The sequence below is a fragment of the Martinezella dioscoreae genome (assembly GCF_009176305.1).
GTDB lineage: Bacteria > Pseudomonadota > Alphaproteobacteria > Rhizobiales > Rhizobiaceae > Rhizobium > Rhizobium dioscoreae.
Genome location: NZ_BLAJ01000015.1, coordinates 1 through 57,671 on the forward strand (window position 1 = coordinate 1; position 57,671 = coordinate 57,671).

Here is a 57,671-nt window from a genome sequence, read left to right on the forward strand (position 1 = left end):
CGAGCGGCGGCAGAACGCTTCCATCTCACGCTCAAACCGATCAAAGGCGTCATAGACCCAAGGTTCGTAAAGCTCAGACGCGCCACTACTACCACGCAAGGCACGCGATCGGAGCATCCTGAAACGCCGAAAGTCCGTAAATCGCATCACCTACCACCAAAACGGAGCCCGCTCCATAACATCATCAATTCGGTGGCTGTCCATCCATTAGAAACCCGAAAACTAAAGGTCCCAGCATGTGTTGCAAATTTGACAGCCTTCATCAGCACGCGTTGGCACTTGGCCATCATGGCGTTGCAATTGATCGGCCATTTCGCCGGCTGCGCATTGGATGCATCGCACAAGGCGTCCTGCGTGCACTGTGATCCTCGAAGCCTGCATATGGTGATGGAAGAAGAACTGGGCCCCGAGAACAACTTGAGGTCAGACGAACAGAGCTTTGGTTTCCGATTGATTTCCGACGCATATTGGAAGGCGGGAAGGCCGCAGCAATTCGCGCGTTGCTGAAAGCTAAGCGGCCGCGGTCAATTCGCCATCTTCGAGAGCAGGTCAACCATCTTTCGAGGCTCGTAGGGTTTCGCGAAAAAGACACTACCTTCAGGCATCTCTCTCGCCGCCAGGGGCTGTTTGCCCGAGACCAACACTGTGGAAATCGATGGCCAGCGACGGCTCACTGTCCAAGCGAGCTCGAGGCCGTTCATGCTTCCAGGCATATCGATGTCGGTCATAAGGATCCGAGTATCGGGCGTGCGCTCGAGCAGAGTAATGGCCTCCTCCGCGTTGGTGGCTTCCAACGCTTCGAGGCCAGCTTCCTCAACCAGATCCACCGCCAGCATCCTGAGCAGCGGCTCGTCCTCGACAATCAGAACAAGTTGACGCATTGGGCCCCGCGTTTTCTCGATCGCGTCTAACCTCGGAATGGCGGTCAGGTTCCCCCCTTGCGGGGATCATCGTGAACTCCGGTTCGTCGCGCTGGACCTTCGAACGATTGAATGTCCTCGCCTTTGGTATCGAATAACATCGATGGGCGACGTTTGGTAACGAGTTTATGAGCGACAGCCGGTGTGCCACCGCGATGTCCACCATATTCACGAAATCTAGCGGAGACACCCCCGACTGGATCACATTGTATCCTCCATCGTCTCGCAACGAACATGTGAGGTCGACGGGCGGCGATGGGAACAGGCCAATGGTAAGCTCGATCCGTGTTCGCACCAGTAGACCGTCGAGCCTTCATCTATCCGGTCTTTCAGATGCGCCACGAACGAGACAGCCAGCCGTCAGCCCTCGGCGGGAGGTCACCGGTCATCGACTGAGGCCATCTTCCGTCGGACTTCTTCAAAAATTGGAGATCCTTGTCTATGGTCTGAGCGATCACCGGAACTCAACGCCATTCAAAGATGTGAACGGTGCCCTATGTTAGTGGGGAGATACTTCAAAAACCGGCGCTTCTCACTTGCGAAGCAGCTGGTGTTTTGACGTGTCCGCCGGCGAAGAGATGCTATAAAAAAGCAGAGCTGCATGATTTCTTGCGTTTGCCTCTGTTTTGGCGGTGATGAGAGTGGTTCAGGAGTGTTGCATGGCAAGTTCCGCGGAAGACCCCCCATTGGATGACGGACCCGTCCGCGCCACCCCACGCGTGGCGGGCGAGCGTGCAGCTTCCATCAAATCCCTTTCCGCCAGCCAAGCTGATACACCAAGTGACAGCGGACGGACCCGATCCGCGCGACTGGCTGGCCGCTATTATCGATGGCTCGGATGATGCGATCATCAGCAAGAATCTAAGAGGCATTATCCAGAGCTGGAACCCAGCCGCGACCCGGCTCTTCGGCTATGAGGCGGAGGAAGTGATCGGCAAATCCATCACCATCCTCATCCCCGAGGATCGGCTCGATGAGGAGCCAGCGATCCTCGCCGAGATCCAGCGTGGCATGCGCGTCGAGCACTTCGAGACAGTGCGACGGCGCAAGGATGGATCGTTCATCGACATCTCGCTCACGATTTCACCCATCCGCAACGCGCAAGGCATGATCGTGGGCGCATCGAAGATCGCGAGGGATATTACGGAAAGGCGCCGGACGCAGGCGGAGCAAGAGCTTTTGATGGGAGAGATGCGTCACCGCGTGAAGAATCTCTTTGCGCTCGCGACGGCGATCGTCTCCATCAGCGGACGCTCCACCACGACCCAGGAGGACTTGCTGGCGACGATCCAGGCCAGGCTCTCCTCGCTCGCGCGTGCGCACCAGCTCTTCGGCCGCGACCTCTTCAGCCTTGCGCTGAGAGGTCCGATCGCGCAAGATCTTCACGTATCCGCTCTGCACCCCATCGGTGGCCCTGATAGGGGTCATCGCGCCAGACGCCCAAATGCGGCTCCCATCCTTGCATATACGCCATCCTTCTTGGCCGCCGCCACGGCCGTATGCCAGCGCGTCGCGCATCTCATTTGCCAATATGTCTCGCTGGCGGTCCTGGTCAGTAAACAAACGCTCCAGCGTCTGGCCCAGCATTTCAGCTTCCGTCCAGCCCAGGATGCGGTGCGCGCCTTCGTTCCAGCTCGTCACCTTGCCTTGGAGGTCGGTCGTAATGATCGCCGTATCGACCGCGCTATGGACGATTTGTCGCCATTCAGGCGCAGAAATCGATTCAGGACCGCTGGGCGCTCCGGAATTGTTCATCGAGCTCCTCCCACCCGATGGCAACGGGTTTCAGTCTCCCCACAAAATCGTTCGCGCGTTAACGTCGAGAGCCCACTTTAGTTCCTTCCGTCCAGTTCCTTGGTGGTAGATCGGCGGCGCCATATCGTTCGCGCACCAGCGCTCCTTCTCCATCCAATATTATCAAAATTGCGATAGCCGGAGAGGCAAACAATGAAGCGGGTGTGCGATTTCCAGTCGCCGTGCTCCAGACCTGCGTCCGGGTTTGGCCCTTCGGTTATGGCGTTGAGGGACGGAACATACCCAATAAAGACTGTATAGGCGAGTTCCAGGTCGTTCGGGTGTAGTTCTCCAACAAAGGGAAGAGACGCCTCGTCTCTATGTGCTGCGCAACATACAAGAAGCCGAGCCGCGCAATCCAGCTTCCGTGCTTAGCACGAACAGCCTTTCTTCGTGAGCTACCGGACGTCAAGCTTGCGTAAATTCACCGATGATGGCCTGCAGTGCCTGCCAAGCGGTAGCGGCCGACCACGGCGTCACGTTCGTTACCCCCAGCAGCAGCCCAGGCCGGGAGCGGCTCGCATCCGCATACCAGCTCGACAGGGGTGATGGCCCCAGCCCAAGGTCGCGGGCGCGGCGAGCGATGGCGGCATCATCCGCACCATCCGGAAGACCAAGAATAAGCGCCAATCCGCCCCTCTTCCGGTCCATCAGCGCGGTGCCCGCGATGCCGCTCAAAACTTCGCTCCGTTCCGAATAGAGTCGCCGCATCTTGCGCAAATGCCGAAGGAAATGGCCCTCGGAGAGGAAGGAGGCAACGGCAATCTGGGCCATCGTCGCGGGAGCAGGAGAAAGAAACATCGCCCGGCGGAAAAGCTCGTCCAGCAGGCGGGGAGGCGCCACGAAGAAAGCCAGTCGCAGCGCCGGGCTGATCGTCTTGCTGAACGTCCCCACATGGATGACACGCTCTTCGGCGTCCAGCGAGGCGAGTGCCGGTGCAGCGCGTCCCTTCAGCTGCAATTCACCCAAATAGTCGTCTTCGATGATGAAAGCGTCTGCCGATGCCGCCCAGTCCAGAAGAGCCCGCCGACGGGTGAGCGACATTGTCATTCCCAGTGGGGCTTGCTGTCCCGGCGTTACGACCGCGAGCGATGCGTCGGGGGCGATCGCCATGCCGAACGCCACGTCGAGCCCGTCGCAGTCAACCGGGACGGGCACAACCTCTATGCCTTTCAGCGCAAGTCCGGCCTTTGCCAAAGGGTAACCCGGATCTTCAACCCACGCCTTGCATGGCCGTGCTGCGAGCGTATCGGCAATCAGGCCGAGCGCGGCGGTGAAACCTGTGGTGATGAAGACCTGCTCCTCATGACAGACGACAGAACGGGCCACGGCAAGATAAGCTGCGATCTCGCGACGCAGGGCCAGCTCGCCGCGTGGGTCCGGGTAACTGAGCGGCAGGAGCGCTGCCTTTCGGCCGGCCCGTACCAACAGTCGAGACCAGGTCGTCGCAGGGAACGCATCCTGTGAAGGCACGCCGAGCTGAAACAGGCGCGGCGGCATACCGGGTGTGATCATTCCGAGCGCGTGGAAGGGATCGCGGAGCGACATGCGACGCTCGCCCGCGGTGCGCGGGGGCAGGTGCGCGCTGACCCGCGTTCCCGCGGGACCGTGACTGATCAGAAGTTGGCGGTCGATAAGCCTTTCATATGCGGCCTTGACCGTCCCGCGCGCAACGCCGAGCTGGCTTGCCAGATCGCGCCACGATGGCAGCCGCGCGCCTCCCGACAACCGCCCATCCAGAATGGCGGCCTCGATCGACTGCGTCAGCTGGTCAGTGAGCGTTTTTCCAGATTGCCGATCAACCGTTATGGAGAGGGACCGAACATCCGTGGATGGTACAGTTTTTTTGCCCAATCTTGGTCCTTTTTACTGGATGATAGCGGCCATAGTGTAGCTATACAACGGAGAGGCAAGGAGAATATCGTGCCCAAGACGATTTTTCTGGCGGGTGCCACAGGTGCTATCGGCAGGCGGCTCGTGCCGCAATTGTTGGATGCAGGATATGACGTTTTCGGGACGACACGCTCGTCCGACAAAGCGCGCGACCTTGATGCGGCCGGCGTCCATGCAGTGGTGGTCGACGTCTTCGATCGCGATGCGCTAAAGCGGGCGGTGATAGAGGCAAATCCGGATGTGATCATCCACCAGTTGACCGATCTCCCCCCGGCCGTAGACCCGTCACGAGCATCCGAATTCGCCGCCCGCAATGCGCGCATCCGCCGCGAGGGGACCGCCAATCTTATGCGGGCCGCGATGGCTGCGGGCGCCAAGCGCATTATCGCGCAAAGCATCGCCTGGGCCTATGCTGCTGGGAACGAACCCCATGACGAGTCGGCGCCGCTGGATCTCGCAGCGCCCGAGCCTCGCAGCGTTAGCGTCTCGGGTGTTGCGGCGCTGGAGGCCGCTGTCCTGGGAGAGCCTGAAAGGGTAACCGGTATCGTTCTGCGCTATGGGCGCCTCTACGGCCCCGCGACCGGCGCGGACTTCCCCGATGCCACGCTCGCCGTCCATGTGGACGCGGCGGCCCGCGCGGCAATGCTTGCAGTCAAGGCGGGAACGCAGGGCATCTACAATATTGCCGAAGCGAGCCCAATGGTTACCTCTGCGAAGGCTATCCGCGAACTCGGATGGACGCCGGAGTTCCGGATCTGAAGCCCCCTGAGCTATCATTGAAATCCCTGTCGCCGATGAGATACTCCATGCTGAAACCAAACGTTTATTCAATCTTCGGCTCGGTCGCGGAGAACAGCGCGATCTCGTCATCTATTTCGATGACCTTGGGAACCGTCGCCGTGCTTGCTTTATTCCTGGGCATTACCGCTTTCCGGAGCGGCGAGGCCGATCCAGGCCCTGCTCAGCATCATATGTCCGAAACCTCCGATCCGGCGGCCGCCGGACGACCCCAGACCACAGTGAGGCCAATTTCCTGCGAGCCATTGCCGAACGTGCCGGGTAAGTCACTGACCGTCGCGGTCGTCGATTATCCACCCAACGCCTATCCGCCACGTCATCGGCATCCTGGCTCGGTCTCGGCCTTCGTGCTGAAGGGGACCTTGCGCTCTCAGCTTGAAGGTGGCCCGGCCGGGACCTATCGCGCGGGCGAAACCTGGTTCGAGCCACCCGGAACTGCGCATCTTTTTGCAGAGAACGTCAGCAAGACCGAGCCCGCTGAGTTGCTGGCGACCTTTGTCGCCGATAGTGACTGCGGGCCGCTGGTAATACCCGATTGACGATCTCCTTTGACGTCGTTTGGATTACATTTGTCCGAGCCTCGCTTCATCAATGAATCAAGGTAATATGCCACCTGGACCCTCACGTGACATCAACGCCGCGTATGCTAGGTTAGAAGAAGCACCGCGTTGGGCTACCATATAGCATTGCCGGCAATCGGCAGCGTCAGCTCTCTTTGGTTGTCGAAGGCGCTCGCACGTGATTGATCTCCGCATGAGCCACGACCGGCGACCTTTGCCAGATCTCAGAAGGAAGCGTGAAGATGGGGATGGTCCTAATTCCAGGATTCATGCTCGACGCCGACCTCTGGCGTGACGTTGAACCCGAGCTGGCGGCATATGGCCCAATCATCCATGCCGACCTATCGCAGGACTCGTCAACCGCTGAAATGGCGAGTCGTGCTATTGCTGTGGCGATGGCGGAAATGGTGCTGGTCGGCTTCTCGATGGGAGGCCACATGGCCCTTGAAATTGTGCGCCAGGCGTCCGAGCGTGTTATCGCGCTGATTCTGATTGCCACCTCTGAGCAAGGCGACCGCAACTGAAACCGAAAAAATTCGAGCTCTTGTCGAGAACGGATCGCCTCGTACGTCTATTTCAAGTGAGGGCGTGGAAAACCATCATGCGCGCCCGCCGATTTCCGACGACAAGCATGGGATGGCCGAATGGAGGTCGTCTCGCGAGACGGTCGGAATAGATCCAAGGAGCAGGCACATGGACATGAGCGAATTGAGACCCGCAAAGGAACTGGCCGCAAAACGTGTGAGCAAGTTCACGAACGAAACTCCGGAATACGCCGAGGCAAGGACGGCCCTGCTGGCGGAGGAAATCGAAGTCCGGCGACATCTCACGAGGCTTGCGGAGCAGCGCCGGCGCCTGCCTTCAGGTCCCGTCGTTGAGAAGAACTATCGCTTCAAGGATGAGAACGGCGACGAGGTCGGTCTCGCGGACATGTTCGGTCACCACGATACACTAGTGACGTACTTCTGGATGTTCGGCCCACAGCGCGAACGGCCCTGCCCGATGTGCACGAACTTTCTTGGCGGAGCGAACGGCAACGGCGCCGACATCAAGCAACGGGTTGCCTTCAAAATCATCGGTCGCAGCCCGGTGGCACGACAACGCGCCTTTGCCATCGAACGCGGCTGGCGCGACTTGGACTTCGTCCAGACCGTCGGCGACGACTACGCCCGTGACCTAGGCCTGCTGAATGACAACGGATCTGAAAATCCAGGATTCACCGTCTACCAGAAGGATGGGAAAGATATCCGCGTCTTCTACAATGGCGAGATGCCGACCGAAGCGGCGGATCCTGGCCAGGATCCAAGGGGCGCAGTCGATATCGCACCACTCTGGAACATTCTGGACATGACGCCAGCCGGCCGCGGCACAGACTGGTACCCGAAGCTCAATTACTGAGCACGATCATTGTAGTCGTTGGTCTCATGCTACGAGTCAGAAGTCAGATGGAACGACAGCGGCACCACCTCCTTCTTTGAACCGCGGTAAGATGGATGTCGATCCAGCATGCGGGGCGCCGTGAGGCCGGATGTGGAGATCCGACCCGATCTCGTGTACCCGAGCTGTGGACCGACCGCCTGGATTAGCGCGGCGTTGATGCGCAGGCAGGTGATCATCGTTACCTTACGACGCTTGAGGGCATCTGCCAGAGGAGCTACGGGACCACGCGCCAGGTGTCGTGCTCGAGCATCGCTCTGGAGCGTTCGCCGTTGCCCGCGCCGGACGACTTAGAGCGCGCGCGAGAAATCTGGACATGGTGCGTGGCCCCTATCGCACAGCGTTGGTACGCCAGTCATCGCGGTGGAGTCTGAAGCCATGCGTTGAGTCGACAGACAATGATCGCGAAAAACATTGTCTCGCTCTTGATAGGGATCGATCCTACAACCCGGCGATTTAGACAACTCACGAGCCTGCTATGCCTTTGAGAATATTATATTTAGATCAGGCTGACCTATGCAGCTCACCTTTCGGCTTTTTGGAGAGAAGCACTGCCGAGCCTGCCGCCGTTACCGCTGTTTGACGTCCTCAAATCTGATGCCGAAGCGCGCGAGGTATTTCGTCAGGCGATCTGCGTCATTGCTGCTTTTCTTTTCCAATCGCGAGATGGCGAAGAGAGCTCTTCCGGCAGCGCTCGCCGTCGTATGCTCGCGGCAGCTGTGAAGAACGGCCGCAAGCTGCACCGCGTCGAAGCGGTCGAGGCGCGCGGCGACCTCCGCGCCCAGCACGCCCTCAAGGATCAGATCCGTTCCGTCGTCCTCGCTCGCACGGCGCCAAAACGCATTCAGCCGCTGGATTTCGTCGTCAACGACATCGCCCGTGATGCGCCCATGTGGGGCGAGCGTCGCCATGCGTGTCACCGAGGCGGACAGATCGCGAAAATTCGCACTCCAGACGGCTTGTGGGCCGGTCGCAAACGTCAAATAGCGTTCGCGGGCCTCCCTGTTGAAGGTGATATTCTCGCCTTCCCGCTCCAGATAGCGCCTGAGTTCGAAGTCGAGATTGGGCTCAATATCCTCCTTGCGCTCGCGCAATGCCGGCAGCTGGAAAGTCCAGAGATTGAGCCGGGCGTAGAGGTCCTCGCGGAAGCGTCCCTTGCGAACATCTTCGCCGAGATCGCGATTGGTGCCAGCAAGCAGCTGGAAGTCTGCCGCAACCTCCCGATCGGCGCCGACCGGCAAAAATCTCTTTTCCTCGATCGCACGTAGGCACATGGCCTGCTCATCGAGGCCGAGTTCGCCAATCTCATCAAGGAACAAGACACCCTTATCGGCAGATTTCAGAAGACCCGCGCGCTCGCTGGCAGCACCGGTAAAGGCGCCCTTCACATGACCGAACAGCGCCGACATGGCCTGGTCGCCACGCAATGTTGCGCAGTTGACCTCGATGAACGGGCCGGTGATTTTCCGTTGGGCCTTCTTCAGCTCGTAAATGCGGCGGGCAAGCTGCGACTTGCCGGCTCCGGTCGGTCCGGTCAGGAGAACCGGTGCGGTGGAGCGGATCACCACTCTCTCGATCTCATCGATCATCCTGTTAAAGGCGGCATTGCGGGTCGATATGCCGGACTTGAGGAAGGAGGCTGCATCCTCTCGCTCCGACGCGAAACGCTTGGCGATCTCGTCGTAACGGGAAAGATCCAGATCGATGATCCGGTGGGTACCGACGACATCCTGTTCCCCCTCCCGATCGCGTGGCGGCGAGAGCTGCAGCAGCCGGCCTGGAATGATGCGCGCCTCGGTCAGCAGGAACCAGCAGATCTGTGCCACATGCGTGCCGGTGGTTATGTTGACGAGATAGTCTTCCGTATCGGGATCAAAGCTGTAGCCGCGAGCAAAGTCCCTGAGGTTTGTGTAAACCTCGGAGAAATCCCACGGATCGCGGAAGTTTATGACATTGCTGCGCACTTCCGTTGCCGGCGAAACTGTTCCTATGTCGGCGATGATGCGATGGCTGAGCGGCTGTGCATGATTGTCGTGGATCAGTTCCAGCCGATCGATAAAGAGCCCTGGCTGTTGACAGAGCGCGACGGTCGGGCGCCAGCGGCTCCAGCGATTGTTCCATTTCCCCGCATCCAGGGTCGTTCCCAATATACTGATGGCGACGCGCCGCTTCATAGCTTATCCAAAAATATAAGACTCTATAGAAATAGATAATATCTTTCAGACCTCAGATTTCGCAACCGCAGACTTCTCCAGCAGCATCAAAAAATTTTATTACATTAAAACAAATGGATAAAAGAAATATTCTCGCCGCCCGCGCTCATTTCCCCAAACTGGCACGCCGCTTGAAAGGTATCTGGCACGAACGAAACAAGAGGTGCCGTCATGGTCAACAAGGCAATCTTCAAATCCTACCTGGGGAAGCTGCTCCCGGGCACGGACACGAACAATCACGCAGCTGCCCCCGCCTATCGGCTGACGCCCCGCGAAGCGCTGGCGCAATATGCCGTCACAGGTACGTTCAACAGCACCTTCTATGCGGAAGGTGCTGAGCAGCTGGAGATGGTGAAGGCGCTTGCTCTTGAAGTCGAGCCGGAATTCCTCGCCAAGGTGGCTGTCTATGCGGCCGAAAAAGGTCACATGAAGGATATGCCGGTGACGTTGCTTGCAATGCTCTCCAGCCTTCAGAGCGATGCCTTTGCTCGTGCATTCCCGCGGGTGGTCAAGAGCAGCAAGATGCTGCGCGGCTTTGTGCAGGTCATGCGCTCCGGCGCTACGGGCCGCAAGTCGCTCGGCACGCGGCCGAAGAAGGCGGTGCAGGCATGGCTCGACCGGGCCAGCACGGAACAGGTTCTGCGTGCGATGGTCGGCAACGACCCTTCGCTCGCCGATGTCATCCGCATGGTGCATCCGAAGCCGGCGACGGAGGAACGCAAGGCGCTCTACGCCTGGGCAATCGGCAAGCCGCATGACCATGCGGCGCTGCCGGAACTCGTCAGGGCATTGGAGGCTTTCCGGCGGGACCAGACCGGCGCAGTTCCGGACGTGCCGTTCCAGATGCTGACTTCGCTGACGCTGACACGGAAGCATTGGGTCGAGATCGCCCGCAAGGGCGGCTGGCAGATGCTGCGGCAGAACCTCAATACCTTTGCGCGCAACGGCGTGTTCGAGGTCAAGGGTTTTGCAGAAGCGCTGGCGGCGCGGCTTGCCGATCCGGATGAAGTCCGCAGGGCAAAGGTCTTCCCCTATCAGCTCATGATGGCGTGGAAGATGGTCGATGGCCAGGTTCCGGAGGTCGTGCGGGATGCGCTGCAGGATGCGATGGATATCGCCATCTCCAACGTTCCGCCGCTGACGGGCGATGTGGTGCTCTGCCCCGACGTGTCCGGCTCCATGGGTTCGCCCGTGACCGGCTACCGGAAGGGCGCGACCTCCTCGGTCCGCTGCATCGATGTCGCAGGTCTGATGACCGCGGCGTTCCTGCAGCGCAACCCGAAAGCAAGGGTGCTGCCGTTCGAAAACGACGTGGTGCATGTCAGCCTCAACAAGCGGGATTCGGTCATGACCAATGCCGAAAAGCTCGCGAAGATCGGCGGCGGCGGAACCAACTGCTCCGCGCCTCTGCGCAAACTGGCAAACGAGAAGGCCAAGGTCGATCTCGTCGTGTTCATCTCGGACAACGAATCCTGGGTGCATGCACGTGGGAACGGTCAGCCGACCGCCGTGATGACGGAATGGGCAAGGATCAAGCGACACAACCCGGCTGCAAAGCTGGTTTGCCTCGACATCCAGCCCCATGCCACGACACAGGCGCCGACCCGCGTCGACGTACTCAACATCGGCGGCTTCTCCGATGCCGTCTATGGCGTGATCGCGGCTTTCGCGGCCAACGGTCAGGGTGCGGACGGCTGGGTGAACGCCATCGAGGCGATCGAGCTCTGACGAGCTCGTCAAAAGCAATAGCTTCGCGTCGCGAATGGCGCGAAGGCCGTGACGAATGCCGGATGAAACTACAGATCGTTACTCTCCAGGTCGCGGGTTCGAATCCCGTCGGGTCCTCCACATTCTATGGACTCGTAGCTCAGCGGTAGAGCAGGACGTTTCACCACACCTCGTCGTCACGGACGAATGGAAATGACATGGCGAATGCAAAAGGGAACTACATGGCCGCGGCAGGTTCGAACCCTGCAAGGGGATCGCGCATCCTCACTGGAAGCGGGAAGTTTCCTTGTCCACTAGTCGCCATGACCGAATGCAGCGGCGAATGCCGGGCGGAACTACAGCCACCAAAGTTGGATGGTCTGGCAGGTTCGACTCCTCCTGGGCATACGCTCTCTGGCACGAGCGGGGCCATCCGGTTTCGTCCACCCTCGTCGCCGCTGCATCGATCGCATACAGATCCTCGCTCTGCGGGGGCAAAGAAACACAATTGAACAGAAGGACTGCAGACGCAGAAAAGACAATGACAACGGTAATGAGCGGACAGGATTTGATCGATGCCGGCATGAGCCAGGGGAAATGGTTCCGCCCAGCCCTCGACGCCGCCAATTCGGTTTTGAGCAACGGCGGCTCGATGGCGGATGCAATGGAAGCGGCAAAGGCTTTCCAGCCTGGGCCAACACTCGCCTTGCGGGCCGACAGCGATATCGAGATCTATTCCAACATCCGCGCCGAGAACGCTTTCGAGCAGGACAATGTCGAAAAGGTCCACGCGACGATGCGCGCATTGGTGCGCACGCCTGTCGTCCGGTCCGCGGCAATCATGCCCGACGCGTGCCCCGCAGGTCCGATCGGTACGATACCGGTCGGCGGCGTGGTTGCTTCCGAAGCGATCCATCCAGGCATGCATTCGGCTGATATCTGCTGCTCGATGGCGATATCGATCTTTCCAGGCGTCGATCCGAAGTCGTTGCTGGACGCCGTGCATGCCGTGACGCATTTCGGTCCGGGCGGACGTCCGCGCGGCGCGCAGTTCAGGCCTTCCGAGGCGACCCTATCGGCTTTCGAGCAGAACCCATATTTGCGCGATGGAGCGCTGAGCGCCGGCATCGAGCACTTCGCGACCCAGGGCGACGGCAACCATTTCGCCTATGTCGGAGCCATGAAGTCGACCGGCGAAACGGCGCTCGTCACCCATCATGGATCGCGAGCTCCCGGTGCACGGCTCTACGACAAGGGCATGAAGGTCGCCAACCGGTTTCGCGAACAGCTCTCGCCCGAGACCCATCGCGAGAATGCCTGGATCCCGGCGGAAACCGAGGAAGGCGACCTCTACTGGTCGGCCTTGCAGACCATCCGTCAGTGGACGAAGGAAAACCATTATGTCCTTCACGACATGGCGGCGGGAAAACTCTCGGCCAAGGTCGCCGATCGCTTCTGGAACGAGCATAACTTCGTTTTCCGAAAGTCGGACGGGCTGTTCTACCACGGCAAGGGTGCAACGCCGGCGTTTGACAATTGGGCACACGATGCGACCGATCTGACCATCATTCCGCTCAACATGGCGGAACCGGTACTCATCGTTCGCGGAACGAATGCCGCTCATGGTCTCGGCTTCTCGCCGCATGGCGCGGGCCGCAACTTCTCGCGCAGCGCGCATATGCGGCAGCTGTCGGCGGAGTACGGAGCAGATTCGCGTGGGCTCAGCTCGAACAACATCGCGGCAATCCTGGAAAAGGAGACAAGCGGCCTCGACGTGCGCTTCTTCTCGGGCTTCGCGGACGTGTCGGAGCTGCCGAGCGCCTACAAGAGCGCCGCCAACGTGCGGGCACAAATCGAACATTACGGCCTTGCCGAAGTGGTCGACGAAGTGATCCCGTTCGGGAGCATCATGGCGGGTGATTGGCAGAAGAATGCGCCTTGGCGGAAGAAACGCCAATAAACATCGGGAAAGGCGGCGAGTTCGCCTTTCCCGCATACAGCACGATTACAATATCGCAGCGGGGCGGAGCTCGATCGAACGCAGGACGTCCAATGACGGCGAAGGGCAATGTTCCGCAATTCGTCTGGCAACTATGAGAAAGTTCACATGACAACCGAATACGTGATCGACGGTTCTCAGATAACATCGCTGGAGTCGTTTTACGACGAGATCAGCCGAGTGCTGATCCCTGACGCTTACTGGGGAAGAAATCTTGATGCCTTTGACGACATTCTACGAGGTGGCTTTGGAACGCCTGATGAAGGTTTCACGATCAGATGGTCTCGCTCGGATGGATCGAAGGAAAGACTGGGTTATCCCGAGACCGTGAGGCAACTCGAGCGCCGTCTGCAACGATGCCATCCCAGTAATCGAGACCATATTCGCCAGGAACTTGGTGACGCCCGTGCCGGCATAGGCCCGACAGTGTTTGATTGGCTTCTCTGGATCATTCAAATCCATGGCCCTGGTGGTGAGGAGGAGGCCGACAATGTTCGGCTGGTGTTGGAATAGTTGGATTGCGTGGGAAAGTGTCGCTCGGCATTTAATCACGGATTGGCATGACGCTGGAACCTTTGCGACTGACCCAGTCGCCTTCGGGCGGATAGTGTGAACCGGCGCGATGATTTGGGGAAAATCGGCGTCATAAGCTATTGATGTTTCAAAAATGGGCGGGTCATTCGGCAACGCCGATTCACACATTATCGGCTGCCGCATAAACAGCTTGCGAAACAGTTCCTCGGATCGGCACAGACCCTCGTCCGTCAGCACCAACGACTTCGACTTGTTCACCGGATCTCCGATCAGGCCTTTCTGATGCAAGCGATCCGTGGTCGCCCAGTCAAAACCCTTCCAGGCGCAACGCTCGTTGTGAAGTGTCAGCCACAGCAGTGCCAGGACGGTATCGTCGATTTTGTCCTCATCGATCTCCATGAACCGACGTTACCACGCGAGCCCCATTGAGTCCTGCGGCCCACCTCGGATGCATACATGGGTGCTCAGCCGGCGAATGGATCAGCCGCAAATACAAATCGGGTCAAAACGATGCGAAACAGAACAACTAAGTGGCCGAGTGTCATAATTAAACTTATCTGATTTTTAGCCGGCTAATTGCATGCGTTCCGCTTTCGAAGTCGATGATCAAACGATTTCAATGACTTGCCTTGGTGATCTTGTGGCCTGCATGGATGCTCTTAGCAGCCGCCCCTCACCGATCGGCGCCGTCTTTATCATCTCAGATATCCCCGCCGCCCGATCAAGGATGGATTCACGACCGACGATCTCTACGATTTTCTGACAACCGAGCCGAACAATCTCGTCAAACCCATTCATGACAAGGCCATGCCGGTGCTGCTGCTGACGAGGGAAGAGACCGACGTCTGGATGAGGGCGCCGTGGGATGAGGCGAAGGATCTAGCCAGGCCGTTAGCCGATGAGGCGCTGACTGTCACATCGCGCGAACCCTATGGATCGACGATCGTAACCAAGGAAGGCGAACTGGTCGACCGGCCGGAATTGCCGTAGCGGGCAGCCATCAATGCAGCGATGCCTGTTCCGACACGAGCAACTCATACACCACTGCATCGGCGATCTCACCGAGCCTGCGCCAGCCGTAAAGCTCACGTTCGCTCACCCGCTCCTGGATCGCGGCCAGCATCCAGCCAGCCGCATCACCCGCCTTCCCACAACCGTTAAAGTGCCTGAGGCACGTCTCGATAGCAGGCCGAGCCGGGTTGGCCTGCCACGGAACTTTCACCCAGCGGCGGCGACTAGAGCCCGGCGCTTAAACGAGCAGTTGGCGAACTGCATCATCCATAGCTTCTAGAACAAAATCTATACGCATTTCGCGTAGAGCATGAGATTCCCCATCGAATTCATTAAAGCATCATCACAATAGCTAACTTTCCCCGCCCAAACGGGGTATCAGTTTGGCTGTCAAAATAGACTTCTGGAACACCAAGGTGCAAACACATTAATCGCTCTATTGACTAAAATCTCTTATTATCTCAGATTGCATCGATACGGATGCCTATTCTATTCGCAGTATACTATTACCTTGGGGGAATATAATGCGACTTAAGAGACGGGAATTCCTTTATAGAACCTGCGCGATCACCATTTTCTCAACGAATTTTACGCTAATCCCTGGTCGATCCAACGCGCAATATTCCTCGCAAAAAACCCTAGATCTTTCAATTAAATTGGACGATCTCGAAAGCAGAGCAGATTCTCTTGCCCTGCCGCCCGCCAAATCGCCGCTACCAGAGAATATTAGCCCGCGTTCTGAACTCGCCACCGACAATGCATATCTGAACGGAATGCCCAGGCTTCTACAGCTTATTGAAAGAGCCGAAGGGGATGCCCGAGCCGCTAGCTTGGCGGACAATGCTTCGGTGTATCTCAGTGATCTAACGCGTGATGAACATAGCTTTACTGCGCGCAATCCTAATCCGCAGCAGCCGCGAAAAATCCCGGCAACTTCCTCGCCGCCTCAAAGCCTTCCGAAAAGTGTGCCCAGCGCATCCAAACCTAATGCCGCTGAATACCGGAGCCTCTATGATAGCTGTGAAGTCAAGGCTGAACGCGCGAGCAGCGTTGACTGGCATATAAGACAGCTTGGCATCGGAAGAACGCAGTATGAGCAGCTGTCGAGCATCACTGGCGTCCCATGGTTCTTTATCGGCATTGTCCATGCACTGGAGGCGAGTTTCAACTTCAAAGCCCATCTCTACAATGGGGACGTTCCGCTTTCCCAAGTTACGCGACATGTCCCCAAAAACAGGCCGAGGAATTGGGCGCCCCCGTATACGTGGCAAGCTAGCGCCAAGCACGCACTCGAGGATGAAGGCTTTGCCACGCAACACGGCTGGACGCTTGAAGATATGTTGTATCGGTTCGAGCTGTATAATGGTCTCGGTTATCGTAGAAAGGGAATCCGAATTCCCTCCCCGTATCTGTGGAGCTTCTCGAACCATTACCAAAAGGGAAAGTTTGTCGCCGACGGAACGTGGGATGCAAACGCGGTGTCACAGCAGTGCGGAGCGGCTGTAATGCTGAAATATCTCGAGAAGGGGAACCTTATAGCCAAGCTGTAACTCATATGTGCCAGGTGCAGTATGTGGAAAGTTTCTAGGTTTTTACTTGTTGGCATAACTTTGACGCCGCTCGGCATTACAAGTGCTTGGGCAGGCGATGGCGATCTCGTGATGCGAGAGCCTAAGCATTGGGCGCTCGTCATCACTAACGATGATTATCAGAATTTGGATAAGCTGCCGAGTGCTATAGCCGACAGCAAGGGGATGTTTGACGCCCTAAACCAGGCCCACTTCGACGTTACGACTGCCTCGAACCTCCGCAACTACTCGGATTTTGACAAGGTACTCCGGGACTTCGCGCGTAAGGTAGACGAAGACGACCTCGTAGTGGTGTACTTTAGTGGTCATGGCTTCATATATGCCGGTAGCAGCTATATCGTGGGTACCACAATGCCGCAACCAATGAGCAAAGGCGATATATTAAAATCTGCGTTGGCCAGCGAAACAATTCCTGACTACTTTAACATAGCTAAGCCCGGGGGTGTCGTTTTACTGATCGACGCTTGTCGATCTCTTGGCGCGATCAAGACAGATCCGCAATCTGTTGAGGTGAATAAAGGTTCGCAGACACAGCTTTCCCAGAAAAGTCATTTCTTCATGGGACTTGCCACAAAGGATGGCGCCACTGCTGCGGGCTACGAGCAAAAAGAGGTCATGAGCTTATATACCAGCGCAATCGTATCCTATATTGCCAAGCAAGACGCAGAATTTAAAGATGTATATCAGGATATTGGCGTAAAAGTTCTTCTCAACTCCACCCAGCAGGGAGCTCCGCAAGAACCGGGTGTCTACGGATATTGGTATGAAAAGATTTATATGAACCCTACGCAGAAAACCTATGATGGCGACAAGGAAGCCTGGCTGTCGGCGCTTAACGAGAAGAAGGCTGAAACAGTCAAGGTTTTTATCGCGCGATACGCATTAAGTCCCTACGTCCGCGCCGCGAAGGCGTGGCTTGATAAGAATGGTGATGAGGAGACGGCACAAGCATATACTGGTGTGTCGCCTCGAGATGTGGAGACTGCATTCAATGCAGCAACGCAGGACGAGCAAGCGGAAGTCAACCGCTCATTGAGCTCGCTCGGATTTGACCGAATTCAGAATTATCAAGGAGGCCTTCTCGAAGATGCACTTCCGCATGAGACTTCCACCAACGTTCCAATCTCTGCCGAATCACGAATTGTGCTTAAGAATTTTAATGTCAGGGCAGCGCCGGGACTGAATAGTAAAGTTGTGGGAAAGCTTGCGAGTATGGATCGCGTCCTGGTGAAAGATTACATAACCAACGGATCAGATACCTGGGCTAAGATTGGGGCACCGAAACTCGGAGGAAACGATGCTTATATCAAAGTCAATCCGACACCATCAGATCAGAAGATCGTTCTTGGGCGTCCCATCGGTGATTTTGTGATACCGACAAGCACGGAAAGCTCGTCCTTGGTTTCTGGGAGTGCGATCGATGACATGATCAACCAGCTCAAACAGTCTGGCAAGACGATAACATGGATTTCGCTGTCGGCTGGCGCGACTGAAGATCCTGCCTTGGCATCAGACCGATTGCTACAACTTGCAAATGCCAAGTACCTGCTGACTCAGCAAGGCATTAGTAGCAAAGCGATCACATCCGTTGCCGCCAGCCCGGAAGTGACTGGAAACGGTGTGAGAATGAAGGTTTTAGGCTACTGATCTTCGATATTTGAGAGCAAGAGATGCGACCACCCGGATTGTGCTTTTCAGCCTTCTTCATGATAGCAAGTCCCGCGCTTGCAACGCCCCCAGCTGTCATGGATCAAACCGTCTTAAGCAGCAAAAACTTCCTGTTGATGCCTCCCGAATTCCAAGCGGCCGTTGCTGCCTACATCGAGAAACGAACGCCGAAAATTGTTGGAGGTATCGCCGCATCAGCAGGCCAATACTCGTGGCAGGTGTCACTGGGAGCGTCCTGGGTGCCAGATCGCTTCAAAGCCCATTACTGTGGTGGGTCCATCATAGCGGAGCAATGGATCTTGACCGCAGCTCATTGCGTTGCCGGCTTGAAACCGGACGACATAACGGTCAGCAGCGGCTCGATCCTGCTCGGTTCGAAGATAAATGTCACCAAGGTACAAGCAATTATCGTCAATGATGCCTATCGAAAAGTCGAAGACGGTGATGATATCGCTCTCCTGAAACTTGCCTCGCCCTTAAAGTTCGACCGCTATACTAATCCCGTCGCATTGGCCAACACTCAAGCGGATGAGCGTGTAGCCAAGCTTGTTGAGGATCATGCAAAGCCCCTTCTCGTCGTAACCGGGTGGGGTAGCGACGGAGAAGTCAATAAAGTTCGGAGGCTCAATTACGCTGAAGTGCCATATGTCGATGTTGACGATTGCCATTACCCTACCCTCGATTCCACAAGAATGTTGTGCGCAGGCTTTAAATTGGGAGGAGTGGATTCTTGCCAAGGCGATAGCGGAAGTGGATTGACGATAGATTCCAACGGCTCTCAACCAACTTTAGTGGGGATTGTGAGCTTTGGTGATGGTTGTGCACTCCCGGGAAAACCTGGCGTCTATACGAGGGTGAGTCACTACACGAAATGGATTGCTACGCAACGCCAGTGAGATTTGGCGGGACGCTCGCAATTCTGTAGAAGAGACGTACGAACGGCTATGCGTCTGCAGCGCATTCTCACTGACTTAACTTGTAGGTTGGAAGCGCTAGGGAGGTCGAGCCGGCCGGCGGACGGCGCGGTAGCTGTAGAGACCGGGCTTGGTCAGCGCTTTGGCCCGTATCCGTACCCGTCTGTGTCGGCTTCGCGGCAGAAATCGCGCTTCTAACATTCGAATCTATGTTCACCGGAGAACAATAGGACGCAAAGGTCCGCACGACATCAGTTGCGATGCAGTAGCTTGCGGTGGAATAGGGGTCGCCCTTAATTCGCTCAACCACCTGCAATGTTCGCGTATCTGCCAGATAGGCATTCATCATCGCGCGCAGCTGCGGATAAATTTCCTGAGCAAAGGACGCAAACGCGTATTCATTATTATAACCACTGATTATCTGACGAACAAATTCTGAGGCGGCGGCAATTACTGCTACAGGCTTGGTTGCATTCGACATTGTCGCGGCAAGGATGAGTGCTGCTTGCGAATTGGCGGTTGCAATCGAACTGCCGGCAAATCTGGAATCTCGGTTCGTATTCATCAATGCAAGCATATAATTATCACATTGCAGACGCGCGGCACCTATCCCGGCGACATAAAAATCGTACGCAGAATAAGATCTCGATCCATCTGGGACAGAACAAGAATTCTTCATATAGGCACGAACAGTTGCCGGGGTAACAGTCGCACCATTTTTCAACATGTCCGCACTGCATCCGGATAGAAATACTGCGGCCACTAAAAGAATAATCTTCATGACACCCCCGCCAATCATGCCGATAAATAATAATATTCGGCGAATTTATTTAGTCAATCGCGAAAGAACTTTCTGAATCTCATATATCCAAAGCAATGGAATAATAGCATCTACGGAGATCAAAAAACTAGAAGGACAGCCTTAGCCTCCAAAATTCGAAGTTCGCGTTTACTTCTTCATTGGGCTTGCTCGCAATCACCCAAGAAACTCCGTGAAAACGCTTCTGATCTCCGGTTTACCTTCGCAGCTGGCGCCTACGCGGACGGCAGGCTCAACTGCCAGCGATCATGCCTCGAATAGAGTTTGCCAACGACCACCGCCATTCGAACTCCTCGACGCGGATCCGCGCCTGTAGTTACTTCCAACGCCCGTCGATCTCGATACTGTTTTAGTCGAGATGGCTTGGCACATCCGTTGCCGCCACGATCTCGCCCACAGGTGATTGCATTCAGTGATAGCTGAACTGGAAAAGGAAATGGCTATTGCGAAAATCTTCTAGAGATTCCTGCGACCCGATTAGCATTGGTGACGGCCCGAGTGATCGCATAAAGACCAACCGCCTTGAAAGGAGCTGAGCCATCGACCACTGCATGCGCAAGTTCGAAATGGTGCACTCGCTAAACACTCAATTAACAATGAAGCTCGGCACGCCTTCAAATAGAGACAATTTATAAAACCATGAATTGCAATTTCTGCGACAATATTTTATATAAGAAAATGTGAATTTGCTCATTTGGGAGACACACCATGGTCGATCGCATAATAGCAGGCACAATCAATTCAGATGGGAGCGTAAAATACGGCAGCGGCTTTAGTGTCAGCAGACCGAGTGAAGGCCACTTCATGATTTCATTTCGGCCCGCTTTCAGCCAAATCAACGGTGCATCGGCAACGGAAATTTACGATGGCGATACGCGCGACAACGCTGTGATTATTTCGCTCAGCAGTACCGATCTTTACGTCAAGGTGGGAGATAGCCACGGCGATGCGAAAAATCGGGATTTTACCTTCATCGCCTCTGGGATCGGTGAAGTTACTGCCGCAAAATCTAGCTAATTCAGTATCGAGCCAAACCCATGGCTCGTGAAAATTACGTGCATTCTCAAATTATAAAAAAGGAACAGGCGCATTTTTGCACACCTGTTTTGGCGCCTAGTCGGTAGTCAAAGTGCGGGCAAACCGTCCTTTTTATCTGCGCATACCTGAAACCAATCGAACATGACGTTGAGCCGGCGGATCTTGCCCAAAGGCTCCATTGCGTGCGGATAGGGAACCCGTTGCCGGGCGCGCTCCCCGGCAACGGACCCTTGCCAGTACACGTGTCAGCAAAATTGCGCGAAGGGTGCGATCACTCAATGCGCTCGATATCTTTGAACTCTGCGATACCATCGCAGAAAAATACATCTTTTGCGTGTTATTTGAGCTGCTTGCGATTATGATCTGAAAGCTTCGCGTGACAACCGCCGTGCCTCTCGCACGGCCATGTTCATTTAGACCATCCTGAAAGGTGACCAATTACCATGTCCAGGAATCCAGTCAACTCTGCAGCCCCTTTCCAACCCGAAGTTCTCGACGGTCAAATCGGCGGAGCTGGTGCTGGCACCGTCAACAAGTTTCGCGGCGACATCATGGTTCCGCTCGCCATCTCGGATATGCCCGGATTGAATGAAATATCCATCAAACTCATGGCGGCATGCGCCAGCAACATATTCCGGATAGCTAAACGTGATAATGCCCAAGCACCGACGTCAATCCTGGGGCTTGGCTGGTCGCTACCCCGGGAGCGCATCGTCGTAATGGGGAAGCGATCGCTTGGCATCGATAGCGGGGCTTACGCGATTGAAAACAACGGAACCCTCTTCACGCTTGTTTTGCTTGCAAGCCACCTCAACACATATGTCTTCGCAACGGACAGCTTGCCGCTCTGGCAGTTTACATACGACCCCGCAGTAGAGAGCTGGACGGTCCGACTACCGGACGGCAGCCGTCGCCTTTATGGTGGCCATACGACCGAGGGAAACTGCGAGTTCGGTCTTGCCTGGGACGGATGGATCGGCGCCAGCACGACGCCAAATGGGACTTCGTATGTCGTCGCATGGAACTTGGCCCGTGTCGAGAACGCTTGGGGCATTGGACTATCTTATGTCTACGACGTCGACACGCTGCCCGTCGGCACGAACCTCTCCTACACTCGCGCCACCTATCTCGCGAAAATAACGGATGACCTCGGCCAAGGCGTCGAGTTGTCGTATTTGGACAAGGAGCGTTTCGAGTGGCAATGCCCACATCTTTATAAGGGCGAACCGAACACGGCCTATCAGGACCGGTATGAAACCAAATTTCTTAATCGGGTCACCGAGTACAGCAACTGGCAATCGAAGACAGCCATCCGCGTCGTTTCCTTTGGCTACGACTTTTGCAATCTGGTCGATCCGGCTGAGGAAAAGTACACCAAGCGTCTTCTGACGTCGGTGGAGTCTTCGCTGAATGGGATCGCGAAGGAGCCGGCCACGAAGTTTTCCTACAATGCGGATGCTGGTGCGCCTGCTCCCGGAGCGCTCACCGCTACACTAACGCCTGCTGGATCGAAAACGGACTATTCGTATAAAACGATCTCATTGAACGCCACAAGCAATCCGCTTTTCAACAAGTCGCTGACAATTGAGCCTCCCGCCGGGTCAAAGGGTGCCCGGCCCTATTTGTTGCCCTCAGAAGGCTTTCTGGCGGTAACCTGGCTCAATAGCACGAGCGGATCGGCGGCGATCCAGATCTATAGCTTCGGAGGAGCATGGAGCAAGCCATGGTCGCCGTCGTCGCCGATCGCCGGCGCGTTTGATGCCGAAGGCATCGTCTACGCCCAAACCTCAACAATGATCGCTTTGTTCCTGCCGCCGCTTTCCGGGGCTGCAGGCAACAACGCGTATCTACTGTTATTAAGGCGTGATCCATACCAGCAAAACGTCTGGCATATGGAGAAGCGAACCATTTCGCTGACAACAAAGGTCGCTTCGGTCCGGGCAAGTCTCGTTGGCGGAGAGGACTTCTTTGCGCTATCCATCGTGGGTCAGGGTCGGTTCCAGATTTTCAGCTATGAGCCCACCACTCAGTCCTGGACTGACACACTTTTCACGCTCGCCGTGCCGAACGTCGTCGTCGGAACGGATGGAATACGCACTCTCGTTGGCGCGATTTCCAATGCTGGCAGTCTGTCGATTTCCCTTTATTCGCGAGGCATTGACAGATCCTGGTCCCTCACGGGAACGCCCATCAGCAGAAATGGAGTCCAGTGGAACGAAAATTATGTCGGCAGTTTGCTGAATTGCGGACCGAATTTTGGAGCGGTAACTTACGTCGACGCTGCCGGCGGTCAACTCCTGCTCCTGAAATGGAATGCAGAAGGCAAGTTCGCAGGAACCTACGGCGCCCGTGCTGAGACTGCGCACACCTATGTTTCGGAAACGATCGTGATCAACGGTCCGCGTGTATTCCGCTATGACGCGGGCGCCTGGAAGCCCTTTACATTCACCGACGATCCCAACGCGTCTTATGTCATCGGCGATGACTTTGCGGTTCGAACACTATCCGTTGGGTCACCCGCCGTGGCAATGATCCGATATGCTCCAACCACCGGAAGCTGGGTGTCGGAGCAGCTGGCTGAGGCCAACACTATCCTTTACAGGCCTACGCTTGCAGGCAACATCATGACCTGTGGCACGAAAGTCTATCGACGACAGGCAGATGAAAGCTGGAGCCCAATCGCTGACCTTTCAACATCCGGCGATCCTCAATCGTTAGTCAATCGCGGTTCCTATATCATCTACACGGAGGCGCTTGCCGCCGGAGCCAAGCGGGTTGTGGTACTGTTGCTTGGCGATGCGCGAAAGGTCGACATCGCTTATTTCGATGGGCAGATATTTGGAGGTGACGTCGCCTGGTTCACTGCCCCGGCTTGCGCAAGCCAGCGCGCCTTCGCGACTTTTCCGAAAGGTTCCAATCCGGTGGCACCAGCCTCGTTGGTGCTTCATCGAATTCTGAACAACAGCTTGTCAGATGAACAGACCGACGACGTCATTGGCTCGCTTGCCGTCGATGATGGCTTCCAAACAACGAGGTCGGATTATGACTATGACACCGCGTCAGCATTGTTCGACCCAACAGGTCAGGTGGTTCAGTATCCAGAAGTTCAAGAGCGCCTGATTGATTCCGCGGGCTTTGCCACGGGCGGAAGAATTGAAACACACTACTACAACGGGTTGCCGATCGCGGACGATCCGGAACTGGACGCATTCCACTCTCTCGTCGCCGGCCGAGAATATGATACGAGCGTTTACACAGTCGAAGACCTGCAGCTTTTCCAAAGAAAGATTGAATGGCAAGGTTTGCGCCTGGAGCACGGGGTCGCCTCCAGGGTGGAGCTTCTTCTTCCAGCCGCTATGCCCGTCATTCGAGCGACTAAGACAGTCGACGGCCTTTTGCAGATCTTCACCGCAGACGCCGAAGCCGGCGCATCGTTCGACAACGGCGTGATCCCTCTATCCGTCTTTGATGCGTTCGAGGCCGCGGGTCTACCCCTGTCCCCGGATGCGACGGTCGCCTCCGTGGTTCAGGGCATTTCCTGGCTCATCAACTCAGATAATCGTCGATTTGCGGCCCGGTTTACTCCGTCGGGTCTGATCGAACTCACAAGCGAACTCGGCCGCCGCAAGGAACAGTCCTACGATCCGCAAACAGGTTCGATGGTTACGCAATCAACCGTGAATCGTGAGGCGGATGGTACGCTTTCGACAATCACGGCGCAGCTGATTTATGCCTGGACCTTGCCGGAATACACTGACATGAAAGCCACAAGGCAATTGGGTGCCGTGGCAGAAACCCGGCTGACCAATGTCACGCACACGACCACCATCGCATCCAGCGTCACAACGTGGACGAATGAATGGGAACACGCGGACGCTCCATACGATAATCTCGCCGAGTATGCCTGGAACGGACCGGGTGCACAGGCGCCAGCCTTCGATTTTTCCAATCCGGACGCAAACGTGGAATGGGTTCGCAACAACGAGGTTGTCGGTCGCGCGCCGACAGGTGTCGCGCTTCAATGGCGTAACGCCCTTGGCGTGTCCTCCTGCCAGATACTCGACAGCCAGAATGTGCGTACCATTGCGAGTTTCCAGAATGCTGGAACCGGAGCGAACCGGCAAGGTGCCGCGGGCCAACCGGAATGCACGTACACAGGCTTTGAAAGCTATGAGGCGACAGGGCCTTGGTCGACGACCAATGGCTCGCTTCTCAGCGACCTCATCTCGACGGACAAAGCTCATAGCGGGCGGGCATCGTTGAAGCTCTCATCGGCGGCCCAGGCGCCCGGCATCGAGGCACGGTTCGCACTTAGCGAAGGCGTGACTCGCGTCGCCTTCAACCTCTGGCTATGGAATGAGGCGGATTCGACCCCAGGCGGTGGAATTGCCATATCCTTCAGCGACAGCACGCAGCGTTACGATATTGCCTTTGAGCCTGCCTTCGGAAATTGGATCAAGCTTCAGCGAGCCTTGACGGTGCCCGTAGACGCAACCGAGATGCTTATCGAGTTCGGGAACGCTGGCGCATCCACGAACGAGTTTGTCGATGACATCGCAATTTTCCCATTGCCGGGCAGCGCGAGCGCGACGGTCTATGACGTGGACACGCTACTCGTTACGTCGCAAATCGACGACAATGGTGCAACGACGCGATCCTATTACGACGAGGGCTATCACGCGCTTGCCTCTACCAACGCAGACGGCAAGGTTATCGCTCTTGCCAGCGGTGGATTTTCGCGTCTTCCAGATGGAAACGACAGCTTCGACGCTTCGGCTCCAAATTGCTCGCTCAATATCCAGTCGTCTGCCGGCGGCTCGTTTGAAAGCTTCACGGACGACAAGTGGCGAACCAACTGGACACCCAGTCCGGTAGATGGATGGCAGGTCCAGTCGGCAACCGTTCTGTCCAATCAGCTAACGGTCGTCGAGGCCGGCGCGGTCCGGCTGACGACCACGGGGACTTTCGCCGATGAAGGCGTCGCATGCCGGATGCGCATCGTGCCGCCCACCGAAGGGTGGCGCGATGCTATCGCTGTCCGCATCAGTGACGTAGGCGCGATTGAATGGTCGCCGGCGAACGGAGCGTGGCGCATTCTGGACGGCCAAGGAGCGGAAAAGACTCGCGTTGCGCAGCTCGAGCTTGCGGCGGCGGAATGGATAGTCGCGCGTTACGGCGAGACACTCGCTCTCTTCATCGATGGGAAACCGACGATCGGCGCAGCCCTAGATGGCAAGGCCGGACACCTCTCCGTGGAAACTACGGAAGCCGTCGGCCTGAGCGTTTCCGGTCTTACATTGCTTCCAAAGCCTCAACTCGCTCTCGACTTCCTGGATGCTCTCTCGATGCCCTTCCAGAGTCAGATTTTCGACGAGGAAGGGATGATCGCGTCAGCGACGTTGAAAGATCGTCTCGGTCGCTCTGTCATCACGACCAAGGCGGCCCGCTATGAGAATGGCACGCCGGGCATTCGCAAAGAACTTGTCTCCTCAATTGACTGGACGACGGGAGTTATGAGCGGCGACGTCGCCGACTACTACTCCGGCAAAGACGATCGCTCGAACGATGAGGGATATCCTTACAAGCGTGTGCTGCTCGAAATGGCGCCTATTGATCGCCAGCGCGCAATTGGTAGTCCCGGCAAGGTGCATGCGATCTACCCCGAGGGGAATCACTTCACTGAAACACCGACGATTACCAACGTTACCGGTGACATGGCGCAAGGGGTTTCATCGGGACTGTTTTGCGGCACCGAGATCCGCGACGCAGATGGAGCGCGCACCCGGACTTTCACCGATGATCGCTTTTCGGAATTGCGGCGCCGGTTTCTGGCGCCGCCGCACTATGGCCCATTCGAGCGGCTAAGTGCGCGCACGTTCGATGCACGTGGGCAACTGACGACAATGCTGCCTCCTATGGTCTTCGCCACGGGGAACGAAAGTTACGCGCAGAGCCGAAAAACCGATCCGCTCGGCAATATCCTGCAAACCTATTCGTCGGACTGCGGAGAGACCAAAGTCATTTACGACAAGCTCGGCCAGCCGCGCTTCACGCTGATCGCCGATGGGGTGGCCAAGGGCGCCGGCGGCGCCGATCGAATAGTCTATCTCCGATATGATCCATTGGGGCGCGTTTTTGAATCTGGAACCATCGATCACGCGTGGGATCCAGTCGCATTGACGCCGCTCGCCAACACGGATTGGCCGACGGACGGAAAGTGGGAGGCAAACCTTGTCTGGGACTGCCTTGAGGCAGGCGATGTCGCCGATCCCGTCAACGGCATCGGACGGACGGTGGCATTTCGGCGCAGCCAGCTTGAGGCCAACAACTCATGGATCCAACTGAACAGTTATGACGCCGCCGGCAATCTGGTCGAGATCAGGCAGACAGACGTAAAAGGAGTTCGAGCTCAACATTACGCAGTTGATGCCGTCGGGCAGATCACGTCTCTTTCTTTCGATCCGGCGGGCCAGCCTACAATAGTCTTCTACCAGAGGGATCTCCAAGGACGTGTAACGAAGATCGGTTCTGAAACCGACCCACTGCGGTGGGCGTGCTATCGCTATACGGCGGATGGCTTGCCGCAAGAGGAAATTCTCAACCCGTCTGGAACAGCGCCTTTCACGCGTCAATTCCAATACAATTCACTTGATTTGCTGATAGAAACCCGCAGCGAAGTCTTCAATGAAGCACTGAGTTATTGGGAAACACCAGGCGCGGACGGCACCACCTATTATCAGGGCCAGATCACGAAGGCAGTGTTTTCGCCCGGCCCGGCTGCCCGTTCCGCCGGACTTGTCGTTGACGACTGGGAAAACGCCTACGACGCCGCGGGCAATATCTCCGCTGTCGTCAATGCTGATGGAATGCTTCGCTCGATCGGCGGCGTCGACGCGACGATGAGGTACGACGCCAACGACAACATGCTTTCCGTCGTCGATCGTGGAATAGATCGCAGTTTCACGATAAAGGATGGAACCAACCAGCTCGTCGGCATGACGACACCGGACCACGAGGAGATCTATACCTATAGCGCAGGCGGCAACCTTGTCTCGGCCTCAGGCCGTGCATTGGATAGCCTTTCGTACAATCTCGTAAACGGCCTGGTCTCGTCTGGTGCGATGGCGGATGGCTCGAGTTTTGAGGTTGGCTACGGCGAAGGCGATGAGCGCATCGAGCTGACGCAGCTTTCAGCGGCTGGAGAACCCGCGTCGAAAACATCTTATTTGCGCGATGAGAGCGGCAATATTCTCGCGGAAGCAGAGGAAAATGGCGGCTCGATGACATACATCCCCGGGCCGTTTGGTTTCGTCGCCGTAGTCGACGAGAATCTCTCGACTGGCTTTGTTATTCGCGATCGCCAGAATTCGACGCGGCTTGTCCTGGCTGAGGATGGAACCATCCTGGCTGGATACGCCTATGACCCCTTTGGCGGCATGTCGCAGACGCCTGTAGGCCCGTGGGCCGAAAATGTCCGCTTCCTGTTCATCGGCCAGGAGTATGATGCACGAACGGGATTGTATAACCTCAACGCACGTCTCTACGATCCTATAACCCGACGGTTCCTCTCCCCCGATCCGTTACGTTCAACATCCAGCCCCTACCCTTACGTCTCGAACATTCCGTTCCAGGCAAGTGACCCCAGCGGCCTGCTCGCGTTCCTCGCCGCGCTCGCGATTGGCGCCATCGTCGGCGCGATTATTGGTGGTGGGGTAAGCGCAATCACATATGCTGCTCAAAACGACTGGCAGATCAAGGATTGGGGCGAATTCTGGAAGGAAGTTGGCATAGGCGCGGCGGTCGGCTTCGTGACCGGCGCCTTGGCGGTCGCGACGGGAGGCGGCGCCACCGCGGGATTGGTGAGTGCCGCGGCGCGCGTCGGCGGCCGGGTCGCCACCTTCGCGGCGACGACAGCGGGCCGGGTCGCGATCGGCACGGCCAGTGGCGCGATCTCGGGCGCGGTTTCAGGCGCCTCGGGGCAAGTCATGGAAAATGCGATTCGCGGCGAGAAAGGGGCTGACCTGTTCAAGAACGTCGGTTGGGCCACCCTGACTGGCGCCGGCACCGGGGCAATCCTCGGCGGCTTGACGTCAGCCTTTTATTTCCCTGGACCACGGGGCCCGCGCATCAATGCCGCGGCCGATGGAGACACTTACGCCAATCGTGTTTTGAACGCCGGCAACCTACTCAAAAATCCGAGAGCACCGGTTGCCCCAGTGCCAGTCCAGACAAACTCCTACATTACCTGGCGCGATCTGATGAAGCTTGCGCCGCGGGGAACTCCGAATACGTTCAACTCCAACAACATGTTTGGTTTGAAATTCAGGTCCAGCAATGTACCTCGCACCGGTGGAGCCGGGCCTGAAACGCATTTCGAGGTGCGTTTTCACAGTCAACAGCCCGGCCTTGGCGCGGGTATGCGAGGAGGACGCTATTGGACGGCAAAGATAGGCTATGGCACCAGCAATACTCAGTTGAACGCCGGGCGAAACCTCCTGCACGAGGGCGGCGCCTTTTACAACGTGAACAGCAACAATCTCCCAGAGACACACCTGCGATTTCGCTTCTGGTCCTGGACATAATCTCGCGGCCTGCACGAATGACTGCTTTTGGGGTCGCCGCGATCGTACGTGGGCGACAACAATGAAGGCGCAAAGCAGTCGTCCTGCCCTTGGCTGCGACGCTACTTTTTTAAAGACAACAACCCACAGCCAACAAAATCGGATCAGTAATAATGTGAAAGGAGTCGAACCGACGATCCCGTTATTGCAAATTCCTCCTGTAGCAAATTCGTTAGGAAACCGAACGAGTTGGCCCGTCTGCAATGTCTGTTTTATCCGCGAAAACGTTCTGGCGAATTTCAGCGTCCATATCGAACAGTTGCGCCCCTGTCTGGTTGAACTCGTCGAAGAGAGCCATGCCACAAGGGCGGGCAGGCTGTTTCGCAATGAACTCAGAAAAGCCTCGCTATGCCGGTCCATATAATTGCCTTGAGCCAGGCCCAAGAAATCGATGTAATGGCAATTGCGGCTATCAACGCCATCAGGAAGACTCCAGCGATGCGAACGATACCCCGGATGGGTGCCCACATCGGGCGCCATGCCTTCGGTCTGTATAGATTCGGATCGCCGTCAAACGTGCTGGGGTGCCGACGCAAAAAGCGATCCCACAACCCTCCAGGGGCGAGGTTGGCCTCTAGTTCCTTGATTTCGGAACAGCCGCCATGCCCATAGTGCTCATTCATCACGTTGATAACGGCATTGTCACTGAAGCCGCGGCGTGCGCCAGGGCCGGTCCCTGGAATGAAGTACTGTGCCAACGGAACCGCCCAATCTTTTCCACCGCAATGGCAGAACACGGCCTCAAGTCGGCCTTGAGATATACGGTCTGTCCAATTGTAGTCCGGACGGATTACAGTGCCTGCGGCTATAACGCGCCCGAATTTCAAGTCATCGAATTCGGTCATTGCAAGCAACTGGACGAACAACTGGCTTCCGAAGCTATGGAGAATCACATCCGGCGGTTCGGGTATTCGGTTGGCTCTCGCGTATTCGACGGCAGAACGGATGGTGGTTCCGAGCTTTCTTGCAAGTTGCCGATGACGCCAGCGCACAAGAACACTAAAGCGAATGAGCCCGTATTTGTAAATCAGAACCGGGGCGCTGTACTTGAGCTTATTCCCCATGCGCCAACTGAGGTCCTGCTGCCACTCACCGTGAGTATTAAAGCCGTGAATCACGACCACCCAAGGAATGTCGCGCGTACCATGAACGCCCAATCGATAGACAGGCTTTCGCCGAACGCCGCCGTGATCGGCGAAAGCCTCTCCACAGAAGGGACATAGTTCCTCCGTTGCTGCCTCCGCCTCAATCGCTTCGTTGCACGCTGGGCAGCTTAAAATCGCCCGGCGCTCGATCAGGGCGATATCGGCGGCGGCGTCCAAGAACTCCACAGCCGTCTCCTCGTCGAGACCAAACGAGCGAGCGGAGATTTGAGGATCGATCTCGGGCGTTGCCCCGCTACTTATTCGAGCAAGTAAAGCATCGACAGCAGTGGTCCCAAACGCCGCACGGAGTTGGTCCACTGTCATGTGTTAGACCAGACCACGCCGAGGACGTGATAGACATCCTCACGCTTGCATTGGACCCAAATGCGTATTCGGCTCTCAATGCCGTACCCTTGCACCTTCACGTTTCGGCTGAGCGCTGCGTGCTTCTCCTGCAAGAAGTGAAACAGGCCGTCGGCACCGGTGAAACTATTGTCGTCTACGCCGCGCCGAGCTTCCCGAAGAGCCTGGACATCTTCGATACCACCTTCCGTCAGCGTGGAAACGACATCGACGTGACCTCCATCCGTCATCATTCGAGTCGACTGGACCCGCGTATCGTTCTGAAGAGTCATCTTCTTGAACGCTTGGCTGAGCTGGATGCGCTCCGGATTTTCGTCAAAAAGTCCAATGTGTTTAAGGTCCTCCTGGACCTGCACGTGGACGGGCCTATGAGCATTGCCCTCGGCCGGTAGTTGGATCATCACGGCGCAATATGGGTCAAGGAAGCGCCAAGCAAAGCGCACAACGGAGCGATCGAACCGCTCTCGGTATGCCTTATACTTGTAGCGCTCTTCGTCGTCCTCGAATCGCTCGAAGTCCTTAGACGGCGTCCGCTCCCACCCGCCGGCGCCTTTGTGCCAGGCTATGAAAAGATGATCGGAGGTCAGCGAAATAGCGCTGAGTTCAAGGTTCTCGGGGAACCCATAGCTGATTGGTGTGTCGATGAGCTTCCCAAAATCCGAGGCAACTAGTTTGTCCCGGATGTCCGCAGGAGGAAGAGTAGGTGGCTTGAACAAATAGATGTGCTGATTACCCCAGCCTTCGACTTCGGACAGCCAATCTTCAATTATCTGCCTTGTCAAAGTGCCGGCATCGATCGCGGCCAGGATGTTCTTGGCAAAATCCGCCTTCTTCGTCCCGATCTGTATCTTATGCTTCCGCAGTAGCTCTTTGATGAACTCATTGCCTTGGGTGACAATGATGGAGCGAACAGCGTCCTTCAGCCGCTGCTTATCCTTCTCTTCATCCGATTTTGACATACTATCTATCCCGCAAAAGACATGACTTCATTCTGTCTGCGGTTGCGTATTTTGTCACGCCTTATTCAATCTATAGTTAAATGGCGGCAGATCTTAATAATGCAAAAATTCTAATTCGAACTGAGGCGGTCGAACCAGACCTTCGACACTAAACAAAGTCTCAACATATCAGGGAACTGCTTTAAAGCGGACGAGATCGCTGTCGGCGGCTTCACCTTCGATCTTTTGAAAAATCTCGCGAAGCATCTACTCAAGAAACAGGTCGAGAAATATACCGGTGCTCTAAGCCGTAAACGGGCAGGCTCTCGTTCAATCCCTGCATTGGAGGATGCTAGACCGATAAACGACTGAAATCCCACGCTATTGCTTAAAGCAATTCTCACGATGCCACTGAAGAAAATGCGGATGTGGCCACGCAGACGGCCGTAAGGGTACGATCGCTCTGCCGGTCTTGTTGATCAGTCCTCTTATGCTCTCCGGATCATTCGCCTGTCGCGAGATCAGGATATCGAGGTCATCCGAAAGGCTGATGAGGCCGCGATCGAACATCCAGTGCGCCGTGCCTGACAAAGCAATGCCGTTACCGAGGGTGTCAGGTCCGTTCGCCTCCACGGGTCGAATATGAGCGGCGTCCACTTCGGCGCGCCCGCCACCATTGATGAGTTTCAAGCCGGTGATCGCGCATCGTTTGTCGTAGGCCTGCAAAACGAGCCGACGAAACAGCCGATCGCGAATAGCGCGGGACGAGAGCTGGATCACACGGCGGCGTTCTTGTTCAAAGATGAACGGTGTTTGAACTGCGTCTTGAAATCCATTTGTAAGATCAGCCGCTTCAACTCCATCCAGCCGCGGTAGCTCCGGTTCTGGCTCATTGAGGCCGGCCGACAGGATGCGGTTGAAATCCGTAGCGGAAATAGGCCGCACTGCCGATTGCGCTCTCCCCGAGATCCGTCCGTCATGGTTCAACACGCCGCGCTCGATGACACCATCTGGGCCATTGAACGGAACAGGATTGATGAAATCAAGATAACTGCCAGGTTCGATCAGTGCCAGATACATGCCCGCCACTTTCGGGTCCGGGACGACTTGGGCGACCTTGGCGACCGCGAAATAGCCGCGCGTGGCGGCAACCTTGCGCGGTTCATAATAGATGATCCAATTCCCCACGCAGCCTTGAACACGGCCGAGGTACTGGCTTGGAAACTGATATTGTTCAGCCGGACTGTCGTCGTAGATCGAGTCCGAACGATGAATGAAAACTCCGAATCCCATCCTCGATGCTTAGCACGACAAGATCGGCTTCGGATATGAAGTCTGTCCCTCGCTCGAAGACAAAATGACCGAAATTGCACGTTTTTAGCGGGAACGCCTTATGGCGCTCCGGGACAACAGCGAGACGTTCGATTGCCGGTGACCTTGGGCCCCTGCGGCGGCCGTCTGGATCCTATCCATGCTTTGAACGGTGATCTCTGCCACATCCCAAAGGGCCCGATCTTAACCCTTCGCTAACGTTCATTCCTTAGCAGGCCGTGCCCCGGGGCTGGAATCTTATCTGTAAGGGAAACCTGAATGATCATGAATCCGACGGCGAAAGCCTTTCAACGCAAGATCGCAGGCTTTTGCGAGATCCGGCTGGCACCACTGGTAAGTCCGGCTGAGCTTAAGCGCTTGACCGCTTACATGTTGGCACTGGTCAACGATCAAGCCCTTCCTCCCATGAAGGGGAAAACAGTCGATTGGACCGAGATCGCCGCCGCATGCCGGCTCTCTGCCAAGCCGAGCGCAAAGCTGATGCGCGTTGGACAGCACGGCTTCGATGCCATCATCCGCTGGGTGAACACGAACACCGCGACACCTCGCAACCGCACGAGTTCATCGTCGAGCTCCGCGCGGATCTCGAAAGCTCGAGCTGCCAGCGGCAATCGCTCTGCGGAAAAGAATTCAAAACCGGGAGCAAAGCCTAAGCCGATTGACGAATTCCCCGTTGCGCTATTCGATGACTATCCAGAACCTGTCTCGTTTCAGGCGGCATTGGAGCTGCATATCAGGCGCTTCGACGAGACCTATTACCATCTTCATCGTGCCGTTATGCGACCTGGCGACAATTTCGATGTGAAGACTCTTCTCAGTTGGCTGAAGGGCACAAAGGTGCCGCGCAGCGTCGAAAGCTTCGAGATCCTGGATCGCATCGAGCATCGGTATCGGTTGCCGAGGGGCTACTTCAAGGCAAAACTTCCGCATCAGTCTCGCGCCGGCACCGGCCATGACATCGAGGAGGAAATTTCTCCCGCGGAGCGCCGCCGGCTGGCCTGGCATCTTCCAGACAATTTCAACAAGCTGCCGAAATCAAAGCGCCAGGAGATCCTCGAATGGATTCGCAGGGTCATCATCACCGGCGCAACCGACTACCGCCGTTTTCAGGCGGCAGCAATCAAACAACGTTATGCAATCCGCTTTCCGGCAATGGCTTACGGTGGACGAGCGTCATCGGTCCCGATCGGACGCGGCACCTCGAACCAGAGCAATCCCATTGGAGACCTTGATGATCCGGATTTGCTGTCGGGCGTTATCGATGCCCCTCCCCGCCTTGCGCTCGAAATGGCGAACCTGATCTCGTTTAAGACATCGACGCTCACGGCGATCGGGTTTCAGCGGAACAGCGTCTGGGGCGAAGAGACGGCTTCGCAAAAACTGGAGCACCTTGGCCTCATGTTCGGAGCCCTTGCGGCATCTCCCGATGGCCAGGTGGCGGGGCGAGGTATTCCACTCGGTGTCCTTACCTTCGGTCTTCTGGTGTTTCGCGGTGTCTGGGACTGGTATTTGCAATGGCGCGAGCGCCGGCGCGGGTTTTACACGGCCTGGGAAGCCGACATGCTGAGCATTGCCTTGTCGCTCACACGCGAGGAGACTGGCTGGCTCAGACAGCATCCGGAACTAATCGAGAGGGTCATTCCCATCGAAGGCCTTGTCTCGGTAGAAGAGATCGCCTTTGCCAAGCGCGACTGGCACGCCTGCTGTGACGCGTTTCATGCCCATGCGCGCAATCGCATCAAGGAAATCCAGCGGGTGATGCGCATACATCGCGATCCATTCGAACCGATCATGTGCGTGCTCGAGGCGCCGAGCCCGCTGGCGGAGTATCGAAAGATCACGGACGAGATCCTTCTCAGGATGCCGGACAAGGATCGATATCCAAGAGCGGCGGCCGAATCCGTACGATCATTTCTCATGCTGCGGCTTGGCCTTCATCTCGGCCTTCGTCAGAAAAATCTTCGGCAGCTTCTGCTTTGCCCTCGCGGGCATATTCCAACCTCGGAGCGCCGGCTTGAAGAGCTGAAACGCGGCGAAATCCGCTGGAGCGATCGAGACAATGGCTGGGAGGTCCTGATACCGGCCAACGCCTTCAAGAACTCCAACTCGTCCTTCTTCGGCTCCAAACCATTCCGGTTGATCCTGCCGAATCTGCTGGACCTCTACTACTACATCAATGCCTACATCGATCGGCACCGGCGCATTCTGCTGGCGAACGCCAATGATCCCGGCACCTTCTTTATAAAGACGGTCAAGCAATCGAGCACGGAGGCCTCCTACAACCAGACCACCTTCTATGAGGCCTGGCGGCTGGCCATTCAGCGATACGGGATCTACAATCCCTATACCGGCCGCGGGGCGATCAAGGGCTTGCTGCCGCACGGTCCCCATAATGTCCGGGACGTATTGGCAACCCATATTCTCAAGCTGACGGGATCCTACGAGCAGGCAAGCTATGCGATCCAGGATACACCAGACATGATCCAACAGCACTATGGGCGCTTCCTGCCGCAAGACAAGGCCGCGCTCGCCGCCAAGATATTGAATCAAGTTTGGGAGGCGGCATAAAGTTCGGGTGTGGCCCATTCGGAGAATGCGCTTATTCGATCTGGTATCGCTGGCGCTGTAAGCAGCGCCAGCGCATCAAGACTAATACTCAACGGCAGGTGCTCGAGACCAAGATTCGCGAGCGTGTCTGCGAGACAAATTTCGTTGAAGGTTTCGTTGTTCCTAATGATGGCGTGAGTGAACCTGCTTATCAGGCCTGAATACGTCAGCCGCTTATGTCGACGGTCCTTTTTCGATCGATCTTCGGTTCATTTCGCGAAAGCTTGGGATGGCCAGTGGAGCGAGCGTTGCGATCAAATAGAGCAGCGTCGTTACGCCCAATGCCAATGTAATGCCGAACGTGTCGACCAACAGTCCGGCATAGAGGCCTCCAAATGGCATTAGAACCCAGGCGAGCGCCCCAACAAGCGCGATCACCCGCCCCACCAATACTGCGGGGATGCGTTCGAATAAGATGGCCGCGATAATCGGATTGATAAACCCGGCGGCAAACCCACCGGTCAGCAAAACCAAGAGGATACTTTGAAGACCGGGATCCAAGGCAAGCGCTGCCATCGGCGCAGGCCCGGCACAAAGAAAACCAGTCGTGTAAACAAGCATCCGCGGCAGACGCTCGGCAAAAGCTGCGGCCATCGCCGCACCGGCAACCGCCGCGCCCGAGAAAGCCGCGAGGAATATGCCAACCCATGTTACGCTGAGCCCCGACGATCGCACCCAAACGGGCAGCAACACCGTGGCATACGCCTGGTCAAAGAGATTTGTGATTGCGAGCATCAGAACCAGCGTGACCAAGATAGGCTCGTTGCGCAAGGTTGACCAGCCCGCCGCCAAATCATGCAGATAGGTCGCAGAAGTGCGCGGCTTCGCCGTATCCGCCACCGTCGGCCGCGGGATGCCCAGTCCAACCACGAGGGACGCCAAAAGAAATGCAACCGCATTGGTCAGCAATGCCGGCGCTGCTCCGATCAAGGCGATCAACGCCCCTCCTCCAGCCGCCCCCAACGTACCGGCAAGCCGATCACTGGCTCCGAGGATACCCGTTGTTCGTTCAAGGGGCATCTTGCCCATGGACGCGACGCTGGGAACCAACGCTTGTTTGGCGGCATCAGACGGGGCACGCAATATTCCGATAAGGGCGACGGCCGGCAGCAACAGCCAAACTGACAACAGGTCGATCCAATACAGCGAAGGCACTGAAGCGACGGCAATCGCTGACAAACCATCGCTCCAAATTGAAATCCGCCGTGCCCCAATACGATCGATGAACGGCCCGCCAAACGCTTTTGCTACCACGTATGGCAGCAATTCCGCCATCCCCACCACACCGGTCAGCACCGGGTCGCCAGTCGAGGTCAATACCAACCATGGGATAGCAATTGCCGAAAGCCGCGTGCCGCCGACAGATGCAACGGTGCCAGCGGCCAAAGCAACGAGTGGTTTCTTGTCACTCACTTTTTTAGTCCTCAAGGGGATATGGAAACGCGTGCAAGATAAATGTAACAGGTTGAACGTCGGGCTCGTGCGAGCCGCCCAATTTCGGTGCCATTTCCATAGCTTCGTCCAGGACGGCATGAAGTCTTTTAACCAATGCCTCGGTCTGAGCTGCCGTCAGGGGAATGCAATAGTCACTGACAGTCGACGCCAGGCGCCATTCTCGCGACAAATCGGCATGGCGCGCCAAGGCGGTCTTCATCTGTGTAATTTGGGCACTTAACGCGGCTTGGGCAAAAGCAATACCGGCATCCAATGCGTCCTCATTTTCGTCTGTCGGAGGAAATGACGTCAGTTCATGCCGCGCCCGCCACCATCGGTCCCTCCCATTCCCTCTACCCTCATCCTCTTCAATGAAGCCGTGCTTTGCGAGCTGTCGCAAATGATAGCTCGTTGCGCCGGTATTCAAACCCAATCGAGCCGCAAGACTGGTCGCTGTTGCGGGGCCATTGACGCGCAGCATGCCTAGCATGCGCAGTCGGTGCGGATGCGCCAGCGCGCGCAAAGCTCTGGCATCCGGTTGTACAAGGCTTATCTCGCGTCGTTCTGTCATGAGGCTCCTCGCAAAGCTGGAGAATATATCACAAACAAATGTTTGCAAAGGTTTGTTTGCAAATTGACTACATTGGAGCAGGTCGAGATGTCGGCATAAGGTCTCTCCGGAGCCTGCTTGAGGTAGGATACGTCAGTAGAACGATGCACAATTCACGCGCGTGGAGGTCTGGCAATATTCAAGGGCAGGTGTGGCCGAAACCATGGGGCGGATGGCCTTTACGGCCATTAGCAACGATGAATGCTCGGCCGCGTTGCGAGCGCGGATGCGATGGAGTTCAAATAAGTTCATTTCCACACGGTCGCTTCTTGACAGATTCCAAGAGTAGCGATCGCGCACGTCGTCGTAGCCTACGAAGCTGTCTTGGTGTAGAGACTGGCTAACCGCGAACCTCGGTTGCAAAAGTACCCTTTTTCGCTGCTGGTGGGATGCGAACCGGAATTCCATCCTTTTTACTGGAATCTGTTGTCTTTCCACGAATTTATAAATCGCTCGGCCCTGCTGAAATGAAATGAAGCTTTTTGGGGCAGCAGCTGGTAAAGACTCACGATATGGCGACGCTTATCCCTGCACCAGACGGTAGTTACGTATCCCTACTCACAGAGCTCAAGGAAAGAATCCGAGCGGCTCGCTTAAGGGCTGCTGTTGCCGTTAACCGAGAACTGATGATGCTCTATTGGAGCATCGGCCGTGACATCCTGGCCCGCCAGACAGCGGAAGGTTGGGGAACCCGCGTGATTGATCGGCTGGCAGCAGACCTCAGGCGTGATTTTCCGGAAATGACTGGCCTTTCGCCGCGAAACCTCAAATATATGCGTGCCTTTGCTGAGGCATTCCCAAACGAGGAAATCGTGCAACAGCTTGTTGCACATTTGCCCTGGGGCCATAACGTCAAGCTCATCGAGATGCTGAAGGATTCTGAAGGGCGTCTCTGGTACGCCCGCCAGGCGGTAGAGCATGGATGGAGTCGCAACGTCCTCGTGCATCAGATTGAAAGCGGACTTCATAGACGGCAGGGAAAGGCCCTGACCAATTTCGCTCGAACACTGCCCGCGCCGCAGTCTGAACTCGCCCAGGAACTGATCAAAGATCCGTATAGTTTTGATTTTCTCGCTCTCGGTCCTGCGATGTCGGAGCGAGAACTCGAGCAGGGATTGCTCGAGCACCTACGTTCTCTGATCCTTGAGCTCGGCAAAGGCTTTGCGTTCGTCGGTAGCCAGCATCCACTCGAGGTTGGTGGCCAGGACTACTATCTGGACCTTCTCTTCTATCACTTGCGGTTGCGTTGCTTCGTCGTCGTCGAGTTAAAGATCGAGGACTTTAAGCCCGAATTTGCCGGAAAAATGAACTTTTATCTCTCCGCGGTCGATGACCAGCTCCGTCACGAGTTCGACGGTCCGAGCATAGGTATCATCCTGTGCAAGGGGAAGAATGAGGTAATTGTCGAATACGCGCTTCGAGATTCAACAAAACCGATGGGTGTTGCCGAATACCGGCTCTCTGCCGCCCTTCCCGAGCCGTTGCAGACAGAGCTACCGACAGAAGCGGAATTTGCACGCGAATTCCCGTTGATGGCGCTTGTGAAGCTACGCATCGAGGTTGAGCGCGAAATCCGACTGCTTGTGGCGGATCAGACGGAAGCCGAACGTCCGCTTGCTCTTGGACCAATGCTAGCGGAATTGCAGCGACTTAACATGCTTCCCCAAGCCGCAGATCGGTTTCGGAGCGCCCTGCAGATCATGAACCGCGCCGCCCACGGATTGGATGTCGCCCCTGCCGATGCCTCCGAAGCAACTGAAACTGCGACAGCATTCCTCGCCGAGCTCCGAGCGATCCGCCATAGACAGTTGCCGTGAAGCAAAACACCTCCACCGAGCAAATTTAAAGGGTTAGAACGTATAAGGTCCTATCGTTCATCTTGTTGCTGTTGAAAGGATTGGAACCCGCGACCCTTCTCTATAAAAGCTATCCGTCTGAAATTGCTCAATTGCAGACTGCAGGCTGGTGACCCGCAGCCCACGGCGCATTTAGCCTTCATCGAGGCTCCGGCCTTGCCAGGCAATGAGGCGAGTCTGATGTCCTCCCTCGGACCTACACCGGCAACCGCTTACATTATCGCAAAACCGCTACGCAGTTTCGCGGGACAGACTTTACTTTAAACCCCCTGTTGCATGATTGAGACAGTGTGGCAGGCTTTGCTTGCATCGGCCAAAGCGGCCTTCCCAGTTTGATCTAGCTCAAATCATCATCCTCCCCGGAGCGGATATTTCTCCCCAACCGACACGAGTCTCGGATTGAAGGAGAAAGAGATGATATCCAGCAACATCGTTCGCGCCATCATATCGGCAGCCGCATTGGCCACGGGCTGCACAGTGCAAGCGGCTGATCTGGCTGGCGCGCAGGGTGCGGCGCCCGCCGTGACGAGCCAAAGCCCGTGGCAGATACGCCTGCGCGCGCTCGGCGTGATCACCAGGGACTCGGGCCGTGTCGACGGGTTGGCGGGTTCTGACCTGTCCTACTCGAACACGGTCATTCCGGAATTCGATATTTCCTATTTCTTCAACGACAATATCGCAGCGGAACTGATTCTCGGCACGACCTATGCCAAGGTTTATGGCAGAGGCTCGATCGCAGGTCTCGGCGAAATCGGCAAAACATGGTTGCTGCCGCCGACGCTGACACTGCAATATCACTTTACCGATTTTGGCGCGTTTCGGCCCTATGTGGGCGCGGGCGTAAACTATACGATATTCTACGATCAATCAGGCAAAAACGCCCGCAGCCTCGATGTAAAGAACGCGTTCGGCGTCGCGCTGGAGGCGGGTTTCGACTACATGCTCAATGAGCATTGGGGTCTCAACGTCGATGCGAAGAAGATTTTCTTGAGGCCGGATTTCGATGCCAATGTCGGCGGTGCTCATGTCAGCGGCAAAGCCAACCTCGATCCATGGCTCATCGGCGCCGGCGTCACCTATCGCTTCTAAAGCAAATCGAACAAGCGCCAGTCTCCTACCGGCGCTTGTTCCCTGCCGATGGGCGCCGCCGTTTCGGAGTGATCGCCTTGACCCGCTGCCTGCTTGAATCCCCTAATCTTGGTCCGACGCCATATAGCTGTATGATGAGCCTCCACATTTCAAAGTTCGGGGTTCTAATTTGGATGACCGAAGTGAACGCGCAAAGCAGTCATCCCCCGCTTGGCTGAGACGCCACTTCTTAAAGACGACAACCGACAACCAAAGAAATCGGATCTGTTGATGTGAAGGGATTTGAACCGCTGGCCCGATACTTTCCAAGCATTAAGCTAAGGTGCTTGATCGACAACTAGCGACAACACGGACCCGCGACGATTATCGCAGAGGACGTAGAGGATCCGCGTCAAGCTAGAAACTCAACTATTTGGCAAAGTCTCTGGCCATTCTTGCGAACCATGAAGGACGCGAAGGACACGAACTGCTGTCTCCGTAACGACATATGCCGCGATATAGGGCGTTCCGTTGATCACCAGTTCGCGCGTCCCAGCAATTCTCCCAACGCGGCCGCTTGCGGGAAAGTCGATCAAGCGGCGAGTGGCAGCCATAATCCGTTCATCGATCATGACAGCGGCTGAAGGATTGTCTGCCTCAATGTAGGTGAATATAGCGTCACGATCCGATAGGGCGAACGCAGACCATGTCAGCTTCACGATTTGCGGCCACGCGCTTTGAGGCGTGCTGTTGCTCGGCGCTCCGCGAAATGGGCCTCGACTTCATCATCCGAAATGTCGGGCCGAGCGTCGTTCAGCGCTTCTAGCACCTTCGTACGAAACCACGCGTCATGAACTTCACTGCCCGAGAAAAGTTCAAGTGGCAGCGCACCCTCATTAGCCGTCCGGGTGAGCAAGATTCGAACCGCATCCGATACCGTTAGACCCATGCTCTCAAGAACGGCTGAAGCACGATCGCGAACGTCAGCATCGATACGTGTTTGGACAAGTGCGTTTGCAGCCATGGCTATCTCCATATTCAATACAATGGTAATGCATTTGAATGACAATATCCATGGCGATCTTTCGGCCATCTCCAAAATTACTTTATTTCAAGCTCTTGATGGGATCCGAACCGGCGACCTGCACCTGCGATCGCCAAACGAGAGCCGCCGGTAATGATGACCAATATTTCCATCTCAGGGCAAACCAAAACGCCTGCCGCGGGAGGAGAGATGCGGCAGGCGTATCGAAACAAATGGCTGCCCCATGAAGAGAGGCTTGTGGAGGAGGCTCCCTGAAGCGTTTTCAGCCGGTGCGGGGAGCCTCACTCCGTTTTCACTTTGCGATCTTGCGATCCAGGAAGCTCCTGATCAGCGGAGCCATCTCGTCCAGCTTGTCTTCCAGCGCAAAGTGGCCTGTATCAAGAAGATGGAATTCCGCTTCGGGAAGATCGCGAAGATAAGGATGCGCACCCTCTTCCGGGAAGATCTTGTCGTTCTTACCCCAGACGATCAATGTCGGCGGCTTCCGGTCGCGGAAGAAGGCCTGGAACTGCGGATAAAGCGGCAGGTTGGTGCGGTAGTCGTAGAACAGGTCGAGCTGAATATCCTTGTTCCCCGGCCGGTCGAGCAGCGCCTGGTCGTGCACCCAGTTGTCGGGGCTGATGCGGGTCAGGTCCTTGACGCCATCGGTATACTGGAACTTGGTCGTCTCCGGCGCGACGAGCACCGAGAGCGCTTCCCGGTCCTTCGTTGCCCCCGACTTCCAATAGGTGCGGATCGGGTTCCAGAAATCTCGGATGCCTTCGTCATAGGCATTGCCGTTCTGGACGATCATTCCGGTGACGCGATCCGGATGCTTGAGCGCCAGCCGGTAGCCGACGGGTGCGCCATAGTCCATGAGATACATCGAATATTTGGTAACACCGAGCTTGGTCAGCAGCGTGTCGACGATATCGGCATAGTGGCCAAAGGAATATTCAAACGTGGTGTGATCGGGCGCATCGCTCTGGCCGAAGCCCGGATAGTCAGGGGCAATGATCCGGTAACGGTCTGCGAGCAGCGGGATTAGGTTACGGAACATGTGCGACGATGTCGGGAAGCCGTGAAGCAGGACGACGACCGGGCCGTCGGCCGGACCGGCTTCGCGATAAAATACGTTGACGCCGTCGATTTTCATGGAGCGATAGTGGATCGTGGCAGGTGCCTGCTGTGCGACCGCCGGCGTTTCGGCCAAGACTATGCTTGCGGGGGCGGTAACAAAGATGCTGGCGGATGCGAGAAGTAGGGCGGCGACAGTGCGAGACATTATGGTTCTCCTCAGGAGTGGTTGTGAGCGGCTTATTGCCTGCGACCACCGTCGCGCTTTCAGCGTGGAAGGAGAATGTTCGTATTGGACAAGGGATTATTACGTCTGGTGATATGAGTGCGGCAGGACTGGCCGACTAATTGAGAAGGCGGTTCTCGCGCAGCCTTGCTGCAGCCATATCGACGAAGGCGCGAACCTTTGCCGGAGCGTGCCGGCCCTCCGGATGAAGGATGTGTATGGGTAACGGTGGTTCTTCGAATTCACTGAGGATGATCTGTAGCTCTCCAGCAACGAGGGCTGGGCCGATCTGGTAGTTGAGCACCCTTGTCAGGCCCCACCCCTCGCGTGCCGACTGGATCGCCGCTTCGTTGGTGTTGCATTGTAAAGCCGCATCCACGGATACTCGCAGATCGTCGCCAAACTTCCACTCAGGCGAAGCCCAAGCTGCAGTGGAAGCCGCGATACGGTGGTCTTTAAGGTCAGCTGGCGATTTCGGAACACCAAAGCGCTCAAAATACTTCGGAGAACCACACATGACGCGACGGACTGTACCAACTTTCACGGCAGAAAGATTAGAGTCGGGGAGATGGCCGATGCGCACAGCGACATCGATGCCTTCCTCGACGATGTTGACCGGTCGGTCGATGAACAGCGTCTTCGCTTTCATCGTCGGATAGGTATCGAGGTAATCCGTCACGACCGGAAGAACGTACATTTGCCCGAACAGCGCGGACGCGGTTATGGAGAGAGTCCCCGTCGGCGTCGCATAGGAACCGCCGGCAGCCGCTTCCGCTTCCGCGATATCGGCAAGAATCCGGCGACAATCTTCAAAATAGCGAACGCCCGCTTCGGTCATCTTCACCGAGCGGGTGGTTCGCACGAGTAGGCGCGCGCCAATAAGGTCTTCGAGCGAGGCAACGGCACGTGTGACAGCCGGTGCGCTCATGAACATCTGGCGTGCGGTATCCGCGAAACTTTCGGTTTCGGCGACCTTTACAAAGATCCTCATTGCTTGCCAGCGATCCATCCATTCCCCCGAAGCACTTCAGTTTCCAAGACCTTAGGGGCTTGAAAACGAAGCCTCAAGAGGCACGGGATCATCCGATTGAGAACGGCAAGCCTGCGAGATGAATTCTATCTCCGCGCAGGCTTCCTCGGAAAGACCGGCGCGCAAGGCGCGCTGGTACGTCTCCCGACGGGCATTCAAAGCAAGCGAGACCGCGACCGAAGTCTCGAAATCGAAGCTGGAACCTTGGCTGGCAACATCCATCTCGGCGCCTGTCATGCCAAGGGCACGACCGGCTTCTTCTTGTTTCGCCAACAGCGATTTGCTCGCGTTGGTTCCCGTGAGAGCAAGCTCTATTGAAAGCCTTATGCGAGCATCGATTGACGAGCCGGCCATTTTTCCATCTCCTGGCTCAGCCGCCTAAAATCCGAAATCGCTGAGGCCAGGATGGTCATCCGGCCGGCGGCCCAGCGGCCAACGGAACTTGCGATCTGCTTCGGCGATCGGGTGTTCGTTGATGCTGGCATGGCGTTCCCGCATCAAGCCGTCTTCGGCGAATTCCCAGTTCTCGTTGCCATAGGCGCGGAACCACTGGCCGCTGTCATCGCGATATTCGTAGGCATATCGGACGGCAATACGATTGCCGGTGAAGGCCCAGAGTTCCTTGATCAGGCGGTAGTCGAGCTCCTTATTCCACTTGCGGGTCAGGAAAGCCTCGGCCTCGGCCCGGTTCTTTGCGAACTCGGCGCGATTGCGCCAACGGGTATCGAGCGTATAGGCAAGCACCACTTTGGCAGGATCGCGGCTGTTCCACCCATCCTCTGCAAGACGGACCTTTTCAATGGCGCTCTCTCTGGTGAATGGGGGAAGCGGCGGACGGGACATGGTAAAATTCCTCTCAGAATGATGTGGAGCGGGAGGCGGTACATCTGGCACCGCCTCCAGAGCCCGGCCTCAGGCAGCAGCGCGATCGATGCGGGGGAAGTCAATCTCGGTGTCGAGGGCCTCGTTCACGTAGTTCGTGAAGGTGTTGAGGGCCACATGAGCGATGATCTCGACGATCTCGGCATCGCTGTAGTCGGCATCGCGAACCTTGGCGATTTCGGCTGGCGAGACGGACCCGCGAGCGACCGTCAGAGCCCGGGCGAACTCGACAGCGGCCGCTGCCTTGGGATCGTTGGATGTGCCGTTGCGGTTGGCAGCGATTTCACTTTCGTCGAGCTTGGCGAACTTCGTGCCAGTGAAGGTGTGGGCCGACAAGCAATAGTCGCAGCCGTTTGCTTCAGCCATGGCGAGTGCGATGCGTTCGCGGGTGGCCGGCGGCAGCTTGCCTTTGGCGAGCGCGCCCTGGAGCGAGGTCAAGCCTGTCAATGCGGCGGAGCTATTGGAAACCAGCCGGAAGATGTTCGGAACCGAGCCAATCCGCTTCTGGATGGTCTCGAGAATCGGACGAGAGGCTTCTGGTGCGTCGCCGATGGTTGCAGGGGTAGGGACGCGTGACATTGTATTCTCCTTTTTCGGTTGAAAGAGACGTCGCTCTCTTGAGATTGAATATGATCCGCTGGGGCATCTTGCTGAAGATCTAAAGGGAACAAGGGACCGTTACGCTGGACGCAGCAATCGAGCCCTTAGACAGCGAGCTGCAGGCCGCCTTCCTGGTCAGCAGGGACGGCGCAGCACAGAAGCACTTCGTCGGCGTCGATCTTCGCGGTGGGCTTCTTGACGTAGGCGACGGCACCCTTGACGAGCTTGGTCCGGCACGTGCCGCAGTTTCCTTCCCGACAGCTGAACTCAGGCTCGAGGCCGCGTGCCTCGGCGAGTTCCAGGAGAGTGCCGGAACCAGGTGTCCAGCGTGCTTCTTTCAAGGAATTCGTGAATATGACTGGCACAGGCTTTTCCGACGGCTGGGCCGCGGCAGACGCAACGGCTTGTGCGGGTTGACCCGTGCGGATAAGCGACGACGGACCGAAGGCTTCAGCCTGAATGCGGTCGTCAGCAATGTTGAGAGCCCGCAGTCCGTCATAGAGTCCTTGGGTGAACTGGGCCGGCCCACACAGATAAAAATCATAATCGTTGAAGGGGAGGAACCGAGTCAGCATCGCCATATCGATCCGCCCTGCGGCGTCGAAGTCCCTGCCCTCTTCAGCATCTGTGGTGTCACTGAGGACCTTGATTAATCGCACGACGCCCTTCGCCGCACCGATCAAGTCGGCGATCTCGTTGTCGAACGGTCGATCAGCCTTCGAGCGAGCCGCATAGAATAGCGTGACCGGACGGATACGCTGCTTGCGAAGCCCTTCGTAAACGACGTGCCGGAGCATCGCGAGCAGCGGCGTAATGCCGACGCCTCCTGCAAGAAGAACCGCTGGGCGGGTCGATCGGGCGTCGATGGTGAACTCGCCGGCCGGCGCGCGCGCCTCGATGACATCGCCAACGGCGATGCGATCATGGAGGAACTGAGATAGCTGACCATCGCGTTTGACGCTGATGCGGTAGATCCCATCGGACGGCGCGACCGAGAGCGTGTAGGTGCGAATGACGGCCTTATCTTCGCCGGGCAGCTTGATGCGGATGGGCAGATGCTGGCCGGCCGCGTGCGGAAGGAGCCCCGCGCCATCGCCGGGCTGCAGATGGAAAGACTTGATCGTCGCGCTTTCATCGACGATCGCGGTGACGGTCATTGGCCGCCAGCTTTTAGCAAACTCTGCGGCGCGGAGACGGTCGGCGGCTTGGCTCCAGCTGCCTGTCATCAGGGAACTCGGCGACCAGCCGTCCTTCTGAAAAGCCCATCTCAACGCCAGCGCATTACGGCGACGAACGATGCGTGTCGGTTTGAATGTCCAAAAGCGCTCAGCGCCCTGGAAGGCGGCGATCTCGGGCGAGTCGAAAATGACTTCGGCTTTCCCCGTCATCTGCAGCATATCGCCCGTTTTGAAATCGACGAACAGAAGTCCTGCCTTTCCGTTCAGCAGGATGTTGCCGAGCGTTGCGAAGAAGAGATTTCCGTCGAAATCTGGGATCGTCAGGACGCCGTCGTCGCCGATGCGGACAAATCCGGCATTGCCGCCGCGATGGGATACATCCACCTGACGCCGGTCCTGGCGATCGACATAGGACGCGACAAAGAAGGCGTCGGCTTCTCGAATGATCGCACGCGCTTCGTCATCGAGGGCGGGCAGTTCCTCGACCTCACCGGTAAACTGTTCGCCTGGCTGACGCTCGAAAGAAAAGTCGCGCAGCTGAATGTATCGTGGACAATTGCCAAAACTCTGGTCGACATCAATGCGGAAACCGCCGTCGATCGTCGAGACAAAGCCGTTCATGCGGTTGCGGCGACGGGTGTGCATCTCGATGCCAAGGAGACCGATCGGCAGGCCATCGGCCAATCCTTCGCTGGCCGGGTCGCTCGGATCGCGGTGCGCGGCAATGTCTAGCACGACGGACGAAGGCGACGACAGGAACCCCGGCTCACCTTCGACGAACGTCGCCCAGGCGTCTCCGGCTTGATCGACGCTCCCGAGAACGATGAAGGGGAGTTGGGCGTAGAAGTCCCGGTGCTGGTCCGGCATGAAATCGCGAACGACACGCTGGCCGACGGAGGCCATGCGTTCCTTTACGCCGAGCTTTTCCTGAATAAAGGTCTCGCCTTCATGCCACGTCGGCAACTTTGTAAGCTTCATGGACATCTGCGTTCTCCAGAAAAAGAGGCGAAGAGCGTGCGAGGTGTCGCACGCTCCTGTCGAGGCTCAGGCGGCAAGGCCGACCGGTGTTTTGACGAAGTCGACGAAGCCTGGAAGCTGTTCGACGCGAGCCAGCAGAGCGTTGACAGAGTGATAGACGCTAAGGTCGACATTGCCCTCAGGGGCTCGTGCGACATAGCTGTAGATCGCGACGTCGGCGATCGTCGGGCGGTTGCCAACCAGCCATTCCCGTCCTTGCAGCTGGCTCTCAATCCGTCCGAGGATAGTGTGTGCACGGCCAATAACCTCTTCCGGGTTGAACTTGGCACCAAATACGGTCACCAGGCGAGCAGCTGCCGGACCGTAGGCGATCTCCCCGGCTGCAACCGAGAGCCAACGCTGAACATCGGCGGCTCCTTTTGCATCTTCGGGAAGCCATTCGGTCTGGCCTGCCTTCTTGGCAAGGTAGACCAGGATCGCGTTGGAATCGGAGATGAAGACATCGCCATCCGCCAAAACCGGGACCTGCCCGAACGGGTTCATTTTAAGGAAGTCGGGCTGTTTGTGAGCGCTAGCCTTCAGATCGACCTCGACCAGCTCGTGCGGAAGTCCGATCAGTGAAAGGAAGAGCCTGGCGCGGTGCGAGTGGCCAGACAGCGGATGGTGATAAAGTTTCATGTGATCGCTCCTGATTCAAGACCGGGTCCATCCCGATCCGTGAGCACAGGATGCAATGCGCGATCGCGCGGCTGAACACTCATGTTTGGCACTGGACTGTTACGCTGCATGAAACAGTGCCTACCTGCATGGCACCGACGCCGCGCGCATGCAGGTGCTTGCGGATCGGCTCGACAGCGGCCGCGTCGTGCTCAACGGTGCACCCCATGAACCTCTCGCTCCATTCGGCGGTTTCAAGCAGTCGGGCATCGGCCGCGAGTACGGCGTGTTCGGCTTCGAGACGTTCCTGGATCCAAAAGCCATCGTAGCCTAATAAGCTGAGCTTGATGGCATCGCATCACGGATTCTGAATTCGGAGGAGAACCTTACCGACAGCTTTCCCGCTCTCCTGAAGCTCGTGTGCCTCGGCCACTTCGTCGAGGGCATATGTCTTCGCGATCCGCGGATCATATGCGCCCGATGCGGCGCAGGCAGAAATCTCTTCGGCTGCCTGCCTCATCGAGGTTTCCGGCATGGTGTAGACATAGACGAAACGGAACGAGAAGCCGCCGAGCAGCGCCGGGAAGAACGGGATCGTCAGCTTCGCGCCTGGCGATTCCGTCGAATAGGCCGAGACGACTCCGTCGCGGGCGAGTGAGGCGACCGCTACGTCGACGTTGGCGGATATATCGACGTCGACGATACGGTCGACACCATGGCCGCCGGTCGCCGATCGTAGCGCCTGAGGGACATCTTCACCGTGACGGTTGAGCACAAGATCGGCCCCGGCCGCTCGCGCGACCTCGGCCTGCTCCTCGCGGCTCACCGTCGCCGCCACCCAGGCCCCCACCCACTTCGCAAGCAGGATCGCCGCATTGCCTACGGCGCCAGCTCCACCCTGAACGAGGACCCGCTTGCCGCACAGGTCCCCGTCGGCGAACAGGCAGCGATGCGCGGTCATCGCGGGAACGCCCAGTGACGCGCCGATTTCGAAGGATACGCTCTCGGACAGCCTGACAGCCTGCGCGGAGGGAACGACAACGAGTTCCGCCGCCGTCCCGGACACGCGGCCCCATTGCGCCATGTAGACCCAGACGCGCTCGCCGACGCGCGACGGAGGCACACCGGGACCGACGGCATCGATGACGCCCGCGCCGTCCTGATGCGGCACGATCCGTGGGAAGGGCATTGCCTTCCCACCGAATCCAGTCCTCGTCTTGATGTCGGACGGATTGATGCCTGACACAACCACCCTCACCCGAACCTCTCCGGCTCCCGGCTGCGGATCGGGTACCTCGCCGATGGACAGCACCTCCTTTGCAGATCCTTGTCGGTCGTAGAAAGCAGCTCGCATGACGCACCTCTGAATATAACTGCGTCCACTAGAGGCTACGGGTGCCAACTTGCAAGTAGGCAACAGTTCTGCCTATAGGGATAGAACGTACACTATTGGAGAGCGTGATGACCACTGGCCAGAAATGCCCCGTCGAGACAACCGTCGATGTCACCGGCGGAAAGTGGAAGCCGATGATTATCTACCGGCTGCTGGATGGGCCGCGACGGTTCGGCGAGCTGCGCCGCCTGGTCGGCGACCCGAGCCAGCGTTCGCTGACGATGCAGCTGCGGGAGCTCGAAGCCGACGGGGTCGTCGCCCGCGAAGTCTTTGCCGAAGTCCCGCCACGCGTGGAGTACTCGCTCACCCCGTTCGGACAAACGCTTGCGCCCGTGCTGATGGCCATGCGCGACTGGGGTGTGGCGTTTCAAAAGCGGCAGTCGCCGACACAGTCTTAGACTTCTCCGCGCTGGCCAGCCTGAGCGTTCGCCGCGAACCGCTCGACAAAGAAGTCTATCAGAACCCTGACCTTCCGGGACACATGCGAGCCCGGCGGCCGCACGATGTAGACCCCGATTTCCGGCAGACTGTAGTCTGACATGATCGGCACAAGGGTGCCTGCGCTTAGGTAGCTTTGCGCGATCGCCACCGGCAGAGCGGCAACGCCAAGTCCGGCCGCCGTCCCTTCCGCAATGCCCGCAGCGCTGTCAGCCTTGAACCGTCCCTGACCGTTGACGACCACCGTCTTGGTGCCATCCGAGACCTTCCAGCTTTCGGTCCCCTGAAGGATGGCCTGATGTTCGAGCAGGTCTGATGGTTTCTGCGGAACGCCATGGACCCGCAGGTACTCAGGGTTGGCAAAGAGGCCCGCCGTGAAAGCGCCGATCTTGCGCGCCGTCAGGTTTGAATCCTGAAGATAGCCAACGCGGATGCCGCAGTCGAAGCCTTCCGCCACCAGGTCGACATATCGGTCGCTGTAATGCGCGTGGAGCTGCAGGAGCGGATGCAGCCGGGCGAGCTCGGCCAGTGCTGGGGCGAAGTGCCCGGGACCGAAGGACGACGGAACCGCCACGCGAAGGCGTCCCCGCAGCTTCCCGGTCGGCAGCATCTCCTCGCGGGCGACGTCCATCTCCAGACACATGCGGGCGGCGTGCTCGCGGAAGGAGACGCCAGCTTCGGTGAGCGAGGCACCCCTGGTCGTGCGTGCCAGAAGCTGGACGCCAAGCTCGCTTTCAAGCCGGACGAGCCGCCGGCTGACGATCGACTTCGGCAGGCCGAGACGCCGAGCCGCGACTGTGATGCCACCGCCGTCCGCCACCTCGACGAAGGTCTGCATGTCTTCAAAGCTGATCATCCCAGCGTTCCATTTTTCGTTCTACAGAGTCGCCAACCATAGAGCTACCGTGCCGATGATCGCAACGCTAAATTCCAATCATCGAGCGGATCGAAACGAACTTCACCCACGGCCGCCGAAAGGAAAAGGAACACGACAATGCATAAGGACGTATTCACCCCCGAAAATTCCGCCATGCTGCTGATCGATCACCAGATCGGCACGATGGCCTGGACGCACTCGCATGACATCAACCTGGTCAAGCAGAACGCGTTGAAGCTTGCCCGTATAGCCAAGGCTGCCAACATCCCGACGATCCTGACCTCCAGCATGGAAGACCAGATCCAGGGTCCGCTGCTGCCGGAACTCGAAGCCATCCTGCCCGAGGCCTTCGAAGCCCGCGTCAAGCGTCCCGGCATTGTCAACGCCATGCACCACGACGGCTTCAATCAGGCCGTCAAGGCGATCGGTCGCAAGAAGCTTTTCGTCGCCGGCATCACGACCGAAATCTGTGTCACCTTTCCGGTCCTGCAGATGCTCGACGAGGGCTACGAGGTCCAGGTCTCGGCCGACGCGTCGGCTTCCTACACCAAGTACGGCGACGACGTCGCCCTGCGCCGCATGGAGAAGGCCGGCGCGATCATCACCACCGTCGATCAGATCATCTCCGAGCTTGCCGTCGACTGGACGAGCCCGCTCGGTCAGAAGCTGGTTGGCATCCTGAACTATCATTGAGCATGCACAGTAGGCCCGTCTGGCGCGGGTCATGGAGCCCGCGTCCGTATCAGAGGAACACCACAGTGACCATCACCAAGATTCCCGCTGGCCGTATGCGCGGTGATTTCGCCCACGGCTTCGCCGTCGAGATCCTCTATCCCGGCCTGACGCTGACGTCGGACGACAGCGGTATTGGCCCGATCGGCAGGATCGACCGCGCACAGGTGCAGCCGGGTCATCTCATCGGCATGCACCCGCACAAGGATGACGAAATCCTGACCTATATCCGCAATGGCGAGATGCTGCATCGCGACACCGTCGGAAACGAAAAGAAACTCGATAAGACCCACTTCATGATGATGAACGCCGGTCATACCTTTCAGCACGAGGAACTGATGCTTGGCGACGGCTCTGTGAAAGCTCTGCAGATATTCCTGCGACCGAACGCTCCCGATCTGGAACCGATGGTACAATTTCATGAGTTCCCCGAGGAATACAGCGTCGATAGCTGGCGGCTCATCGCCGGACCGAGCGCTGCACCGTTGAAAGTCAGATCTGACGTCCGCGTCTTTGACGCCCGTATCGCTGAAGGGGTCCATCTGGGGCTGCCGGCCGAGGAGACTGGAAGAAACACCTTGCTCTACGTCTACAGTGGAAAGGTCGCCATCGCGGGCGAGGTCATATCGGACGGGGAAAGCGTATTTTCGACCGCGGCCTATGACGATCTTACCGCATGGGCTGGATCAGACGTCTTGCTGTTCTCGATGGATCCTGCGGCGGAGGTTTACCGAGGTGGCATGTTCAGTGGGAGCCAAAGGCGCCGCGCCTAAGGACGCAGCCCTCGATCTCTGGTCGCTTGCCCCCTTCAGCGTAATCTCGACCTCCACGTCGAGGTCCCCACACAGCGTCCTCGCTCTGCTCAATATTCACGTTAACGGCTCTGGGCTTACGCTCTTGACGAGATTGGAACGGTCAGCCACCAGTATCTCCTTAAGCCGCCAGAATTGATGAGATAGCGCCACATCCGCGCTCATGTTCGAAGCGACATAGCCGCCTGGGTTTTAGAATCGAAGCGATGCGTTCGATGACTTCAGTCTGTTTGCAAGGAACTCGATGCATAGCCGCACTTTGGCGGCTGCAAGCCGGCTATGCGGGAAAACGACGTGGATTGGCGCAGCAGCAAGATGAACGTCGGGGAGGACAATCTCGAGCTTGCCGCTTTCGATGTCGTCGTGGACGTCCCAGATGGACTTTAGGACGAGCCCGGCTCCCGAAAGCGCCCAGCGGTGAGCAAGTTCGCCATTGTTGGTCGTGAGCCTTGCCATGACATTTACGCTGCGGCCATCGGCGAAGGTCCAGTGATTGTTCGGCGGTTCGCCAAACGCGATGACATCGTGGCGGGTAAGGTCTTCGATTGTCTCGGGCCTTCCGCGGCGACGGAGATAGGCGGGCGCGCCGCAGATGACACGCCTGTTCGGGGCAATCTGCCTGGCGATTAGACTGGAGTCGGCGAGCGAGCCGAAGCGGATCGCGAGATCGTATCCGCCTTCGACGATATTTGTGAGGCTGTCGTCTGTGTCGAGATGCACGAGCAGACCAGGATGCATCTCTTGGAATTCGCTGAGCAACGGCGCGATCCATCGGATGCCGAATGCGAAGGTCGATGTGACCTTCAGTACACCGGTTGCGGTATCCCTTCCGCTCGATGCTTCCGTCTCGGCATCGTCGATCTCCGCCAGGATCTGGACGCAGCGGTCGTAGAACCGCGCGCCTTCATCGGTCAGCGCCAGAGACCGAGTCGTCCGGTTGATCAGCCGAACCCCCAGCCGCTCCTCCAGCCTCGACAGCTTGCGGCTGATCACGGTCAGCGAAAAGTTCAGCTCGCGTGCAGCACCTGACAGGCTACCCGCCTGAACCACCCGCACGAAGACCAACATGTCGAGAAAGTTGTCGCTCATATTCTTGCTGATATCGCAAGAGACCATCGACAACAATCTCCATTATCGCAAGTACGTTCGAGCTCTAATTTGTCGCTATCGAAACCAATCGCGGAGAGATGGACATGGCATCGTTGAACCAGAAGCGCGTCCTCGTCATCGGCGGCAGCTCGGGCATCGGGCTTGCAGTCGCCCAGCAGGCACATGCCGCAGGCGCTGTCGTCACAATCGCATCGCGATCGTCAGACAAGCTCGGGAAAGCCGCAGCGTCGGTCGACCCCTCGATGGCCACAGTCGTGCTCGATACCGGCGATGGGTCTGCGATCGAAACCTTCTTCGGATCCCATGACGCATGGGATCATATCGTCGTCTCTGCGGCTCAGACGCCCAGCGGTCCGGTTCGCAGGCTTTCGCTCGATGACGCGAAGAAAGCGATGGAGAGCAAGTTCTGGGGTGCCTACCGGATCGCCAAGGCCGCAAGGATTGCGGAACGCGGCACGCTGACCTTTATTTCCGGGTTCCTGAGCGAGCGCCCATCAGCGTCCTCGGTACTACAAGGCGCGATCAACGCTGCATTGGAATCGCTTGCCCGCGGTCTGGCGCTAGAGCTGTCCCCTGTGCGGGTCAATGCCGTATCGCCAGGCCTGATCGACACGCCGCTTTGGTCGAAGATGGAGGAAGCGAACCGCACCGCGATGTTTGAGCGCGTCGCCGGCAGTCTGCCCGCCAAGACCGTCGGCCAGCCTTCCGATATCGCCAACGCCGTTCTCTTCCTGATGACGACGCCGTTTGCCACCGGCTCGACCGTGCGTGTCGATGGTGGCGGCGTGATCGCGTGACACTATGCAGCTCGATCATGTGACACTACGGACGGCGGACCTCGAAGGAACCCGAGAGTTCCTGCAGGACCTGCTTGGCCTGACCGTCGGCTTCCGACCGAACTTCAGCTTTCCCGGATACTGGCTTTATCGCGGCGACGAGCCACTCGTCCATCTTATTCCTGGCAGCGGGGTAACCGTCGGCCGAGATGCTGAGACGATCGACCATGTCGGCTTTCGCCTCAAAGGATACGGCGCCTTCCGCCGCAAGCTGAATATTACCGGAATCGCCTACTCCACCATGGACCTTCCCGAGCTCGGGGAACGGCGGCTGTTTGTCCGCACCCCGGGCGGCATCCTTCTCGAACTCGTCTTCCGGGACGACGTCGAAACCAACTGACCAACCGAAACAGGATTGAAGACAATGATCAAGAACGCTGTGACAGGCGGCCTTGCGGCTGCCGCTCTTGCAATTTCCGTGTCAGCTCCGGCCTTCGCGGCGGCACCGCTGAAGATCGACGACATCGTCCATTCAGCGAAGCGATCACATGCCGAGGCGTCTGCGGAGACGGCAGCTCGGCATTTCTACTCGTTTTGGAACACCGGAGACGAGGCTGATCTCAAGGCTGCGATCTCGCCGTCCTTCACCGACCATACGTTGCCCGACGGCCGTCCGCAGGGACCCGAAGGCCCAGCATTCGCGTCGAAGACGTTCCGCGCCGCCGTCCCGGACCTTTCCGTCGAGGTCCGCAAAATGATATTCTCCGGCAACTACGTCACCGTCCACATGGTGTTCCGTGGTCATTTCACCGGGACGTTTGCCTCCGCCAAGGGGACGGGCCAGACGATCGAGTTCATCGCAACCGATCTTTTGAAAGTGACGGATGGCAGGGTGACCGACAACTGGCACATCGAGGACAATCTCACGCTGCTCAAGCAGATAGGCGTCGTGTCGATGAAGTGACGTCGGGCTCACGCCCTGGGCGGCGTCAGCCCGAGATAGCCGAACACGGCCTGCCGGGTGCGCGCCCGTAGAGCCACTCCATCCAGCTCCCGCCGGATGCCTGCCATGTCCGTCATCCCGCGGGTGATCGCCATCACGTCGAAGGCCAGCGTTTCGAGATCGTTCTCGGTCTCGAGGCTGGCCTTCTGGAGGACAGAGGTCAGTGCCGGATGGATCACGTCGACCACGCTCTTCTCACGGGCGTGGTTCGGGAGGCGGTCCTCCTCGATGTCGAGGAGGCGGGCAAGTGCCGGCCGTCGCAGCTGATGGGCGACGCCCGCATCCGTCATCAAGGCCAGCGCGGTGCGCCAGTCGTCTTCGGAACTGGCTCTTTCGATGTCGGCAAGAAGGTCAGCGGTCTCGCGATGGATCAGCGCGATCGTGATGGCGTCCTTGTTTGGAAAGTACTGGTAAAGCGAGCCGATGCTGACACCGGCGCGATCGGCCACCGCATTGGTCGTATACCCCTCCAGCCCGCGCTCTTCCAGAATGCGAGCTGCCGCCTCGACGATGATCTCGACAGTAACCGCGGAACGCGCCTGAACCGTTTGTTTTCTGGGACTTAGCTTGGGTTTTCGCACCATGTTCCGCGCCGGGTCAAAGCGAGTTTGTGAGGCAGGCAGAGGGCCATATCCTTCTTCCATCGTCAATCGAGTTTTGAAGAAAGAACAGCCATGATGACCGTAGACACCGACATTTGTGCATTCCTGCTTCGCGCCGCGACAGACCAGATCGCGGCCTCGCTGGACCGCCCTTCGCAGACGGACGATATTGCTTCCGTCATCCACTGGGTGCGCTCCAGGAGCGCCAAGGCAGCCGCCGATCTGCGCGGCCAGCTCGCCACGCGCTATCCTGACATCGGTTGGACGGGCGAGGAGGACGTGCCGAATGATCCCAATGCCGCTTACTGGGTGTATGACCCGATCGACGGAGCCTATCATTTCCTGCAGGGCCTGCCGCTGTGGTCGAGTTCGCTGGCGCTCGTCATCGGTGGGCGTTGCGTCTTCGGGATCGTCTATGATCCGACATCGAACGAGCTGTTCGTCGCCCAGGAAGGTCAGGGTGTGACATTGAACGGGGAGCGCGTGACGACCCGGAACAAGACAGACCTCAAAGGCGCCGTTCTGGGGTCGGCCGTACCGCCGATCGCTCAGGTCGGACCGGAAGAGCATGCCGAGGCACTCCGACTGCTCGAACGCGTGACCGGGCAAGTCTTCGTCGTCCGTCAGATGGCTTCTGCGTCGCTGCAGCTTGCCTACGTCGCGGCTGGTCGGCTCGATGGCTACTTCGAGGTCGGCCATGACATTCCCGACTGGCTTGCCGGCGCCTTGCTGGTCAAGGAGGCAGCCGGTGTCGTCACCGATCTCTCAGGCAACGGCTTTGGCTGGTCGTCAGACGGCCTGCTTGCCGCTTCGCCCGATATACATGCCCAGCTTCTGAAAGTCGCGGCATCCGCCGCCCACGTCCCGAGCGCTTAAGCGCGCTCAACCCTCCAGTCCTCATCGGCAACGGGAGACGCGTCGCTATCCCGCTCGGAAAACCGTGCCCTTCGTCGGCTGGCAACGAAAAGGAGAAGACAATGCCTATTGCGATCTACGCGCTTACGATCGGAGCCTTCGGGATCGGCGTCACCGAATTCGTTCTCATGGGCCTTTTGACCCAGGTGGGAACTGCCCTCAACGTATCGATCCCGACGGCCGGACTGCTGATATCAGGATATGCCGTCGGCGTTGCCGTCGGCGCGCCGGTCCTGACCGTCCTTCTGTCCGGCTGGTCCCGCAAGAAGGTCCTCCTGGCCCTGATGGTGATCTTCACCATTGGCAATCTCGCCTGTGCTCTTGCGCCGAGCTATTGGTTCCTGCTCGCCGCGCGCGTTGTCACGGCGCTGGCGCACGGTACCTTCTTCGGCGTGGGCTCAGTCGTCGCGACCTCGCTGGTCAAGCCGGACCGCAAGGCGTCCGCCATCGCTGTCATGTTTACCGGACTGACCGCGGCAAACATCCTCGGCG

General features: G+C 57.6%; 47 protein-coding genes and 5 pseudogenes (1 of these 52 running past the window's edge). 27 read left to right on the forward strand and 25 right to left on the reverse strand.

Going from position 1 to position 57,671, the window contains the following annotated elements; genetic code table 11:
* Positions 1–507, forward strand: a 507-nt coding sequence (locus GDN47_RS32170; protein WP_173002596.1) for a hypothetical protein, incomplete at its 5' end; no start/stop codon positions are given.
* 17 nt (positions 508–524) lie between these two features.
* Here GDN47_RS32170 and GDN47_RS28775 read toward each other — a convergent pair.
* Entirely contained in the window at positions 525–881 is a 357-nt protein-coding gene (locus tag GDN47_RS28775) for a response regulator (protein ID WP_145634897.1), read from the reverse strand.
* Positions 882–1,700: 819 nt separating this feature from the next.
* On the opposite strand from GDN47_RS28775, the pseudogene GDN47_RS32485 reads away from it, so the two are divergent.
* Positions 1,701–2,249, forward strand: a pseudogene (locus GDN47_RS32485) (PAS domain S-box protein); the annotation flags it as partial.
* Between the two features lie 72 nt (positions 2,250–2,321).
* Here the strand turns inward: GDN47_RS32485 and GDN47_RS32490 are convergent.
* A pseudogene (locus GDN47_RS32490) lies at positions 2,322–2,675 on the reverse strand (PAS domain-containing protein); the annotation flags it as partial.
* Between the two features lie 447 nt (positions 2,676–3,122).
* Complete coding sequence (gene pdxR / locus GDN47_RS28785; protein WP_113353594.1) at positions 3,123–4,568, reverse strand: MocR-like pyridoxine biosynthesis transcription factor PdxR; 1,446 nt, start codon at positions 4,566–4,568, stop codon at positions 3,123–3,125.
* A 69-nt stretch (positions 4,569–4,637) separates the two neighbouring features.
* Here pdxR and GDN47_RS28790 point away from each other — a divergent pair, with 69 nt between their 5' ends.
* The 4 genes from GDN47_RS28790 to GDN47_RS28805 all read left to right on the forward strand — a co-directional run bounded on the left by GDN47_RS28790 (position 4,638) and on the right by GDN47_RS28805 (position 7,363).
* Positions 4,638–5,366 carry an NAD-dependent epimerase/dehydratase family protein gene (locus GDN47_RS28790; RefSeq protein ID WP_113421002.1) on the forward strand — a complete coding sequence of 243 codons (729 nt, stop codon included), beginning with the start codon at positions 4,638–4,640 and terminating at the stop codon, positions 5,364–5,366.
* Positions 5,367–5,383: 17 nt separating this feature from the next.
* On the forward strand, positions 5,384–5,944 hold the full coding sequence (locus GDN47_RS28795) for a cupin domain-containing protein (protein WP_210386779.1): 561 nt from the start codon (positions 5,384–5,386) through the stop codon (positions 5,942–5,944).
* A gap of 269 nt (positions 5,945–6,213) precedes the next feature.
* Positions 6,214–6,489: an alpha/beta fold hydrolase gene (locus tag GDN47_RS28800; protein WP_145651064.1), complete on the forward strand. Its 276-nt coding sequence runs from the start codon at positions 6,214–6,216 to the stop codon at positions 6,487–6,489.
* Between the two features lie 169 nt (positions 6,490–6,658).
* On the forward strand, positions 6,659–7,363 hold the full coding sequence (locus tag GDN47_RS28805; RefSeq protein ID WP_145324450.1) for a DUF899 family protein: 705 nt from the start codon (positions 6,659–6,661) through the stop codon (positions 7,361–7,363).
* 608 nt (positions 7,364–7,971) lie between these two features.
* On the opposite strand, the gene rtcR is transcribed toward GDN47_RS28805, so the two are convergent.
* Positions 7,972–9,576: an RNA repair transcriptional activator RtcR gene (gene rtcR / locus GDN47_RS28810; protein ID WP_152094758.1), complete on the reverse strand. Its 1,605-nt coding sequence runs from the start codon at positions 9,574–9,576 to the stop codon at positions 7,972–7,974.
* Between the two features lie 210 nt (positions 9,577–9,786).
* Here rtcR and GDN47_RS28815 point away from each other — a divergent pair, with 210 nt between their 5' ends.
* From GDN47_RS28815 to GDN47_RS32785, 3 genes are all read left to right on the forward strand, one after another.
* Positions 9,787–11,343, forward strand: a complete 1,557-nt coding sequence (locus tag GDN47_RS28815; RefSeq protein ID WP_152094759.1) for a TROVE domain-containing protein — start codon at positions 9,787–9,789, stop codon at positions 11,341–11,343.
* Between the two features lie 532 nt (positions 11,344–11,875).
* Positions 11,876–13,282: an RtcB family protein gene (locus GDN47_RS28820; protein ID WP_152094794.1), complete on the forward strand. Its 1,407-nt coding sequence runs from the start codon at positions 11,876–11,878 to the stop codon at positions 13,280–13,282.
* 147 nt (positions 13,283–13,429) lie between these two features.
* Positions 13,430–13,834: a barstar family protein gene (locus GDN47_RS32785; RefSeq protein ID WP_152094795.1), complete on the forward strand. Its 405-nt coding sequence runs from the start codon at positions 13,430–13,432 to the stop codon at positions 13,832–13,834.
* 192 nt (positions 13,835–14,026) lie between these two features.
* On the opposite strand, the pseudogene GDN47_RS28830 reads toward GDN47_RS32785, so the two are convergent.
* Positions 14,027–14,254, reverse strand: a pseudogene (locus GDN47_RS28830) (DUF6429 family protein); the annotation flags it as partial.
* A 315-nt stretch (positions 14,255–14,569) separates the two neighbouring features.
* On the opposite strand from GDN47_RS28830, the pseudogene GDN47_RS28835 reads away from it, so the two are divergent.
* Positions 14,570–14,845: pseudogene (locus GDN47_RS28835) on the forward strand (SOS response-associated peptidase); the annotation flags it as partial.
* Between the two features lie 10 nt (positions 14,846–14,855).
* Here the strand turns inward: GDN47_RS28835 and GDN47_RS32650 are convergent.
* Positions 14,856–14,978 (reverse strand): hypothetical protein, encoded by a 123-nt coding sequence (locus GDN47_RS32650; RefSeq protein WP_267904848.1) that lies wholly within the window; start codon positions 14,976–14,978, stop codon positions 14,856–14,858.
* Between the two features lie 412 nt (positions 14,979–15,390).
* On the opposite strand from GDN47_RS32650, the gene GDN47_RS28840 reads away from it, so the two are divergent.
* The 3 genes from GDN47_RS28840 to GDN47_RS28850 all read left to right on the forward strand — a co-directional run bounded on the left by GDN47_RS28840 (position 15,391) and on the right by GDN47_RS28850 (position 19,019).
* Complete coding sequence (locus GDN47_RS28840; protein ID WP_152094760.1) at positions 15,391–16,416, forward strand: hypothetical protein; 1,026 nt, start codon at positions 15,391–15,393, stop codon at positions 16,414–16,416.
* A gap of 21 nt (positions 16,417–16,437) precedes the next feature.
* Positions 16,438–18,102: a caspase family protein gene (locus GDN47_RS28845; protein WP_152094761.1), complete on the forward strand. Its 1,665-nt coding sequence runs from the start codon at positions 16,438–16,440 to the stop codon at positions 18,100–18,102.
* 98 nt (positions 18,103–18,200) lie between these two features.
* Positions 18,201–19,019 carry a S1 family serine peptidase gene (locus GDN47_RS28850; protein ID WP_173002597.1) on the forward strand — a complete coding sequence of 273 codons (819 nt, stop codon included), beginning with the start codon at positions 18,201–18,203 and terminating at the stop codon, positions 19,017–19,019.
* A 67-nt stretch (positions 19,020–19,086) separates the two neighbouring features.
* Here the strand turns inward: GDN47_RS28850 and GDN47_RS28855 are convergent, their stop codons facing one another.
* Entirely contained in the window at positions 19,087–19,818 is a 732-nt protein-coding gene (locus GDN47_RS28855) for a hypothetical protein (protein WP_152094763.1), read from the reverse strand.
* Between the two features lie 747 nt (positions 19,819–20,565).
* On the opposite strand from GDN47_RS28855, the gene GDN47_RS28860 reads away from it, so the two are divergent.
* Both GDN47_RS28860 and GDN47_RS28865 read left to right on the forward strand, forming a co-directional pair.
* Positions 20,566–20,874: a hypothetical protein gene (locus tag GDN47_RS28860; protein ID WP_152094764.1), complete on the forward strand. Its 309-nt coding sequence runs from the start codon at positions 20,566–20,568 to the stop codon at positions 20,872–20,874.
* A 464-nt stretch (positions 20,875–21,338) separates the two neighbouring features.
* Positions 21,339–29,477: an RHS repeat domain-containing protein gene (locus tag GDN47_RS28865; protein WP_152094765.1), complete on the forward strand. Its 8,139-nt coding sequence runs from the start codon at positions 21,339–21,341 to the stop codon at positions 29,475–29,477.
* 371 nt (positions 29,478–29,848) lie between these two features.
* Here GDN47_RS28865 and GDN47_RS28870 read toward each other — a convergent pair whose 3' ends face one another.
* The 3 genes from GDN47_RS28870 to GDN47_RS28880 form a co-directional block, all read right to left on the reverse strand.
* Positions 29,849–30,847: a hypothetical protein gene (locus GDN47_RS28870; protein WP_152094766.1), complete on the reverse strand. Its 999-nt coding sequence runs from the start codon at positions 30,845–30,847 to the stop codon at positions 29,849–29,851.
* 134 nt (positions 30,848–30,981) lie between these two features.
* Complete coding sequence (locus GDN47_RS28875; RefSeq protein WP_145676968.1) at positions 30,982–31,983, reverse strand: hypothetical protein; 1,002 nt, start codon at positions 31,981–31,983, stop codon at positions 30,982–30,984.
* Positions 31,984–32,343: 360 nt separating this feature from the next.
* A complete protein-coding gene (locus tag GDN47_RS28880; protein WP_152094767.1) occupies positions 32,344–33,255 on the reverse strand; it encodes an HNH endonuclease in 912 nt (303 codons plus the stop codon).
* Positions 33,256–33,552: 297 nt separating this feature from the next.
* Between GDN47_RS28880 and GDN47_RS28885 the strand changes: the two genes are divergently transcribed.
* A complete protein-coding gene (locus GDN47_RS28885) occupies positions 33,553–35,862 on the forward strand; it encodes a hypothetical protein (RefSeq protein ID WP_152094768.1) in 2,310 nt (769 codons plus the stop codon).
* Between the two features lie 213 nt (positions 35,863–36,075).
* Here the strand turns inward: GDN47_RS28885 and GDN47_RS28890 are convergent, their stop codons facing one another.
* Both GDN47_RS28890 and GDN47_RS28895 read right to left on the reverse strand, forming a co-directional pair.
* Entirely contained in the window at positions 36,076–37,314 is a 1,239-nt protein-coding gene (locus GDN47_RS28890) for an MFS transporter (protein WP_152094769.1), read from the reverse strand.
* Positions 37,315–37,318: 4 nt separating this feature from the next.
* Positions 37,319–37,906 carry an ArsR/SmtB family transcription factor gene (locus tag GDN47_RS28895; protein ID WP_152094770.1) on the reverse strand — a complete coding sequence of 196 codons (588 nt, stop codon included), beginning with the start codon at positions 37,904–37,906 and terminating at the stop codon, positions 37,319–37,321.
* Between the two features lie 551 nt (positions 37,907–38,457).
* On the opposite strand from GDN47_RS28895, the gene GDN47_RS28900 reads away from it, so the two are divergent.
* Both GDN47_RS28900 and GDN47_RS28905 read left to right on the forward strand, forming a co-directional pair.
* Positions 38,458–39,762 carry a PDDEXK nuclease domain-containing protein gene (locus tag GDN47_RS28900; RefSeq protein ID WP_152094771.1) on the forward strand — a complete coding sequence of 435 codons (1,305 nt, stop codon included), beginning with the start codon at positions 38,458–38,460 and terminating at the stop codon, positions 39,760–39,762.
* A gap of 453 nt (positions 39,763–40,215) precedes the next feature.
* A complete protein-coding gene (locus GDN47_RS28905; RefSeq protein ID WP_152094772.1) occupies positions 40,216–40,890 on the forward strand; it encodes an OmpW/AlkL family protein in 675 nt (224 codons plus the stop codon).
* Positions 40,891–41,294: 404 nt separating this feature from the next.
* On the opposite strand, the gene GDN47_RS28910 is transcribed toward GDN47_RS28905, so the two are convergent.
* The 9 genes from GDN47_RS28910 to GDN47_RS28950 form a co-directional block, all read right to left on the reverse strand.
* Positions 41,295–41,588, reverse strand: a complete 294-nt coding sequence (locus tag GDN47_RS28910) for a type II toxin-antitoxin system RelE/ParE family toxin (RefSeq protein ID WP_145676695.1) — start codon at positions 41,586–41,588, stop codon at positions 41,295–41,297.
* Positions 41,585–41,893 (reverse strand): type II toxin-antitoxin system RelB/DinJ family antitoxin, encoded by a 309-nt coding sequence (locus tag GDN47_RS28915; RefSeq protein ID WP_112447457.1) that lies wholly within the window; start codon positions 41,891–41,893, stop codon positions 41,585–41,587. The genes GDN47_RS28910 and GDN47_RS28915 overlap by 4 nt, the downstream gene beginning before the upstream one ends.
* Before the next feature lie 313 nt (positions 41,894–42,206).
* Positions 42,207–43,178 (reverse strand): alpha/beta fold hydrolase, encoded by a 972-nt coding sequence (locus GDN47_RS28920; protein ID WP_152094773.1) that lies wholly within the window; start codon positions 43,176–43,178, stop codon positions 42,207–42,209.
* Positions 43,179–43,314: 136 nt separating this feature from the next.
* Positions 43,315–44,205 (reverse strand): LysR family transcriptional regulator, encoded by an 891-nt coding sequence (locus tag GDN47_RS28925; protein WP_113409380.1) that lies wholly within the window; start codon positions 44,203–44,205, stop codon positions 43,315–43,317.
* 33 nt (positions 44,206–44,238) lie between these two features.
* Complete coding sequence (locus GDN47_RS28930) at positions 44,239–44,580, reverse strand: hypothetical protein (protein WP_113409379.1); 342 nt, start codon at positions 44,578–44,580, stop codon at positions 44,239–44,241.
* Positions 44,581–44,604: 24 nt separating this feature from the next.
* Entirely contained in the window at positions 44,605–45,069 is a 465-nt protein-coding gene (locus GDN47_RS28935) for a nuclear transport factor 2 family protein (RefSeq protein WP_113409378.1), read from the reverse strand.
* Positions 45,070–45,138: 69 nt separating this feature from the next.
* The gene (locus GDN47_RS28940; protein ID WP_113409377.1) at positions 45,139–45,687 is read right to left on the reverse strand and encodes a carboxymuconolactone decarboxylase family protein; all 549 of its coding nucleotides are present in this window, start codon (positions 45,685–45,687) and stop codon (positions 45,139–45,141) included.
* Positions 45,688–45,812: 125 nt separating this feature from the next.
* Positions 45,813–47,870 (reverse strand): 2Fe-2S iron-sulfur cluster-binding protein, encoded by a 2,058-nt coding sequence (locus GDN47_RS28945; protein WP_113409376.1) that lies wholly within the window; start codon positions 47,868–47,870, stop codon positions 45,813–45,815.
* Positions 47,871–47,930: 60 nt separating this feature from the next.
* Complete coding sequence (locus tag GDN47_RS28950; protein WP_152094774.1) at positions 47,931–48,542, reverse strand: glutathione S-transferase family protein; 612 nt, start codon at positions 48,540–48,542, stop codon at positions 47,931–47,933.
* Between the two features lie 118 nt (positions 48,543–48,660).
* On the opposite strand from GDN47_RS28950, the pseudogene GDN47_RS28955 reads away from it, so the two are divergent.
* Positions 48,661–48,855, forward strand: a pseudogene (locus tag GDN47_RS28955) (aldehyde dehydrogenase family protein); the annotation flags it as partial.
* A gap of 24 nt (positions 48,856–48,879) precedes the next feature.
* On the opposite strand, the gene GDN47_RS28960 reads toward GDN47_RS28955, so the two are convergent.
* A complete protein-coding gene (locus GDN47_RS28960; RefSeq protein ID WP_113409374.1) occupies positions 48,880–49,875 on the reverse strand; it encodes an NADPH:quinone reductase in 996 nt (331 codons plus the stop codon).
* A 107-nt stretch (positions 49,876–49,982) separates the two neighbouring features.
* Here GDN47_RS28960 and GDN47_RS28965 point away from each other — a divergent pair, with 107 nt between their 5' ends.
* Complete coding sequence (locus GDN47_RS28965) at positions 49,983–50,312, forward strand: winged helix-turn-helix transcriptional regulator (RefSeq protein ID WP_113409373.1); 330 nt, start codon at positions 49,983–49,985, stop codon at positions 50,310–50,312.
* Here the strand turns inward: GDN47_RS28965 and GDN47_RS28970 are convergent.
* On the reverse strand, positions 50,309–51,208 hold the full coding sequence (locus tag GDN47_RS28970; protein WP_113409372.1) for a LysR family transcriptional regulator: 900 nt from the start codon (positions 51,206–51,208) through the stop codon (positions 50,309–50,311). The two genes, GDN47_RS28965 and GDN47_RS28970, sit on opposite strands and share 4 nt — an antisense overlap.
* Positions 51,209–51,346: 138 nt before the next feature.
* Here GDN47_RS28970 and GDN47_RS28975 point away from each other — a divergent pair, with 138 nt between their 5' ends.
* Together GDN47_RS28975 and GDN47_RS28980 are read left to right on the forward strand one after the other, a co-directional pair.
* A complete protein-coding gene (locus tag GDN47_RS28975) occupies positions 51,347–51,922 on the forward strand; it encodes an isochorismatase family protein (RefSeq protein ID WP_152094775.1) in 576 nt (191 codons plus the stop codon).
* 65 nt (positions 51,923–51,987) lie between these two features.
* On the forward strand, positions 51,988–52,734 hold the full coding sequence (locus GDN47_RS28980; RefSeq protein WP_113409370.1) for a pirin family protein: 747 nt from the start codon (positions 51,988–51,990) through the stop codon (positions 52,732–52,734).
* A gap of 231 nt (positions 52,735–52,965) precedes the next feature.
* Here GDN47_RS28980 and GDN47_RS28985 read toward each other — a convergent pair whose 3' ends face one another.
* The gene (locus tag GDN47_RS28985) at positions 52,966–53,889 is read right to left on the reverse strand and encodes a LysR family transcriptional regulator (RefSeq protein ID WP_233790178.1); all 924 of its coding nucleotides are present in this window, start codon (positions 53,887–53,889) and stop codon (positions 52,966–52,968) included.
* 77 nt (positions 53,890–53,966) lie between these two features.
* On the opposite strand from GDN47_RS28985, the gene GDN47_RS28990 reads away from it, so the two are divergent.
* From GDN47_RS28990 to GDN47_RS29000, 3 genes are read left to right on the forward strand one after another with little or no spacing between them, the layout of a single operon-like run.
* Positions 53,967–54,680, forward strand: a complete 714-nt coding sequence (locus tag GDN47_RS28990; protein ID WP_152094776.1) for an SDR family oxidoreductase — start codon at positions 53,967–53,969, stop codon at positions 54,678–54,680.
* A gap of 4 nt (positions 54,681–54,684) precedes the next feature.
* The gene (locus GDN47_RS28995; RefSeq protein ID WP_113409368.1) at positions 54,685–55,059 is read left to right on the forward strand and encodes a VOC family protein; all 375 of its coding nucleotides are present in this window, start codon (positions 54,685–54,687) and stop codon (positions 55,057–55,059) included.
* A 24-nt stretch (positions 55,060–55,083) separates the two neighbouring features.
* The gene (locus GDN47_RS29000; protein ID WP_152094777.1) at positions 55,084–55,623 is read left to right on the forward strand and encodes an ester cyclase; all 540 of its coding nucleotides are present in this window, start codon (positions 55,084–55,086) and stop codon (positions 55,621–55,623) included.
* A gap of 8 nt (positions 55,624–55,631) precedes the next feature.
* On the opposite strand, the gene GDN47_RS29005 is transcribed toward GDN47_RS29000, so the two are convergent.
* A complete protein-coding gene (locus GDN47_RS29005) occupies positions 55,632–56,246 on the reverse strand; it encodes a TetR/AcrR family transcriptional regulator (protein ID WP_152094778.1) in 615 nt (204 codons plus the stop codon).
* Positions 56,247–56,336: 90 nt separating this feature from the next.
* On the opposite strand from GDN47_RS29005, the gene GDN47_RS29010 reads away from it, so the two are divergent.
* Together GDN47_RS29010 and GDN47_RS29015 are read left to right on the forward strand one after the other, a co-directional pair.
* The gene (locus GDN47_RS29010; protein ID WP_152094779.1) at positions 56,337–57,140 is read left to right on the forward strand and encodes an inositol monophosphatase family protein; all 804 of its coding nucleotides are present in this window, start codon (positions 56,337–56,339) and stop codon (positions 57,138–57,140) included.
* Between the two features lie 101 nt (positions 57,141–57,241).
* Positions 57,242–57,671, forward strand: the start of a protein-coding gene (locus tag GDN47_RS29015; protein WP_152094780.1) for an MFS transporter. Its footprint extends 746 nt past the window's final position; 430 of the gene's 1,176 nt are visible here — the first part of the coding sequence; the start codon lies at positions 57,242–57,244; its stop codon lies off the right edge, out of view.

What these genes read in the sequence shown, in the direction of transcription:
- GDN47_RS28925 (WP_113409380.1), bottom strand. Translation starts at nt 44,205, where the DNA reads ATGGATCGCTGGCAAGCAATGAGGATCTTTGTAAAGGTCGCCGAAACC.
- GDN47_RS32785 (WP_152094795.1), top strand. Translation starts at nt 13,430, where the DNA reads ATGACAACCGAATACGTGATCGACGGTTCTCAGATAACATCGCTGGAG.
- GDN47_RS28885 (WP_152094768.1), top strand. Translation starts at nt 33,553, where the DNA reads ATGATCATGAATCCGACGGCGAAAGCCTTTCAACGCAAGATCGCAGGC.
- GDN47_RS28935 (WP_113409378.1), bottom strand. Translation starts at nt 45,069, where the DNA reads ATGTCCCGTCCGCCGCTTCCCCCATTCACCAGAGAGAGCGCCATTGAA.
- GDN47_RS28970 (WP_113409372.1), bottom strand. Translation starts at nt 51,208, where the DNA reads ATGATCAGCTTTGAAGACATGCAGACCTTCGTCGAGGTGGCGGACGGC.
- GDN47_RS28900 (WP_152094771.1), top strand. Translation starts at nt 38,458, where the DNA reads ATGGCGACGCTTATCCCTGCACCAGACGGTAGTTACGTATCCCTACTC.
- GDN47_RS28840 (WP_152094760.1), top strand. Translation starts at nt 15,391, where the DNA reads ATGCGACTTAAGAGACGGGAATTCCTTTATAGAACCTGCGCGATCACC.
- GDN47_RS28775 (WP_145634897.1), bottom strand. Translation starts at nt 881, where the DNA reads ATGCGTCAACTTGTTCTGATTGTCGAGGACGAGCCGCTGCTCAGGATG.
- GDN47_RS28895 (WP_152094770.1), bottom strand. Translation starts at nt 37,906, where the DNA reads ATGACAGAACGACGCGAGATAAGCCTTGTACAACCGGATGCCAGAGCT.
- GDN47_RS28820 (WP_152094794.1), top strand. Translation starts at nt 11,876, where the DNA reads ATGAGCGGACAGGATTTGATCGATGCCGGCATGAGCCAGGGGAAATGG.
- GDN47_RS28880 (WP_152094767.1), bottom strand. Translation starts at nt 33,255, where the DNA reads ATGGGATTCGGAGTTTTCATTCATCGTTCGGACTCGATCTACGACGAC.
- GDN47_RS28940 (WP_113409377.1), bottom strand. Translation starts at nt 45,687, where the DNA reads ATGTCACGCGTCCCTACCCCTGCAACCATCGGCGACGCACCAGAAGCC.
- GDN47_RS28950 (WP_152094774.1), bottom strand. Translation starts at nt 48,542, where the DNA reads ATGAAACTTTATCACCATCCGCTGTCTGGCCACTCGCACCGCGCCAGG.
- GDN47_RS28815 (WP_152094759.1), top strand. Translation starts at nt 9,787, where the DNA reads ATGGTCAACAAGGCAATCTTCAAATCCTACCTGGGGAAGCTGCTCCCG.
- GDN47_RS28960 (WP_113409374.1), bottom strand. Translation starts at nt 49,875, where the DNA reads ATGCGAGCTGCTTTCTACGACCGACAAGGATCTGCAAAGGAGGTGCTG.
- GDN47_RS28845 (WP_152094761.1), top strand. Translation starts at nt 16,438, where the DNA reads ATGTGGAAAGTTTCTAGGTTTTTACTTGTTGGCATAACTTTGACGCCG.
- GDN47_RS28860 (WP_152094764.1), top strand. Translation starts at nt 20,566, where the DNA reads ATGGTCGATCGCATAATAGCAGGCACAATCAATTCAGATGGGAGCGTA.
- GDN47_RS28985 (WP_233790178.1), bottom strand. Translation starts at nt 53,889, where the DNA reads ATGGTCTCTTGCGATATCAGCAAGAATATGAGCGACAACTTTCTCGAC.
- GDN47_RS28945 (WP_113409376.1), bottom strand. Translation starts at nt 47,870, where the DNA reads ATGTCCATGAAGCTTACAAAGTTGCCGACGTGGCATGAAGGCGAGACC.
- GDN47_RS28875 (WP_145676968.1), bottom strand. Translation starts at nt 31,983, where the DNA reads ATGTCAAAATCGGATGAAGAGAAGGATAAGCAGCGGCTGAAGGACGCT.
- GDN47_RS28975 (WP_152094775.1), top strand. Translation starts at nt 51,347, where the DNA reads ATGCATAAGGACGTATTCACCCCCGAAAATTCCGCCATGCTGCTGATC.
- rtcR (WP_152094758.1), bottom strand. Translation starts at nt 9,576, where the DNA reads ATGAAGCGGCGCGTCGCCATCAGTATATTGGGAACGACCCTGGATGCG.
- GDN47_RS28850 (WP_173002597.1), top strand. Translation starts at nt 18,201, where the DNA reads ATGGATCAAACCGTCTTAAGCAGCAAAAACTTCCTGTTGATGCCTCCC.
- GDN47_RS28855 (WP_152094763.1), bottom strand. Translation starts at nt 19,818, where the DNA reads ATGAAGATTATTCTTTTAGTGGCCGCAGTATTTCTATCCGGATGCAGT.
- GDN47_RS29005 (WP_152094778.1), bottom strand. Translation starts at nt 56,246, where the DNA reads ATGGTGCGAAAACCCAAGCTAAGTCCCAGAAAACAAACGGTTCAGGCG.
- GDN47_RS28965 (WP_113409373.1), top strand. Translation starts at nt 49,983, where the DNA reads ATGACCACTGGCCAGAAATGCCCCGTCGAGACAACCGTCGATGTCACC.
- GDN47_RS29000 (WP_152094777.1), top strand. Translation starts at nt 55,084, where the DNA reads ATGATCAAGAACGCTGTGACAGGCGGCCTTGCGGCTGCCGCTCTTGCA.
- GDN47_RS32650 (WP_267904848.1), bottom strand. Translation starts at nt 14,978, where the DNA reads ATGCTGGCCGCGATCCAGGAGCGGGTGAGCGAACGTGAGCTTTACGGC.
- GDN47_RS28995 (WP_113409368.1), top strand. Translation starts at nt 54,685, where the DNA reads ATGCAGCTCGATCATGTGACACTACGGACGGCGGACCTCGAAGGAACC.
- GDN47_RS28905 (WP_152094772.1), top strand. Translation starts at nt 40,216, where the DNA reads ATGATATCCAGCAACATCGTTCGCGCCATCATATCGGCAGCCGCATTG.
- GDN47_RS28865 (WP_152094765.1), top strand. Translation starts at nt 21,339, where the DNA reads ATGTCCAGGAATCCAGTCAACTCTGCAGCCCCTTTCCAACCCGAAGTT.
- GDN47_RS28920 (WP_152094773.1), bottom strand. Translation starts at nt 43,178, where the DNA reads ATGTCTCGCACTGTCGCCGCCCTACTTCTCGCATCCGCCAGCATCTTT.
- GDN47_RS29010 (WP_152094779.1), top strand. Translation starts at nt 56,337, where the DNA reads ATGATGACCGTAGACACCGACATTTGTGCATTCCTGCTTCGCGCCGCG.
- GDN47_RS28915 (WP_112447457.1), bottom strand. Translation starts at nt 41,893, where the DNA reads ATGGCTGCAAACGCACTTGTCCAAACACGTATCGATGCTGACGTTCGC.
- GDN47_RS28990 (WP_152094776.1), top strand. Translation starts at nt 53,967, where the DNA reads ATGGCATCGTTGAACCAGAAGCGCGTCCTCGTCATCGGCGGCAGCTCG.
- GDN47_RS28930 (WP_113409379.1), bottom strand. Translation starts at nt 44,580, where the DNA reads ATGGCCGGCTCGTCAATCGATGCTCGCATAAGGCTTTCAATAGAGCTT.
- GDN47_RS28800 (WP_145651064.1), top strand. Translation starts at nt 6,214, where the DNA reads ATGGTCCTAATTCCAGGATTCATGCTCGACGCCGACCTCTGGCGTGAC.
- GDN47_RS28805 (WP_145324450.1), top strand. Translation starts at nt 6,659, where the DNA reads ATGGACATGAGCGAATTGAGACCCGCAAAGGAACTGGCCGCAAAACGT.